Origin of the sequence: Mycobacterium sp. KBS0706 (assembly GCF_005938675.2) — a bacterium.
Taxonomy (GTDB): domain Bacteria; phylum Pseudomonadota; class Alphaproteobacteria; order DSM-16000; family Inquilinaceae; genus Inquilinus.
In genome coordinates this window covers 1-55,671 of sequence record NZ_VCCH02000057.1, presented here as the reverse complement: position 1 = coordinate 55,671, position 55,671 = coordinate 1, and the positions used below count along the sequence as shown (strand labels likewise).

Below are 55,671 nucleotides of genomic sequence, written 5' to 3'. Positions count from 1 at the left end.
CGCCACTCGTAGAGCGTGCGCCGCGCCACCCAGTTGGCGGCGCGGAACGGCTCCAGCACCGCCGACAGGGCCATCATCGAGAAATTCGGCACCAGGAGGAACCCCACCCGCTGCGGCGGCTCGGTCATCGGATCGTCGGCCATGCCCTGGTTCTGCTGCGCTTCCCGCGGTTTCCGGCATCCGGCCACAGCCCGGCGGCCGACGCAACCCCCGTGCCTGCCGGGTCAGCGGCGCTTCCGGTCGCGGGACCGTCCCCGCAGGATCAGGACCACGAAGCCGCCGATCAGCAGCACGGCCGCCACCGCCGCGGCGGCGGCGATGCGGACGGCCCGGCCGCCGTCGATCCCGGCCAGGTCGCCGGTGATGGCGAAGCTCCAGGCTCCGATTCCGGCGAGGAAGGCGGCGATGGCCGCGATCAGCAGGGCGATGCGCATGATGCCGAAGACTGGTTGGGCTCGCAGGGCGAAAGGGCGCGGCTGGCGACCACGAACAGCAAGGCGGCCAGCACCGGCGGCCCGAGCGGGACCTCGAGCTGGAGGGACACGGTGCGGATGACGAGCGGCGCGACGAAGACCGCGAACAGCACCGTCTTCTCCCACGGCCGGAAGCCGGTTCGCTGCGCCGAGGCCATCAGCCAAGCCATTGGCAGCGCCAGCAGCACCAGATCGTAGTCGAGCAGGAAGGGAGAGGCCAGCGCCGCCATCGCCGCCATCAGCGCGCCGAGATCGAGTCCGCACGGACGGGCGCGGCGGATGCCCCACAGCAGCCCGCACAGCGCCAGCCCGACGGCAATCTGCGCGGCATAGGCGGTGCCGACGCCGCCGCCCAGCAGCCGGACCGCGGCGAAGGGGCTGACCATCTTCGCCGGGCCGACCAGATCCTGCTCCAGCACCGCGCGGGCCAGCGCGGTCTGCGCCAGGAAGCCCCGCCAGACGGCGGTGCCGAAGACCAGCCAGGACAGCAGGCACAACGCGGAGGCCGACAGCGCGGCGGCGATCAGTGTCCGCCACCGTCCGGCCGCCGCCAGGGCGACGGGGACCACGACGGCCAGGTGCGGCTTGAACACCAGCCCGCCGAAGGCCATTCCGGCCAGCACCGGCCGGCGGTCCAGCGCCAGCATCACCGCGCCGAAGCAGGCGGTGGAGAGAAAGCCGTTCTGGCCGTGCCCGGCATTCATCAGCACCGCCGGATAGGCCAGGATCGGCAGCGCCGCCCAGCGTTGCGGCAGCAGCGCGCGCAGGCAGCGCCAATAGGCCAGGCCGGTGATGCCCAGCCACAGGGTCAGCGACCAGAGATAGGGCAGCGCCGCCAGCGGCAGGCAGGCCAGCAGGAAGACCGGCGGGTAGAGGAAGGCGTAGTAGCTCTCGTCGGTCGCCGGCACCGCGATCCGCTGCACGGCGTAATGCGCCGCCGGGTCGTAGGCGGCTGCCGGCCGCCCGTCCAGCGCGAGCCCGGAGGCCGCCCAGAAGCTGACGAAATCGGACCCGAGCGGAAAGCCGGCGACGGTGACCCCGTCCCGCGACAGGGCGACCCAACCGACGGCGACGATGGCCAGCATGACGGCGAGGACCCGGACATAGGCCTGCGCGCGCTCGGCCGACAGCCAGGCGGCATCCCGGAGAAAGACGACGAGCCGGCCCGCCCGGCGCCTGCCCTGCCCTGCCCCCTGCCCGCTCATCCGTCGCCTTCCGCCGCCGCCGGAGCCCATCCTGCCCGGGCGGTCCTATGACTGTCGAGAAATGTGACCTGCAACCCGAGTGCGGAGTTGGTCACGGCGATTAGCAGGGATCTCCACCTCGCTCCCACCCACGTCTCTGTGCGCCGCCCGTCTTAGCCAGCAAAGCCAAAGGCAGCCGGCGCCAATAGCAGAGGCGCCCAAATGGCCAACCTGGTACGCCGCAAATTCACCCCGCTGCGCCGCAGAAGATGCAACTGAATCTGAACCGCGAGCAGGAGGGTCGCGGCGAAAACGGAACTCGCGCTGATCAGGCTCAAAAGTCCGACAGCATCCAGGATCGCGAGGGAAGCGACCATGAGTGCAACGCAGCCCCCCAGCCACACCGTTGCTGTCCGAGTGATCAACGCACGATCCAGCCGCAGGGCAATCTGCGACATGGACACCCACCAGATCGCCTGAATGCAGGTGATCGGAAGAATCACCGACAGGTGCGGTATCTGCTCGCGCCAAGACGAAACCAACCTGCCAGCGAACAGATCGAACGCCAATACCAGCACAACGGCAACGGTCAGCATCGCCGCCAAGCACCTTGTATAAAACCAGTCAAACCACTCAGGATCGCCTTCATACATCTTCTTAAAATATGCAGTGACGACAATCGAGTGAACAAGAATTATAGAAGCCGACAAACGAAAACAAATAGAATACAGCGAAACATCTTCCAAAGACATGAACGTACCGATCAAAATCCTGGAACTATTCGCCAAGCCAACATAGATAATCGAATTTACCATCATAAAGAAGCCAATTGAGATCGCCTCCCCATAGGCCGCGAAGAAGCTTGGCCGGACCGCCACCATCAAGCCGCCCGCCGCAGCCACCAGTACAGCTGTGAATACCGCACCATATCCAATAGAAACGGAACGTGTATCGGGCGTACCAATACCAATTAAAATAACAAAACCGACTAATATAAACACATACAGAGAAAGATTGTCGGCTAGCATAATCACGTATGGCCAGCCTTTAGCCCGAAAGTACACGCTGCTGGTGATTTGAGCACCAGCTCCCGCCACGGCGATACAGGCGAATGTCCCGGGCCAGCCGAAGCCAGAAGCCTGGACGACGGCTGCAGCCAAAAATGATAAGATTCCGGTCACGAAGGTCTGGAAGAACAAAATATCTAAGACCTTCCGGTCTTTTCTAACAAGTACCATTTGAGGAATAGCCCCGGTTACCCCAAGGCTCATTATCTGCGAAACTACCACGCCGACACTCAACCCAAACTCAATCGCGCCATAATCCTCGATAGCCATTAACTGCGACAATAGCAGAGGCCCAGCAAACGCTATGCCTTTGCTAAATCCAAACGCAAAGAGGAAGGAAGAAACTTTCAACCCTACTCTGCGCAACTCCGCAATGGTCATTTTATCTCGTCAGATCCATAGCATGGAATTGCTGTATACCTGACACTCAGCGACCCGGCGCGCTCGCCATTCTGGATCTCGTTGACCCTCAGGCTCAGCGAGGGCCTCCTCAAGCCGCTCGAGGAAGGGGCGCCTGTCGGTCAGACTCATCCGAGGTACGGCGCCTGCGTCATCCTCTCTGCGATGATCGTCCATTTGCTGTGCACCCAGCCGTTGAGGGGGGCTATATAGTGGAGTCGGCCATGCGAGACTGGAACAAACGACGGAAGGAAACCAGTCGCCCGCAGATAGTAGTTGTACTGCTCCTTGAAGTATGCATTCTCAGTCACTCCATCTCGTACCTGTCGTGATCTAAGAATGCGGCGCAGAATCGGTCCATAAGTGAGCCGACCAAGGTACTGCTCTCTTTGTGCGATAAGCAATCCGCCATCAGCTAGAATACGATGACATTCACGCAGCGTCGTCCACATATTTCGCGAATGATGAAGCGCCGAATCAAAAAAAACTACCTCGAATGACTTATCCGCAAAACTCAACGGGTCGGTGAAGTCTGCTTCAGAGAACGTCATCCGCTCTGTCGTTCCGCCCACACGAGCAGCAATGCGGTCAGCCAGGGCGGACATCCGCGTTGCAGATATATCCGAGCAGTGCATCGACCGGACCCACGGCTCTCGCGACAGCATCAACGACATCGTGCACGTGCCGGCCCCAAGTTCGAGCGTTCGGATGCCTCCTCGCTTCGCGGCATAGTGGGCCAACTTTGGCTTAAATGACGCCTGATACTCTCGCATCATGGCTTCATGACGGTCTAAGAATCCGGGAACCTCGAAGTATTGCACTTCATTGTCATAGTGCTGCTTGTCGAGCGACTGCGCTTCTCCAGCGATGCCTTCATGACCATTGACCATATTCATCAGGGCAGCTCTTCGAAAAAACTTGTCGCGAATTTCCCCGCATCGAGCGCGTCAGTCTGCCAACGCGAGCGCAGCGGCGCAATGCCTTTATCCGACACAACGATCACTTCCACCCACAGATTTCCGCTCCCGTCTCATTCTGTGCCAGGATCTGCCGGGCCGTACCATCGGTCAGCTTGTCGGCCTGGCTGGTGTAGATCGGCCGAGCCCAGGCGCAATCAGTCGCGCGACCACCGCTTCCGCAGCTCGTCAGCAGCGGTGCCGTCACCAGCGCGGCGAATGCGATCCTCGATCCGGTTCCGCGTGTCGACCGCGTCGCGATAGGCTTCATGATCTTCCGCCTCCTGTTCCCGTTCCTGCGCCTGGCGACCCTGTCGCCGGCCGAGCAGCAGGGCGCCTCCGATCGCCAGCACCACAGCGCCGGCAGCGATGATCCACCGGCCCAGCTTCGAGCCGGCGAACCAGGCCCACGCCGCGGCGATCATTTCCGTCTCAGCGCCAGCCAGACGATGATGGCGATCGTGGCCGCCGCGCCGCCGGCCAGCAGCAGCCACCAGGGCAACGCGGCGATGTCGCGGATAATCGGGATCGCCGGCGCCGCCGTCTGCAGCCCGTCGGTGACGGCACCGACCAGCGCGATGCTGCCGCCGCCGGCGATAGCGGCTGTCTTGGCCACGTTTGCGGCACGGCTAGACACCACCTTGCCAGGCGGCTTCACCCCGGCGCGGAACAGCCCGTCGTCGAGGGTGGCTTGGCTGTAGACGCACCGGCCGTTCTCGTGGGTGACGATGGCGCGCACCAGCGGCGCGAGGTGGGCGTAGCCGTGCAGGTCCAGCACGGCGTCCGGCCCGAAGCCGGTCAGCCGGGCGACATGGTCGACATAGGCCGAGCTCATATTCTCGCCCGGCGGCGCCCAGCGATTGATGATGCTGCTGATCGTCCGCAGGCCGTGCCGGTCTTGATAGGCGATCAGCAGCACGGCCAGGGCTCGGATTCCCCATTCGACAGCCGAGAACACCTCGAACCGGGCGCCGTTCTGGCGGTACTCGGTGGTGTTGCGGTAGTCTGCGTCGGAGAGTCGGCCCTGCCACTTGTTGGCCGAGCTCCGCTCGATGTTCCCCGGGTTCAGATTCCGCTCGCCGCGGGTCTGTCCAGCCATGGCGGTCTCCTGGAATGGAAGAGCCCCGCGCGAGGCGGGGCTGGTTGACGGATTGTCTCTGCCGCTGGGTCGCGGCAGGCGCTAGCATCGGTGCGACTGTCAAGGGGGAGTGGACATGAACACGCTGCCGAAGATCGGGGCCGCGATGCTGTTGGCCGGGCTGTCAGCGTGCTCCGGCGAGTGGGGGCCGACTCCCCCGCCGAAGCCCAAGCAGCCCAGCGTGCTGGACCGGGCCGCCGAACCTCTGGTGAAGGACCTCGGCGGCACCGTGGGCCCACAGGGCGGCATCGTCTTCCAAGGCCAGCCGCCGAAATGAGGCGGACGTCGAGGCCGGCGAGCCGATTGCAGACCGAAGCCGAGCCGGTGCAGGACCTGCACCGCCCCGCCCCGCCCCGTCGCCGGTCGCGTTCCGCGGTCGCCGCCTCGGCCGCGGCCTGGGCTTCCTGCCGCGCCGCGATCTGCTCGGCCGCCGCGGTCCGTAGCCGGATCGCTCCCACTCCCCGCCGCATCGGATCGTGATGTCGTTCGGCGGCCGGGCCGGTCGACCGGCGCCATCACCGGGCGCTTGACAACCTCGGCCGGATACGCGCCCAGCGCCGGCAGCAGGATGATGGCCTCATTTCGCCGGCCGGGGGCGTTCGACCGGCGCCACGAGGCTGTTGAGCAGCGGCTCAATGGCGTCAACGCGGCCAGTCAGTTTGTCGACCCGCCCGGTCAGCCCCTGCAAATCGGCCGCGGCGGCGTAGCCGGCCCGGTCTCTCGCCAACTGGTCGACGATGACCTTCACCTCGGCTTGGTCCTTCGCCAGCTGGTCGACCTTGGCGACCACGCCGAACAGGCCGTCCAGCCGGCTCAGAATCGATTCCGAGATGCGGTAGCCGAGGCCGCCCATCACGGCCAGGCCGACGAACAAGCAGATCCGATAGACCCAGGCGGCCGGGCTGTCCTTGCGGATGACGATGTTCTCCGGCGGCAGCACCTCCTGCATCCGCTCCTCCTTTCCGGGCATGAAAAAGCCCGCCGGAGGCGGGCGAAAGGCGCTGGCGTTCAACGCCGGGAGCGGCCAAGATCGGCCAGATTCATCGTGGCGAATTGCATATGACCCGGCTTGCCGAATACAGCCTGATCAACCCTCGCGCATTGACACCCGTCAGCGTGCTGCTGTGGATGTGCGTGGCCTGGCTGACCATCTACTGGCTTGCACCGGTCGAGATGTACACGTCGCCCGCCACCTATCCCTACATCCTTCTTGGTGGATGCCTCGTTAGCCTGCTCTTGGGGCTCGTACTATTCGAGTCACGCACGCGTACGAGCCGGCCGGCGGATCCGGATGAGTGGACGCGCCTATACCGAGTCACCTTCGCGCTCGGATTGCTGGGCATCGGGCTAAGAATCTTCGACTGGGCGGTGTTGCGCGGCTTGTCGGTCGACGTCGGCTTTTTCGAGAATCGAGAAAAGATCGAAACAGCCGGCGCTAGTGCCTTCTCAATGGCCTCAACGCTGCTGATACCGTTCACGTTGGCACCTTACATGTTCCACGCGGTGGGACGCCGGAACGGCGCAAGAGTCGGTCGAGCATGGATGAGCATCGGATTGGCTCTGCTATGGCCTGTTCTTACCATCGTAATCGGCTCCCGATCCAGTATGTTTATGAGCATCGGGATGCTGCTGATTTCCCGCCTCATTATCTTCCCACACACATCAAAGAAGATCATCGCATTCTGCATCGCGTTTGTTTTGACTCTTCTTTACCTTGGTGGAATACTATTCATTGCCAGAATTAGTGAATTCGGATTGAATATAGAGAAATCTATTAAATTATCTGCCTTCACACACATGGTACCAGTAACATCAGATTATTTCAGGTTTGTAGCAAATCTCTCCGATTGGGGACGCGACACCGTTTTCATTGGAACTACCTTCGCTCAGTATGTTCTTCACGGCGTTCCCGAATTTGTTTATCTAACCGAGCACTATCATAATGGCGAGCAATGGGGTGGATATACGTTTTCTATTTTTGTCCGACTGGCCCACGCTCTTTGGGGGTTGGACTACGATGGTAACTTGGTAACGATGTCGACCCCGCGGGTCGGCATCTACACGACGATGTTCGGGCCGTTCTTTGTCGATTTTGGCGCCTTCGCTCCAGTCTTCTGTTTTCTGCTCGGGGCTCTCATCTCGTGGACTCGCAGCCGGGTGCTGGCCGGCGAGATAGCAGTACTCCCGCTTTATATTGCCTTCGTCATGCAGGTGGCATCGGCCATCGTCGTGAACACATTCATGTCAGCTTATGGGATCTTCTACAATCTGGCGTTCGGAGCTCTCTGGCTTGCCATCGTGGTGGCGCGAAGCAGGCCACGCGCAATGGGCCGCGAGGTGATGGCTTAAGGACACATCACCTCGGCCTCTGCCGCGTTGGCTGGCCGGTTACAATCGTGTCCGGCGGGACGTCTCTGCTGACGACTGCACCCGCACCGATCACCGCCCGATCACCAATCGTAACGCCACCGAGGACAATTGCGTCCGCACCGACCCAGACGCCTTCGCCGATCGCGATCGGCTTATGCACGTGCGGATAGGGCGCCGCAGCCGAGAAATCGAGACCAGCGGTCTCCACATAGACGCCCTTCGATAGGTGCACGTGATCGCCCAGATGTATCGCCGAGGCGGCACCAATCGTGCAGCGCGGACCGATGATTACACCCCGCCCAAGACTGATGTAGCTGGGGTTCTTTACCTCCGCAGACCAATGGCAGAAGCAATCCTCCGATCGCGGGAACAGCGTGGCCGTCTTGGCTGCGCTCGCCAGGCTTGAGGATGCGCGACCTACCACCATGAGGCAGCGTACCAGCAATCTCGCCGGCGCCGAGCGGAGCAGGGCCCGAATTGCGCGCTTCACTCCGCCCGACCCTCCTCCTGGCCGCCATTACGACGGGCGGATGGTGCCCGCACCACAGGGCGAACGCAACCGCCGATCAGGTCCCGTCGAAGGTGTTCGCCACCCAGGCTGCCACCACCTCGGCATACTGATGCATGCCAGCCTGCGACGGGTGCAACATGTCGCCGTTGTCCAGCGTTTGCATGCCCGTGTCGGCGTCGGTCGAGACCACCACCTCGCTGCTGGCGAAGGCCGTGACTTGGTTGATGTGGGCCCAGATCGGCAGCACCTTGACCTGCGGATTGGCCAGCGTCCGCTTGAACTTCAGGATCTTACGCACCGCTAGGCCATAGGCATCGTTCCAACGGGCGTCGCCAGCAGCCATCCGCGGCAGGGTCGGCAGCGCGAGCGCGATCTTGACCCCCGGCACTGCGGCCAGGATTGAGCCCACCATGATGATGATCCCCTTCTCGATCCACTCCGCTGCCTCGCTCGGCGCATATGAGCCGATGTCATTGGTGCCGAGGCAGATCCAGACGTGTGTCGGCGGCGTGATGCCGGTGCCGGTCAGATAGTAGGAAAAGTCGTAAATGCGGCCATTGTAGATCGAGCCGGCTGGGTCGCCGCCGACCGACGGGCGAGTCCATGGGTCCATCAATTGTTTCTCGGCCAGGGTCGCCGCGAGATAACCGGAGAAACTGGTGACCGGCGTCAGATAGCTGGTGCGGGCCCGGATATGGTCGGTGATGGTTGAGCCTGGGCGCCCCTCGTTCAGGCCGCATGTGCCGGACATCGTCACCGAATTGCCGCGGGCCGATAGGATCGACTGAACATAGAGGGAAAGCGTCTGCGACATGATGCTGTCGCCGATGCCCATCACGCGGACCGCGCCGGCCCCGGACACCGCGGCCTTGTGAACTGTGATGGCCGCCGATCGATAGGACCGGCCGAGCCCAGCCCCGCCGGCGGGATCGCTGTAGCGATGCGCCCACAGGTTTGCGCTGGCGCCGAGCTCGCCCGGATCGATGACGAAGGAGCCCGCCTCCTTCGTCTGTTCATAGGGCTTGGCGGCAAGATCGTTGATGTTCGGATTGGGGGCGGACAGGGTCGTCAGCACGCCCTTCCGCTCGGTCCGCTTCTCATAGAGGTTGTCGATGTGCAGCAACTGTTTCCGTCCCAGGATCAGCCACAGATCTTCACCATAGAGGATCGACGGCATCGGATCGGTCACCGTCGCCTGGGCCTCCAGGTTGGAGAGGCGGATGCCATTCGCCGGGGTCGTCGGAAAGTCGTTCCTCTCGACCCACTGCGCACCCTGGCCGAAGGCGTACTGCACGCCGGCAACGCGAACCTCCGGCGTGCCGCCGGACAGGCCGGTGCCGAGTAGCACATAGGTGTACTCACCGGCGCCCGGGTTGTTGACCTGCCAGTCCGGTACCGTCGAGGCGATGCTGTATATTGCCGCCCGATTCGAGATCGTCTTCTCCAGCACCAGCGGGATGCTCTGCGCCGTCGTTCCGTTGGACTTCAGGAACCGGATGGTCGGAGCGCCATAGGTGTTGTCGACGGTTGCCTCTAGCCAGACCCGGGCGAAGAATGGCTTGCCGGCTCGATTGTCCGGGATTTTGTCGCCGATGTAGGGCCACGCCAAGGCCGAATCGATCGAGCGGATGGCGCGGCCGAAGCCGGCGGCGATCAGCGCCGCGTCGGCCACGTCGACCATCTCCAGCCGCGATGGCTTGTTCTCCCATACGAAGGGAGACGACAGCAGACGGTCGCCCTTGCCCCAGGCAAAGTCGTTCTTGCCGAGCCCCTGCCCCATGCGGCCGATGTGTGGCCACGGCGAGAAGAACTCGCCGCCCCAGCTCCAGCCGATGAGGATGCCGATCGTCGGGTCGACCTGGAATGGCGTAGCGCCGCCGGCGGTAGCCTTGTACTGGTTCACGCCGGTCCGGAAGTCCCACCAATAGGTGATGATGGCGGTGTTCGACGCCGTCGTGTCGAAGGCCTCGTAGCGGTCGGTCGCCGCCACCGTGTGGCTGAAGATCGCCGCCTCGCTGCGGACCGTGGCGCTGGGGATCAGCACCTTGTTCTCGGCCCGGCTGTGGACCATCGGCGTCAACGGCGCGAAGCCCGAGATCTGACTGGCCGGGCTAAGGTCGCGGACCCGGTACGGCGACCAATAGCCGGCGCTCGTGGCCGGAAACGTGATGATCGGGACGATTTGATCCGCCCCCGTAGCCGGCAGAGTGAAGTCGCCGCCGGTCGCACCGATGACTTTGAAGGTGTTGTCGGCCCGGTCAAGGTAGACGAAGCTCCGCTGGATTGACGGGGTCGCCGGAATCGTCAACTTGCACCAGCCAGGCTTTTCTGTGCTGTCGGCATTGGCGGCAGTGATGTTGCTCGCCGTCGCGCCAGGGGTGTCGATGAAGATCGCGCGCGGGATGTAGACCTGCCAGGTGCCGCCGCCGAGCACGTTAAGGCGGTCGATGATGATCTCGTTCGACAGCACCACGACCCGACGCATGGTGGCGTGCATCAGGTCGACGAGGTCCTTCAGCGACTGAATGCGATCGGTGCCGGCGATCCAGGTGTCGGTGGCGTCGTTGTAGACCCAGACGGTCGGGAAGTTGTTGGCCGGGGTCGGATCGGACCACAGCAGCGCCGGCTGGCCATTAGCCTGCGTCAGGTCGGCATTCATCGCCGCCTTGTTGGGATAAGTCTCCATCCCGGCGGCCGTGGAGATGGCCTCGAGGAACCGGCCCCAGCGGCGGACATCCACCTTGTTCGGCTCATGAGCCGAGCCGTCGGGGTTGTAGTCCGCCCAGATCTCGTCGACGTTCGGGGTGGCCATAGCGGCATCGCTCCATCAGGTTGTCATGTAAGCCGCCAGGGCGGCGAAATGTCAGGCGGCGCCGACGGCGACCAGGTAGGCGTGCTTGGCATTGTAGAGGGCGGTTTCCTCCGCCGGCGTCAGCGCGCCGCCGATCGACGCCGCCGAGACCTGAGCGTCGCTGTAAGTTGTCGTGCCTCGGCGCAGCAGATAGAGGAGGTCGTTGAAGATGGATGTGCTGGCCTGCGACAGGTCGCCGAGCGACGTGGCGTTGTGGTAGCGCGAATAGGCGCCTGACCCGGCCCGCGACAGGCAGAAGAACTCGGTGGAGTTCGGCGTGCCGGCCGCGACGCCAGTTGAGACATTGTCGTTTAGTCGGGTGACGATCTGGCCGGCGGTGGCGTTCTTGCTGCTGATGAAGGCTTGGCCGTTGCCGATTTCCGACATGGCGCCGTTGGTGGTTGAGCTCGACGCGGTGCGGACCCAGACCGCGAGGTGAGCGTCGTTGAGCCCGTAGTGGCCGCCGGCGGTCAAAGGGTTGAATCCGGTTGAGAGATAGCCGCCCGGCGTGACCCCGGAGCCCGTCCCGGTGTAGCCGCGGTCCGTAGTGAACGTCGGCGACGACACGGCCGTCAGCGCAAAGGTCGCCGGTGCCTTCGCGTTCAACCGCGCGGCCTGCGCGTCATGCGCCGCCAGCAGATAGAGCGCGTCCAGCTTCGCCCACACCCCGGCCGATTTCAGGCTCTCGACCAGATCCTTGATCAGCGTCTGCCGGGCATAGGTCGGCCGCGCCGTCATCGCGGCGATATAGGCCCACGCATCAGCGTCGATCGCCACGATCGTGATCGTCACCGAGCCGGACGCCACGCTCTCGTTGCCGCCGACGGTCTGCGTCGCCGTCATGGCGTTGGCGCCGGTGCCGAGATCGGTCGAGGGCGTGGCCGTCCAGCTGCCGTCGCCGGCCGCCGTGGCGGTGCCGACCTGGACGGCGTTGGCGTAGAGCCTGATCGATGCTCCGGCCACAGCGCCGTTGCCGGCCACCACGGGCCGCTTGTCGTAGCTGCCGATCGGCCCGGCCGGGCTGGTGATCGCCGGCGCCGCGGGCGATACCTCCGCCAGCACGCCGCCCGCCGGGACGCTCTCGACGTTGCTCCAGTTGGCCGAGGTCGCGAAGTACCACCAGTCGCCTGGCGCGACCGTCTCGACATGGCTCTGTGTCGACAGCGGCGCGCAGTACAGCGGCCCATCGATCAGCGTCGCGCCGCTGTCCGGTCCGAACGCGTTGCTGCCGTTCCGGTAGAAGCGCAGCGAGAGGTGCTTCGGGTCGTTCGGCGCCTTGGCGGAGACCGTCACCTGCCCGACCGCCGGCGTATTCGCTTGAGCCGTCAGGTTGGTCGGCGACAGCGGCGCCACCGGATCGGCCACCGCCGTAAAGCTTGCCGGCGGCGACCAGTCGCTGCCCGATCCACGCGGCCCGATGAAGCGCACCTGCGCCTCATAGGCCGTGCCGTCCTCCAGCGGGAAGGTCTCGACCTGGTTGTCGTCCTGCGCCACCGGCAGCGGCTGCCACGGGGAGACGGGATCGGTCACCGGCCGATAGCGGGCCTTCGCCACATAAACCGACCGGGGCGGCGGATCCCAGGTGACGACCCCGACCGCGACAGGCATCTGCATGTTGTAGAGCCTGTGCGCGATCGTGACCGCGACGTGCTCCGGCACCGGCATCTCGCCATCATCGTCGCCGTCCGACGGCGGCACGGCCGGGTCCTGCTCGTCGGTCTCCGCGGTCCACTCCCACCAGCCGTCGTAGCTGGTCACCTCCAGGCTCACCGTCATGTCGGCCTGGTTCAGGCTCATGCCGGTGATCTCGAACAGCGCGTCGATGTCGAGCTCGGCGATCTGCAGCCGGATCCACCGCTCGCCCCAGGCATCGAGCCCGGCGAGCGTCGTCCGGATGCGGCCCGTATGCGAGGGGTTGCCGCGCCTCAGAACCTCTCTGGCGACGCGCTGCGCCTGGCTCTCGGACGGAACGAAGCGCAGCTTGATCTGGCTGCTCTCGACGCCGTTGCGGTCGATCGCCGCCTGGTCCAGCTGGATGCCGGCTTCGGTCTCCGCCCATTCCCAGGCCTGGCTGACATAGGTCGCCCGCACCTCGTTGATCCGCTCGATCGCCGGCTTGCCCTGGTTCAGGTCCCATTCGAGGATGTGCTCCTCGGTCAGCGTCACCGCCGCGGTGGAACCCGGCGCTCCGACCGTCAGGCCGAGCTTGCCGTCGGGTCCCTGGATGATCCGGCCGCCGCACGCGTCGAGCAGGTCCTGCAGCACCGCCTTGCGGTCCTCGGTCAGCTCGTAGGCGCCCCAGGCCCGCCAGCGCGGCTCGACGCCGCCGGCCTTCAGCGGAATTTCCTGGTCGCAGATGTCGGCGGCGGCCGCGAAGCTGTCCAGGTCGATCCGGTCGAGCGCGACGCCGAAGCCCACCGGAACGCCCCGCTCCAGGCGCGTCATGTAGTCCAGGACCACCAGCGCCGCGTTGTCCGACCAGCTCCAGGTCGTCTCGTCATCTATCTCCTGGTCGCCGGGCCCCGTCCCCTCCTCGCGCGGGTCGAAGACCTTGGCGCCCCGCAGCACCGTCCGATAGGGAGGCGGTCCCGACGGGAAGACCTTGATCTGATCCTCGTCCTTGAGGTCGGCATACTTCACATAGGTGCAGCACAGGCCACGGCCACGGTGATCCGTCGTCCAGAAATCGTCGTCGATGTCGGTGATGCTCTGGTCCGGCGCGCCCGACCAATGCACGATCGTGACAACCTCGAACTTGCCCCATGGGTCATCGGTGACCACACCGTCGTCGACCTGCACCCGCTCGTCGTTCAGCCAATGCTCTTCCAGCGCGTCGCACTCATGCGCGGCATGGCAGATCAACGTCTTCAGATCGCCGTCCGGCGTGCTGTCGTAATAAAGGAATACGCCGCCCAGGCGCTGGCGGCCGTACAGACGCGTCCGCGGCGGGATCGCCTGCTTGATGCTGACGTCGCCGTCCTGCATCTTCGGCTTGTCCGGCGTCTGGGCTAGCAGCGTCTGCGCCAGCGTCCCGGCGATCGACAGGCCGACGCCGATAGCCGTCCACCCGGTCACGGTCAGGCCGAGGAAGCCGGCCGCACCGGCCGCGCCGGCCGCCGCACCGGCGGCCCCGACGAAGGCGCTGCCCGCACCGATCGCGAGAGGAAGTGCAGCCGGCATCAGAACCTCCAGGCGAACGAAGCGTGCGGCGTGGTCGACAACTGGTCGCCGGTCTTGGCCATCCAGGCGAGCTGCCCGCGGATCGCCAGCGCCGGGCCCCTCCCGGTGACGATGATGCCGATGTCGCCGGCCCAGGCGTCCGGCGGCGCAACCAGCCTTGCACCGATGCGCCTCATGGCGTTCGCGGCGACACGGACCAGGCCGCCTTCGGCCAGCAGCAGCCGCGCGTATTCGCGCTCGGTGCGATAGGCGCCACGCCAGCTGGCCGCCGGATCGATTCCGGTCTGCTGCAGCACCCAGTCCGCCGCCCAGAGGCTGCAATCCATCCTGCCGAGCACGAACGGCATCGTGTTGCCCACACGCTGGTGGGCGGCGAGGTCGGCGAGAAGCGAGGCCATCAGGAGAGCCGGTTGCGATCCGCCACGCTGATCGGCCTGCTGCCGCCCGGGCTGCGCGGGTTGCCGGACAGGCCGCCATTGATCGCGACCGACTTCGCCTCGCGCTCGGCCCGCGCTTCCTCCTTGGCCTCCAATTCGGCAACACGGTCCCGCAGCGCGCCGACGAGGGCGCACAGTTCATCGAACTGCATGGATGCCTCCTGGGTCAGTGACGCGGCCACGCCACGTCGCGGTCGACGAGCTTCGGCGGGAACTGGCAGCCGAGGTCGCCCGGGAATCGGCGCTGCTGGTCCCGGTCGGTCAGCAGCCCGAACGGCGCCCGGCTTCGCTGCGCGAACAGCGTCTCGCAGGGCAGCGTGATGGTGCGCAGCGTCGGGCCGGTCGCGGTGAAGCTGGGCTTCTGCATGGTCCAGATGCCGAGCGTGAGAAGATCGCCGAGCGGCACCAGGCCCCCCGGGATGGTCGCGTCGTAGAACCCGATCTGCACCGTCAGGTCGCGTCCTTCGATCTTGTCCGGGTCCGTGCTCTTGGCCGCCGCCACGACGGTGGAGTCGACGCCGTTCAGCGTCAGGCTCAGCTGCGGCGCGGTGCCGTTGGCCGCCTGCTCCAGCCCGTCGATCGACTGCAGCGGGTTGCCGCTGCCGTCGACCCGTTGCCCCATGCCGATCCAGTCGACACCGCCGCGGCTGATCGGCCCGTCGCCCTCCCACACCTGCAGGGCGCAGCCATTGAAGGCGAAGGTCACGAACAGGGCGCAGACCACATGCTGGCCCCGCGCCTGGGCGCGGATCGGATCCTCGTGGGTCGGCGGCGGTGGTGGGAAGAAGGCCATGTCACCACACCTCCACGAGATCGAGCGTCGCTGTCCCCGTGCGGGCCAGCTGCAGCTCGAAGGCGCCGCTGTCGTCGGCCGACAGGCGCATCGGCACACGGCCATGGCACCAGTCCACGACCGCTCCCTCTGCCAGCGCGGTCCGCAGCTTCGGCCGGATGTCGAGCAGGGTCTTTTCATCGGGCAGCGCCGTGGCGCCGACCGTGACGTAGAGGCAGCCGCCGGCGCCGAGGAACGACCCCTCCAGCACCGGCATCCGCGTCGAGCCGTTCTCGATCGTGATCTGAATGTCCCCAGCCGCCGCCGCCTTGTCTTTCGCGATCACCGGCAGCGCGCCGCCTTGCATGAAGCCGGCGCCGTCGGAATGCAGGCTGTCGTCATCGTAGGGGATCCCGCCGACGGTCGGGATCAGCCGGTTGCCGTTGCGGCAGTCGCAGGGCCCGACGCGGACCGCGTTGGTCCGGCCGTCGAGCCGGGCAGCAGCGACCGCATCGCCCGGATCTTGGCCGGCGTGTGCAGCGGCACGGTCAGCGTCGCCACCCACCGGCCCAGTTTGGACGTCACGACCTGCTCGCGGCCGGCGATGGTCTCGCCGCCGGAGCGGCTGCGCGCGTCGATCCGGAAGGTCTCGGCATTGGCGACCAGGACCGCCGGCCAGTCATAGATGATCATGAGAAGCGAATCCGGTGCTGGCGGTTGATCTCGGGCACGGTGGCCAGGCCCCTCTTCACCGCCCCGGCGGCGATCTCGGCGATGGTGCGATCGCCATTGGCGCCGGCCATGGAGATGTTGAAGGTGATCGGCTGGCTCGATCCGCCGCCGCCCCCGGCCGCCGCCTTGATGACGTGGTTCGGGATCACCTGGCCGGGCACCGATGGCGCGAACCATTCCCGGCCGGTCTCGCCGACCTCGTACAGCCGGCCCGGCAGGGCCTGGCCGCCCATGGCGGCGTGGCCGGCGATGCCGCCCGGGCCGATCGGGCCCAGGCCGGTCCCGCCGTCATAGCCGACGGGGCCGCTGCCGCCGAAAGCGAGGCCGAGCAGGCCGCCGCTGAGGCCGGTGAGGCTCCCGAACGCCTTGCCCAGCGGCCCCTGCCCGAACAGCGCCGCCTGCAGCAGCATCTGCGCCAATGCCATCCCGACCTTGGTCAGGGCGTCGGAGAAGCTGGTCGCTCCCTGGATGCCGCTCTGGATCGCCTGGCCGATGGCCTGGATGCCTTCGACATAGCCCTGGTTCTCCAGGTTCAGCTTCTCCAGCACCCGCGAGTATTCGGCGTCGGTGAGTGCCCCCTCCCTGTGCCAGCGCTCGTATTTGGCTTTCTCGGCCTCGTACTTCTCCTGGCTGGTCATTGCGGCCTCGACCGCCTTGTTCGCCGTTCGCCTCCGCATAGTCGGCGAGGAGCTGATCGCTCCGCTGCTTGCGCGCCGCCTCGTCCTCGTAGCGCCGGACATACTGGGCATGTTCGGCCGTGCCGAGCTCGAGGCCACGCTGCCGGGCGGTGTTCAGGGCTTCCATATGCGCCCTCATCGCCGCCTGCGCGCCGGTGCCCCGCTTGTAGACCAGGAGGAGCCGCTCGTTGAGATCGGCCTGCTGCTGGAGACTGGCCACCGGGTCGTTCCCGGATGCTTCGCCCTTCGCGCCGGCGTTGGGCTTGGCCGCGGTCACCGCTCTGGGCCGGGCCGCGATCGCCGCTTCTCCTTCGATCTGCTTCTGCGTCGCGATCCGGGCCCTTTCACTGAGTGCCAGCGCTTTCAACACGTTTCCGGTCTTCTCCACCTCGTCGTTGAAGGCAGATTGCTGGGCCGTCGTGATGCGCTGCTGATTGTCATAGGCCTTCTTGGCGTCGGCGCCCTTGAGCGTGGCGGCGGCTTCCGCCTCCATCTGCGCCACACGGCGTTCAACATCCCCTTTGGCGAGCTCGCTGGCGCGAGCAGATCGAAGGCTCTCGCCGATGAACGCATGGATCGCGCCGGTAAGGCTCTCGATCCCGCCCGCCGCCTCGGACGCGCTGAAGCCAAGCGAGCGCAACAGCTGGGCACCGGTCGTGTTCAGCTCGTTGATGCGGTCGAGGGTAAGGACGAGAGCCTTGTTGTTCGTTTCCAGCTTCGCTGCGGCATCGCCGGCGTCGCTGGCGGCCGTCACGGCCTTCTCGGTGCTGATTCCCGTCTGCTCGGCTGCCGGTCCCAGCTCGCGGAGTGCTGTGACGATCGCATCATATTGCCGGGAGCTCAGCTTCGGGTTCTGCAGTTCGGTGGCGAGATCGAGGACTTTCTGCCTGGTCTCGTCGGTGGCGACGCCCAGCTCCTGCTGCTGTGCCCGGATGGTGTTTGCGATGTCCCGACCGGCCTCGCTCGCACTGGCCTGCACGTCCTTGAACGTCGCCGCCTGCGCCTTGACGGCCTCCTCGACCTTCGTCCTGGCAATGCCGAGCAGACCGCGCTCGACGAGGCTGAGAGCCTGGGAGGCGTCGAGGGCGTCCTGTTCCTGCTCGCTGAAGCTCCCTCTCGTGGCCTCCATTGCCGCATTGAACGTGTCCTGGGCCGCTTTGGCTCGATCGGCCGCGGTCTCGAATGCTCCCATGCTGGCCGCGATCGCGTCGATTGCCCCGACGGCGCCGCCCAGCACCACGCCCCAGGGTCCGAAGATCGGCAGGATTTGCGCCCCCTCCTGCAGGAAGAGGTGCAGCGCGTTCTGGCCCTCGGCCAGGTTCCTGATCAGATCGGGCACCCGCCCCGAAATCGACTCCAAAGCCTTGCCGATCGTCCCCGAGCCCTTCTCCGCGGCGTCCTCGGCCTTCTTCATGTTGTTGATGGTGACGTTGGCGACCTGGACCATCGCCTGGTTGTATTGGCCAACGACGGCTGTAACCTCGACGACGATCTGATCGGCGGTCTGGGGCATGGCGGCTTCTCCGCAAGAACCGGGCTCGACACAGGAAAGGATTCGTGAGAGGCTGTATTTCTATTTTAGGGGGAGAAAATAATTGATCGGCAACTTTCTCGGAAAACTTGGTGCCATCCGGGTGGCCATTCTGTCGGCCGCAATCGCCCTCCCGGCATCCGCTTCCGCCGCCACGCCGCAGCAATGCGCCACCCTCAAGGCACTGCTCAACAGCACCGGTGCGCTCGAGCGGACGTTGCTGGAGCAGCGCGAAGTGCTCCTGGCGCAACCGCCGAGTCTTGCCGGCGCGCTTCTTGCCCTCCAGGCCAAGTACAAGGGGTTCGACGAGGCCGATTTCCGGGGCATTCGGGACGTGACCACCCGGCTGGAAGGCGTCTCCACCGCGCTGACCGGCGATTTCGATGCCAGGCTGAAGGTGCTCAACGACAGCATCACCGTGATCGGCGAACTCTGTCGCTGAGGAGCCGCTCAGCCGCTCCTACCCGGCAAGAAAGCCCGTCTCCCGCGCCCTGACCAGCATCTCATCGAAGGCGTCGTCGGTCGGCGGGGCCGCAGCCGGGACCCCGGCGGGGTCCGTCAGCCTGGCATAGGCCCGGCCGGCCAGCAGGAACTCGGCCAGGCTCATGCGGCCGATGTCGAGCGGCGAGATGCCGAGCGCGAGGGCCTGTCCGGTGAAGGCCGCGACGTCGATCCATCCGTCCCGTCGCCCGCCGCGGCCTCGGCTTTTCCCTCCGGCTCCTCCGCCGCGTCGGCGACGCCGAAATAGGCGGCCATCATGACGGCCTGCGCCGTTGCCAGCGGATTGGCCGGATCGCGCGGGTCGGCCAGCGGATGGCCGTCGACATAGATGTCGACCAGCTCTCGCGCCCGCACCGCCGGCAGGCCACCGCCGATCAGGCCCAGCCGGATCGTCTCGACGACATCGCCGGCATACCAGCGCCGCTGGACCAGCAGGCGCTGGGCGATCTCGCCCAGCCCCGCATTGCACAGCCGCTGCAGTTCCTCGATCTGCTTCAGCTTGAGGGCGAACAGATAAGTCCCGTCCGCCCATGCCAGCTCGATCTCGGCGGCGATATTCGGCTGCCCGGCCATCAGGCGGCCGCCGTCCAGGCCGGCTTGCCGTTCAGGGTGATCGCGATCTGCACCGTCGCCCGCTGCCCGCGCTGGGCGGTGACCTGGTAGCTGGTCAGGATCGCCGGCGCCTGGTAGTAGCCGCCGAAATCCGCCGCGGTGACGTCGTAGACCCAGCGGACAGTCTTCTCGGTGCCGCCGAACGCCCAGTCTTCCCAGGTCTTGCGGGCGGCGCGGTCGAGCACGCCCTGCCCGCTCAGCGTCATCTGCAGGGCGGTGATGTCGGTGATCTTCCATGCCGGATCGTCCGGGTTGTCGCAGTCCGGGATGATGCTCTCATTGGTGTCGCTGGCGATGGTCATGCCCAGCTCGGTCAGGCCGCAGGGCGCGGCGAAGACCTCGGCCGGGGTCGCCCCGTTGCCGAGCAGGATCATGACGTCGGAAAAGCGGAAGGTCTTGGCCTGGGCCATCGGGATCTCCTCGAACGCGAAGGCCCCGCACTGTGGCGGGGCCGGGCATGCCGGCGGGCGGCATGGGATGAAGCGACGGCGCTATGCCGCCGCGATGGTCTCGAACTCGATCACGCCATGGACGACGCCCTGCTCCGCCGGGTCGTCGAGCATGCGGGTCTGCCGCCATTGCAGCGACACCAGGAAGCCCTCGGGAAGCGCGAGATCGGCCTCGTCCAGCGCCGCGACGACGGCAGCCGCCAGCGGCTCGGCCGACGCCCGGCCGTAGCCCTTGGTGAAGGCATCGACCTGCAGCCGGACCAGGCTGCCGCGAACGCCGCCCGTCGCCTCCCAGGGCGAAGCGATCACCGTGGTGCAGCGCAGGAACGGATAGGCCGGCGCCGTCGAGACATAGTCGTAGACCCGGGTGCCGACCTGCGCGGCCACGCCGGGATCGGCCTGCAGCGTCGCGATCATCGCGCGGCGCAGCGGGCCGGACAGGTCACGGCCGCTCATGGTCGTCCCCAGCCCGCGGGCCCGGCTTGGGCACTCGCCGGCCGGCGCCGGCGGCCTCCGCCGCTTCCGCCGCGGCGGTCGGGACCAGCAGCGTCGCTCCCGCCCTGTAGGCCAGGGTCAGGCGCCGCGACGGCCGGAAGTCGAAATCGGCGGTGAAACGGAACCAGGGCATGGCTCAACCTCCCTGCGAAGCAGACCCCGCGGCATGACGGGCTTCACTCGACCGCCCGACCTCGACGGACGGCCTGGACGATCAACGCGACCGCGTCCCGCCGCTTTTTCGCAGTGGCCGGTCGCAGATAGGGGCGGGCGGCCGCGCGGGCGGTGCCGAATTCGAGATCGGCATAGGGCGCGGCCGAGACCACGTCGGCCGACAGCTCTGCCCGGCGCACGACGGCAATCGCACCGTGCAGCCGGCCGGTATCGGCATTCGGCGGCTCGCCCGGATCGGACGGGACATGGTCCGGCCCGCTGATCCAGTCGGCGGTGATGCTGGCCACCGCCTCCGCCGCGACAAGCTCCGCCGCGATCACCACGGCTTTGCCGACCTCCTGGCGGACGGCCTTGGCCCTCTGCGCCAATCGCCGGAGATGTTGGTCGACGCCGGTGACGCGGGTCATCGGGCGGGCATCCCGGTCAGGATCCAGGCGGCGCCGGCCGGGTCGCGCTCGACCGCGCCAATCCGCCACCGGCCGCCGGCCAGTGTGATCTCGTCATCGAGAGTTGGAGCCGCGGTAGCGCCAGCCTGCAGCACGATCAGCCGAACCGCCCGGTCCGGGATGTTCCAGTCGGCCCGCTGCCGGTCGCCGACCTCGTCGCGGTGGCCCTTGACCGGGATATCGGCAAAGACCGGCGGCAGGATCACCTGGCCGTCCGCGTCCTTGGCCGCCACATGCAGCGTGCCGTCGAGCAGCAGCGGCGCAAAGGCGGCGCCGAACACCGCCCGAATGGCGCCATCGAGCACGGGCATTGGGACCTCCCTGAAAGAGAAGGGCCGCCCCGGAGGCGGCCCTGCTGCACACGCTAGGATGACGAATACGACTACGGAGGATCGACGATGCAGCCTCTGATCGCCTGTTCGAGCTGACCGAGATCGGTACGATGCTCGATCACCGCCAGCACCAGTTCACCGAGCCAGGTCGTGTCCCGCCCGAAATCGAGGCTGTATCCGTTCTGGTCGATAAAAACGAGCGCCGCGGTCAGCGCCGTCCGCTTGTTTCCCTGCTCGAAGGGGTGATTTTGAGCAACGCCCATCAACAACTCGATGGCGAGACGGACGACATCTTCCTCGCCGCCGTACCAACGGACGTTTTGAGGCCGGTAGGCCGCCATTTCGACAAGCCCCGGATCGCGCACCAGATGCGGCTCTCCGGTCTTTTCGACTTCCAGCTGGTTGATGCGGACGAGGTGCTCTGCCGTCAGCCAGAACGGCTCATTTGGCGAGGACGGCACGAGCGTCCTTCGTCATTTCCATGACCTTCCTGCACAGAGCATCGAAATCCTGCACCTTACCCGGCTTGGCCGGATAGACGATCTTGGTCCCGTCGCTCTTGCGCTTCTCGATCTTGGTCGCAGGGGCGCTCATGATCTGCTCCTGACGTCACTCGGTCGTTTGAATATGTAGCATAGATGGAACATGGTGTCCGAGAATCTGGGAAGCCAGACGCGGCGTTTCCAGGGCTGCCGCTGCCCGTCCACGGCTACACCACCGTGACAGCCGGAACGTTGCGCCGCATCAGCTCGAGAAAGCGGCGGCCGTAGCCGGTCGAGCCCAGCGCGCCGGGGCCGGCATCGGCCGTGTCGGCGCGCTCCAGCTCCAGCGCGCCGCTGCGCATCCGGAGGAACCCGCCGGCGGCCGCCGCTGCGGCCTCGGCGCCGCTGCCCTGCCCGTCCAGGGTCAGGATATGGGCGGCAAGGAGCAGCCGGCCGAGCCGGATATCGGCCTCGCTGGCCCAGTCGGCGCCGGCCTGCAGCGCCGCCTCGGCCAGCGCCGACTGCACCACCGCGTCGGCGACGGCGGCGAAGCCCGGGAAGCGGGCCTTGAGATCGGCCGGGGTCGGTTCGTCCATCGTCAGCCTCCCTGCCCCAGAAGCCGGGCCAGCTCTGCCGCGGCGTCCTCCTTGCGCAGCGGGCCGGCCAGGACCTCGCCGCCGGCACCGATGATGTAGTGCCTGCCGAACCCTCGGTGCGCCGCCTTCGGCCCGGCTGCCGCCGGCGGCTTGGCCGCCGGCGGCTCGGCCCAGGCCAGCACCCCGGCCTCGACCTGCCGCCGCACGCCGGCCGTCTCCGCCGCGCTCAGCTCGAGCTCGGCGGTCTCGCCCGGCTCCAGCAGCCGCGCCTCGCCCTGCGCATGGAGGAAGCGCGGCCCGGGCGAGATGTTGGTAATGCGCATGGCCGTTCTCCGAAGAATAAGGAAGAGATCGAAGCCTGTCCGAGCATGCGTTCGGGGTGAGTCGGCTGGCAGTGGTATCGAGAACCGGCGCGCAGCGGACGTTAAAGTCCGTGAGCACCGGAAGCGCGGAAACCGCCGTCAGACGGCCGCCCCGGCGCATGATCGGACAGGCGGCTCAGATGCCGTCGGCGTAGCGGAAAGCCTTCGGCCGCCGGATCTCGACCCCGCCGGTGCGGAAGATGCCTGGAACGTCGAATGTCAGCGGCCCGGACGGCGACGGCGCCAGGAACTGGTGCGGCATCGGCAGGTGCAGCCGCACCACCTGCGGGTCGCGACGATAGGCCACCATCCGCGCGGCGTTGCCGGCCCCGGCATTCTCCAGTCCGCGCACGGCCCGGATCGTCAGCGGCGCGCCGGTGATCGCGGTGTAGGTGTTGTTGCGGCGCAGATACTCGAGGATGGTCGTGTCGGAGAAGCCGCTGCGCGCCGTGTCGGCCAGGGCGGTGAACCGCGCCACCGGCAGCAGCAGCGTGTCCGCCATCTCCACCGTGAGCGAGCCCTGATAGACGCCGGTCAGCAGGGCGTTGATGTCGCGCAGGATCTGGTCGGGGGTCTTGTCGGCCCACAGGGTCGACGTCCCGCTGCCGTCATTGACGACGGGGCCTGCGGTGACGTTCGGGTCGTTGATCAAGCCGGTCCAGCCCTTGGCGACGCCGCTCGGCGGCACGCCGCGCAGGGCGAGGCCGTCCATGAACTCCTCATAGGCACGGACGGCGGCCGCGGCCCGATCCGCCGAAAGATTGGTGCCCGGCACCATCATCGCCTGGCCCAGTTCCTGCAGCGTGTAGCGGTAGCCGATCGCCGCCATCTCGATCGGACGATCGTGCTGCGCGCGCTCCACATCGGCGAGCGGGATGTCCTTGGCCTGGTGGTTGAACCAGTCGGCCTGGCCGACCTTGTCGGTGGAGAAGAAGGTGACGCTCCTGGCCCAGGGATTGGCCGAGGTGTCGACCGGCAGCAGCGCCGGATACTGGATGTCGGGATACTGGATCTCGTAGACCTGCGCCTCGATGCTGGCGGTCTGGGAGACGAGGAAGCCCAGCGCCTGCTGGGCGTCGAATGCGAACATGGAAGGCTCCTTCGAAGGGCTGGGCGATCGGAAGGTCCGGATCAAGCCGAGGGCAGCGCGCCGCCCAGGCGCACCACGGCCAGGCCGCCATTGGCGGCGCCGGTCATCCAGCGGGCGCCGGCGATGGCGAAATGGGTGGCGTCGGCCGGCAGGCTGGACAGGATGCCGGTCGCGGCCTCGAACACGACATTGTCGCCGGCCGCGACGGCGCCGCCGGTCGCCACCCAGATGTCGCCCTCGGTCAGCACGGCGCTGCTGGCGCCCTGCCGGTAGGTGTCGCCGTCGCGCGGGTCGAGCACGACGTCGCGGATCGAGATGCCGACGAAGCCGGCGGCCGCAGCGGCGCCGAGCACGGCCCCGCGGGCTCCGGCGCCCTGGCCGACGGCGAGGCCGAAGCCGATGCCGGCGGCGGTCTCGACGATGCGGGTGTCGGCATCGGCATTGGTCAGGTTGGCGACCATGCCGGCCACGGCCGGGCGCATGGTCTCGCTGTAGCTGTTCTGCACGACGGCCATGTCCGTCTCTCCTTTCGCTGAAGCAAGGCTCCTCACACCCTCCACGCTCGTCATCCCCGCGAAAGCGGGGATCTCGCAACGTATTGGCCCAAAAAGAGATTCCCGCTTTCGCGGGAATGACGATGAGGGAAAGTGGAGTGTTGTGAAGACGTCTCTGAAGCGGGCGGCTCAGGCCGCGGGGGAAGCTCTCCAGGCACCGATCAGGCGGGCGTCGCGCCGGCGCAGCGCCTCGGTCCGGGCATCGCCCGGGACCGGCCGCTCGGCCAGGACCTGCCGCAGCGGATCGGGCCGGGCGGGGCCCGTCGGGCCCGCAGGACCGGGCGGGGCGGCCAGCACCCGGAAGGCGCCCTCGATCGCGGCGTCGCTCATGTCGCGGACGGTGGCGTCGCCGATCCGGGCGGCCACGGCGGCGCGGCGGATCTCGGCCTCGCCGCGGCCCTCGACCGCCAGCGTCTCGCCGCCGATCCGCCGGGCCTCGGCCAGCAGGAGGGCGCGGGCGGCCACCGCCTCGTCCAGCCGGGCCGGGCTCGGCTCGGCGTCGCGCAACCGGGCGGTCAGCGCCGCGATCTCGCCGTCCTTGGCCTCCAGTGCGGCCCGCAACGCCGCGACCTCGTCCACGGGCGCCGCCGGCGGGATCGGCGCCGCAACATTCCAGGCATCGCCGATCCGGCAGGCCGGGCCGGCGCGGGCGGCGTCGACCACCGCCAGGTGGTTGGCGCGGATCCGGCGCTGCACGGCGTCATAGGCCTCGCCCGCCGGCGTGGTGCCGGGGGTCCAGTCGATCTCGGCGGCGTAGCCGACGCTGAGCTGCCGCTTACCGGCGACGACGGCGTCGACGGCCGCGTGGTCCATCAGCACCAGCGGCACGCGGATATAGTCGCCGTCCCGCGCCACCTCGCCGCCGACCTGGCCGACGCCGTGCGCCTTCCAGTTGGCGGCGGTGACCGGCTCGGCCGGATGGTCGAGCGTGACCGGGCGGTGCGCCATCGACGCCAGGGCGTCGGCGGCGAACACCTCCTCCTCCGGCCGCCAGACCCGCACGGCGGCGAGGTCGGTGCGGCCCATCTCGGCGCCGCTGTAGGTCTGGACGCCGGTGCGGGCGACGCGGACGGCCGCGACCAGATAGCCGTCCTGCGTGGTGCGCCGGTCGCCGACCAGCGTCACCGTATCGGTGATGAGCATGGGATCTCCCTGGGATATGGGCGGCGCCGTCGCAAGTCGACCGCCAATAACAACCGTCATCGCCGCGAAAGCGGGGATCTCGTCACGATCAATCTGAAGGAGATTCCCGCTTTCGCGGGAATGACGGCAAAAGGGGGCAAAGATGTAGATTGGACTCGCTTTCCGCGAGCCCGACCTACTCACTTGGAAGACAGCCTTCAAAGGCGGATCAGATGACCCGGATGTCGGTGATCATCAGGTCGGCGCCGGCGCCGAGATAGAAGGACAGCTTCGCTGCCACGGCCCCGTTCGGCGCCTTGCCGACGGCACGGAACCGAAGCCAGTTCGAGAAGCCATTGTCGGCAAGCCGCGCCTGATCCTGCGACAGCAGCACGAACTGACTGATGAGACCGGGAGTGGGATTGGCGTCGAACCAGCGCAGATCAGCGCGCAGTGACCCGGTGGCCCCGGTGTATTTCAGCCAGAAATCGACGATCCGGCTCTGCCCGCTCTCGACCGGAAAGGCTTTATCGGTCACGATCTCTACACCCGCTCCCGTCGCACGGAGCCGGATCGCTTCGGTCGCGTCCGGCGGCAAGTCAGAGGTGATCCGGTGGAATCCGCCGCTGCTGGCACCGATGCTGACCCAGCCGCCCTTCGGGGAGAGATCATCATTGACGGTCGACATTGCGCGACCGGTCGGATCGGCAGTGGTAAGGCGGTTCGCCCCCTCGCGAAGCCGATACGAAGCGGCGGTCGAGCCACTGTTGTCGACCGTCAGGTCGCCGAACAGCACCCGGCCGCCATGGACCAGATAGCTTGACGCGGTGTTCGCCCCGATGCGCCACTGCTTGACCACAGTGTCTCGGAACACGATCTCATAGTTCGGCGCCTCGCTGGCATCGACCAGATTGTGCGAGCTTCCGTTGGCAATCCCCTCGTCACGACGGATCACCATATCTTCCAGCAGTAGCCGGCCGGTCGCACCCGCTGCGACCTTGAAGGGGACGGGCGGTGGGGAAGGGACCGTGTTGGGCCAGCCATAATGGCCGTTGCGGCACGACCGATAGGTCACGTCGCCGGTCAGTTTGTCGCTACAGGCACGCTCGATGTCGCAGTTCTCGACGACGATGTCTCCACCCTCGAGGTTGTAGCCGGCCGTGATCGCCCGCTGGATGCTGCCGCCGGTCAGCCGGAGCGACCCGACCAGATTGACCACCGTCCGGCCGTCCTCATCTCTCCACCATCCGGTGCCGCTGCCCTTCGTCGAGGCCTCGTTCTGCTCCGCTCCAAGGATCGAATTGTGGATTTGCAGAAACGCGTTCGAGGCGTTTCCGACGAAAGGTGCCAGAACGCCGCGCGGAGAATAGTCGTAAATGTGGAATTCGCTCTGATTCCGGCGTTCCTGAGCATCACCCGGCGCGGTTGGATCACCTGAATACCGGCCCCAGGCGATGCCGGTCATCATATTCTGGATCCGCAGGCCATAGATGTAGCTGTACTGCGTTCTGTTTTCGTGCGTCGCCGCCTCGCTGTCGCAGAGCAGACCACATTTGTAGTTCAAAGCATGCTTCGGCACCTTCTGGTCGCCGTCGGAGGTGATGCCTGCGTTGAACATCCTGCCGTCGCGCCAATTGCGAAGAATCAGCACCGCCTCGACACTGGGTTTGATGGGCGCATTGGGGTTATTCGGATCGGGCTTCGGCGTCGGTGCAATCCCGTGCAGGAAGAAGCCGGCCATGTCGATCATCTGATAGATCGCCTCGGATTTCACCGAGGTCACCCGGTAGCGTCTGGTGAACCGGACCCGGTTGTAGCCCAGCGCAATGTTCACCGCATCGGTGTCGTTGTAGGTGTCGTCCTCCCACCAGGAAGGGGTGACCCACACCGCTTCGCGGATCTCCGGCGCCATCATTATATTCGGATCGTATTCGGGAGTGGCTGGGTTGTCGCCGTAGATCGTGGTTGGAATCTCAACGTTTCCGTTGCCGAACAACACGGCGCCGCCCCAGCCGGGGTCCCGGATGAAGATCCGGATGGGCGGAGCCGTGAAGGGCTCGGTGAAGGTCAGCGTCATTCCGTCCGCGACCTTGATCGCACCGCCGGGCTCCACCTCCACAGGGACCTCGATGGACAGGCTGGAGCTGAGGGTCACGGGGCTGTCGATCACGAGGCCCGTGCTCGCGGCGGCCGCAGCGGCCGTCACCAGATTGGAATAGAGCGGATTGGACGATGTCCTCACGGTCATGAATCATCTCCATCGAAGTTGAATTAATGTTCGCCGAAAGCCGGGCGATGCCGGCCGCGGGGCGCGACCTAATCGGCCTCCGGCAACCCCGGATACACCCGGTCCTCGACCAGTTGCCCCCTCACCGCGGCCGCCAGCTGGTCGGGCGGCACCAGGGCCGTCCGGGCGTAGATCTCGCTCGCCTGCGCCTTCTTCAGGCCGATCTCGGCCCGCTCCCCCGCCCCGAGCTGCCACAGCGGCGCCCATTCGGACCGGATCTCCGCCGGCCGGCTGCCCAGCGCGCTCAGGATCAGCGCCTCGTCCAGCCGGCGCAGGGCCGGGCCCAGGGTCACTCGCTGCTCCGCCGCGATCCGGTCGTAGTAGTTGCGGATGTCGCCCTCTCCGGTGGCGTTCAGCCCGGCCGGGGCCTGGCCGAGCAGCCGGGTGGCCGGGATGTCGGCAGCGCCGGCGGCGATCTGCAGGTATTGCTGCATGATCTCGGGCAGCTGGGCGAAGCTCAGCTGCTTGCGGTCCCACTCCTCCTCCTTGTCGATCACCAGGGCGTTGACCAGCCCCTTCATCGTGTTCGCCAGGGTGAAGCGCTCGACCAGCCGCTCGGCATAATCGGCCTGCGCCAGGTTCTGGGTCAGCTGCGGGATGCGGATGACGTCGAGCTTGGCCTCATGGATCAGCGTCGCCACGCCCTGGGCGGCCAGCCCAGCCTGGCGGATCGCGTCCATCACCGCCTGCAGCACGCTGTCGCCCCAGCCGTCGGTGCCCGCCCCGTCCGGCAGCTCGGCGCCGGCCAGGCGCACCACCCGGCTCGGATGCAGCCGCACGCCGCCTCGCCCTGCGGAGGCGACCTGGTACCAGCCGGGCTCGCCGAAGCCGGGCGACAGCACGTCGCGATCGATCTCGCCGGGCATGATCTCCCAGCGATGCGTGACGTGCAGGTAGCGCAAGGCGCCGCGGCCGAGCGGCGGCAGCGGCTGCGCCGGGTCGCCGTCGCCGGCTCCCAGCACCAGGGCGGCGCCGCCATACAGCCGGGCCAGGCGCAGCGCCCGTGCCACCTTGCGCTGGACGTCGAGCCGCGCCTCCTCCGCCTCGATCGCCGCGATCTGCTCCGGCGCGGCGTGCCAGCGCCGCCATTCCCGGGTCATGTCGAAGGGCGGCACGTCGATCACCTTGCGGGCGATCCAGTCGCCGCGATAGGCGGCGTCGAGCTGGCCGCGATCCTGCGGCACCAGGCCGAAGCGGTCATGCGCCAGCTTGTCCTTGCCGGTGAACAGCCCGGCGACGAGGTTGGTCAGCGTGTCCAGGAACAAGGCCGGCCTCCGAAAGTCGAACGGCGGTCGCCGAATGGGCCTCGCTCCGGAGACCGTTCGAGACCGCGCCTTGGGTGAGTCGAATGGCGGTGGTTTCGAGAACCGGAGCGCAGCGGACATTGGTCCGTGAGCACCGGAAGCTTCGAGGCCGCCGTCAGGCGGCCGCCCCGGGCGCGGTATCGAGCGGTCTCAGACCCAGCGCATCGAGGCGTCGTAGGTGCTGTGCCTCCGGCTCTCGACGGCATAGCGCAGAGCGTCGATGACGTGGTTCTCGCGGTCCTCGAGCTGTCGCCGCAGCTCGCCGGTGTGCCGGTCGGTGCGATAGCTGTAGAGGCTCAGCTCATCGATCAGGTGCCGGCAGCGCGGATGCACCAGGATGTCGTGGTTCTGCAGGAAGGCGACGCCCTCCTCCACCGACCCCGCCCCCTTCACCGCCGGCCGCAGGTTGCCGAAGCCATGACGCTGCAGGTAGTTGATCGTCTCGGGCCGGGCGCTGTCGGCGACGATCGGCCATGTCCGCGCCCCCGGGATGGTGTCGAACAGATCGGCCGTGCGGTCGATCTCGCAGCCGACGCGATAGGCCTCGTGGTCGACGAACAGGGTCCGCCCCACGACGAAGCAGCGCACCAGCACGGTCGGGTCGGTGCTGAACCCCCAATCGGCGCCGAGCAGGAACCGGACGTCGGCTGGCGTCTCGAACGCCTCGACCCGCCAGTTCTTGAACACCTGGGCCTCGCTGACCCGGCGATAGCCGCCCAGCCAGACATGCTGGTGCTTGTCCGGGTCGCGTGCGCGGTCCCACTCCATCTCCGCCTGCAGCACCGCCGGGAAATGCGGGTTCTCCGAATAATTGGCTTTGACCAGCAGGGAGTCCGGCGGCAGCACGGGGCCGCGGAACAGCGCGTCGACCGGATCTTTCGGCTGGGTCGGGTTCCAGGAGAACCACAGCTCCGACCCCGGCTTGCGGATGGTCGGCCGCAGCAGCTCCAGGCTGCGGGCCGACAGCGACTGCGCCTCCTCGACCCAGGCGATGTCGTAGCCCTCCAGCGACTTGATCGATTCCGCCGTGTGGTTCTGCATGCCCTGGAAGATGATCCGGCCGCCGCCGGGCCCGAGGATGCTGTAGGGGGGTGATCGCTTTGGCACAGTTCCGAGTTCGTAAAAATCGTCCCTAAGCGCTTGAAAAATCGTCCCTTCTCGGGGCGCTGAAGGGGATTTCTGCCAAAGCGCGATTTTAGACGAAATGAGCAAAAGTGCGAATCTTGGGCGGTCGCTTTTGCACGGGAATGAGCGCCGACGAACCACGTTTGAAAGTAAACGGTCGGGCTCTGATCAGGGGTGAGATCGGCCTGGCGCCTGCGGTTGAGCGACGGGGAGCCAATGTCGAGGCCTTCCGCCGTCGGATTCCCACTTCGGCCAACCTTTCCGGAAACGAAGGTTGGCAACGCCCGGAACTCTTGCCAGTTGCGCCAACCTTGCCGAATTCCAATGACTTAGATGCCGCACTTCGTGTCGCCATATGGGGTCAAGTTTGGCGGAAGTGGGAACTCGCCCGGACGGATTGATTTCCACCGGATCCGCCTCGCGGATGGGGAATACTCAACGTTACTAACGCGGCACAGTACTACTGGCTCCGCTGATGCGGGTCGGACACAGTCTGCCGCAATAGAAAGGGGGGCGGTGAGTCGCTCACCGCCCCCGGTTGAAGCCGCTAACGCGGGCTGTCAGGCGCTTAAGCCAAGTCGGCGTAGTGTAATCCTCACCTCGTCCCGAGTGGGGCAACTGACCCCGGAAGGGAGGCGCTTGGGAAGCTCCCGCATCACCTGTTCCAACGTCATCTTGCGCCCGCCCCGCAGCACTCTCATCAGAGGCAGCATCCACACCGGCTCCGCATTCGCGACAACCGGCGGGAGCGGCGCTGATGGTGCCGGTTGAATGGCGGGTGCGTCCGGCTCGTCATCCGACCGAAGCGGCGCTGCCACGATGCCATCAATCAGCCCCTCGAACGCCCGCTTGGGCAGGCCGGAGAAATGGAACTCGTATCGCTCGCCGCCCCTGCCGGCGCCAATCCGGCGTGGCCAGTCCTCTTGGGCCGCCCGGCGACTGAGGCCCTGGCGCGTCGTCGGAAGGCCGGGAAGGTTGAGCGCCAGCAGGTCGGCAAGCGTGAACCACTCTTTCAGGCGGCGACCGCCGCGCAGCATCTGTATCAGGGCCGCTTCGATGTAACGCAGACGGTGGTTGATGCGCGTCCACTCTGCGACGGGGATCGAGACGGTCAGGGAAAAGCCACCGTCGTGCATGACGTGCTCCCTTCGTGGTCAGGCATGAGAAAAGGGGCGAAGCGTCCGCCTCGCCCCTCGATGGAGCAGGATCAGCCGGCGCGGACGATGCGTCTGCGTCCACCCATTTCCGCGTCGTGGGCCTGCCCAGCTCTGCGCGCCTCGGCAAGCAATTCCTCGGGGCTCGGAGCGTCATCGCCGACCGGCTCCGTCAGGTCAGGAGCGCCCATCCGTCGCGGCTGCTCCGTCGATCCATACCGCTGGGCCATCTCAGCAACGCGATCCCGACGAAAGCCTTCGGTCTGTCCCTTGACCACGGTTCCAACATCGAGAAGTGCCGCGCTCAACGCCGACGCGATCAGGCCGTAGCCGCGCCGGGCGTCGGTGGCTTCGGCAGCCTCATTGTCCCGGAAGCCATAGGCGAGCGCCTCGGCGACGGCGGAGAGATCGTCGAGGATAGACAGGGGATCGTCGTGATACGTCGGCGAGAGAAGGTGAAACATGGTCCGGTTCCCTTGCGTGCGCTTTCGAAGGCGCATGGGACCCGCTCCGGACGGAGCGAGCCGGGAGTTCGAAACCGCCACAAGGAACGGCGCGACAGCTTTTAGGGTTGCCCCCTGGACATGTGCCGCCGCCTCCCGGCCCAAATCCGGCCGCGCCCGGAATCCGGGCATAAAAAAAGCACCTTCGACGACCATAGCCGTCCGGCGGTGCTCTACCGCCTTGTGTAATGGGTTTCGACGCCCACCAGAACGTTAGCGCAGTCGATTCGACGGCGCAAGACGGTGAATATCCACGCTACGGCGAACGCTGCGCCCTGCTCCACTGCGGCTCAGTCGGCACCGCGGCGTGGTTCGTTGTGCGGCCGCCTCGCGCCGAGCCGGGTCGACAGGTTCTAGTTCTTTGCGATCTTGTCATCGAGCCAGCTCTGGACGGCCTTGCGAAAGCGGATATGGCCAAGATCGTCGAGCACTGTTTTCGGCAGGCATTCGCCATCGGCGAGATCGAGCAGCCGCCGCCCGGGATGATTTGGTCCGAGTAACGTCAGGAGCCCGAGCGCAGCAGGGCGGTCGCGGTCGGCAAGGCCATGGACGCCTAGCAGCAACAGCGCGCGCCGCTTGGCCGAACATGCAATCCGCTCCATCGCCTCAACCACGGCCTCGACCCGACCATGAGTCGCGAGAAGTACGCAGGCGGAGGCCGCCAAGGGCGGCGGTAATCGGTGGAGGAGCTTGGGGGTGATCGCTTCGACAATCTCGCTCTCGACCACATCGGATCGACTTAAGGCGTCGATTGCGTCGACGCGGACCCAGCGGGGCTGGTCGATGAAGGATAGGTCCCAAACCTTTTTGCGGATTGCAGGGCTACAGCATTGGGCAGCGGTGTTTAACGCCACTATCCCAAGCGACCGGTCGTCTGTGCGTTCGGCCCGAACCAACAGGGCTTCCCCAATTTCATCCGAAAGGCCCCCGTAGGTCGCGAGCGCGACAACCGCTTCACGTGCGATGGGGTACGACGGCGGCTCGTTGTGAAAGGCTTCGGCGTCCGACCAAACGTCGTCAATCAGTTTGAGGAGAACGCTCTGATGCTCAACGCGCGGCCGGCGAGCAACAATGCGAACTAGGGTACGTCGGACCCTGCAACCCGGATCGGACGAGAGGTTCAGTAGGCGCGGCGGCAGCGGATCTGGAAGCCGGGCTGCAAGATAGGTGATGGCTGCCTCACGGGCGTCAGCTCGCGCGTGCCCAAGCGCGAGCCACACGAGCGCGTCATCCTGGATGCGGATTGCGGCGTCTGCCGCGGCCTTAGCCAGTCGATTGTCCGTGGTCTCGACAAGCCAGCGACGGATGGCGGCTGACGGGGCGGCACCACTGGCGATCATAATCGGCACGATTACGTCGAGTACGAAGGGCGCCGCTGTTTCCGCCGCTCGCTCCAGCAGGACTAGCGTCTCTTGGTCGACCGCCGATAGGGGCTTACCCTCGACCGATAGGGCCGCAAATATCTCAAGCGCCACACTTGGAAGCAGCTTTAAGAGCGGCCGGACTCGCCGCGCGCGCGTTTTGCTCGAAATGCGGCGCTGCGCTGCGTGCACGTCCACCAGCAGATGCACGAAAAGTGCAGGTGTGGCAGCCAATCGCTCAAAGCACAGCGGAAGCGCAGCTGGCGCTTTCATCAAAGCGCAAAAGGCGAGCGCGCCGCGCAAGTCCTTGTCGCCGGGATTCGAAAGGATCCGCTGTACAAGGTCAGAGAAGAGCGAGGCTTTCCAATGCTCTCGCGCCGCGTCCCAGGCCCCGTCTTCGTCGCTGCTGGACCCCGTGATAGCGATGAGGGTCCGAAGTTCCTCCAGCGAGACCGATCCGTTGGCTCGCATGACGTCGTCGGCCCACACGCGGCCGAATTCGACGATTCGGCGATGCTCTGCTAAGGTCTCCCAGCGGCCCAGTGATCTAACTCGTTTTACATAGGCAGCCACAAGAACGCGGGCGGCGTAGTCATCGCCCTCGTGCTGGAACTGGTAGCCTTCCTCATCCGCTGCGTCGCATTCCCCGTCCTGAATCGCGCGCCATTGTTCCCTGCCTTCCCGCTCATAGGATCGGCGAAGGTCCGCAAGTTCATCGAGCGCTGCCTCAAGCACCTCTTCGTAACGGTCGAGGTCTCGCACTGCGCCAGTCGCCACCGCGCCGACATTTCTGTCGAAGCCGGAGGTAACCACCTTACGCGCCGCCGCGAGAAAGGCCGGCGTGAGGCCGGTCGCGATACGATCGAGTTCGGTTGAAAAGTTGTCGCCGTAGCCGTCCCGGTCCTCCGGCAACTGCTCACGAACAAAACGATCCGCGATAACGAGCGACCGTGGATCGGCCGAGATCCGCCTATACCAAGCGTCGTCAAAGCTCGGCGGCTGCCAATCGTCGAGGAAAAACTGGCCGCCACGCCGTATACCCTGGATGAACCATCGCGCAAGTTCTGACGGGGTCGATGTTCGCGTGCCGACGTCGGACGCCAGTTGCAGTAAGGATCGGAAATCGGCTTTCGAATCGATCAAGCCCTCTTCCAGCCAGGCGTCGATCGTAGCGCGACTGGCGCTTTCGGCCTCAAATTCCGAATCGAGATTTTCAGCGCCGGCAACGAGATCGGCAATCGCTTGGAACGAACGGGCCGCGGTCTCGAGCGCCCAGTCCCGTTGCGAACCGCCGAGTTGAGTTAAGGCGGAGATCAGGGACGCTAAGGTCGCTTCGCTGCGCGCCCAATTCTCCTTGATAAAGATCTCGAAACCGGCGCGGACGCTAGGATGCGAGAAGCTAACGGTTTGGCCCGGCTGGCGCAGATGGCGCGTGGCAACGAGCCGGTTCACCAGCTTCTCCAGCCCATCAAAAGACGCCGGGCCAGTGACTCGCAATTGGCGGCTAAGGCTGATCAACTGACTGCGGTCAAACTGCGATCTAGCCGCAAGCAATGCCCATATGATCGCCGACCAGCCGGTCTGATCGCTGGCATTTAGATAGGAAACAACGACGTCTTCTACAGCTTCTCGATGGGCTAGCGCGAGTATTCGCTGATAGAAAGCAGGGTCAACTTCATCCGGCTCCGGACCATCGGCCATGTAAGTAAAAAACAAATTAATTTCGAATGGCGTTTCGAGCGCTTCCAATGCGTCCGTGCGGAAATCCAGCGCCTTAGCTTGCAGGTCCGTCGCCAACAGCTCCAGGCGTTTGTCGTAGATGTCCGCGAGCTGGCCATCCCGATATTGGTCCGCGTCAACCACGACGGTCCAGCGGGCGAGACGCTCGTCAGCCTTAGCCAGACCGAGCATGTCGTTACGCGAGGTAATGACATACTGATGCCCAGCATGCGCCTCACGCAACAGTCTCGGCAGTTGCTCAGTCCAAGCGTCGGCGCCGCCCCGCAAGCTATACTGCCCCCACGGATCCTCGACGTAGAAGAGCTTCGGGCCGGTGTCGGTCAGCGTCCGCGTGCTCGATGGACCGTTGTTGACTTTGACCTGGATGATTTCAGGGGCGGAAGGTCGCTGCCGCGCCTGATCAACCAACGCCAGCGCGGTCCAGGTCTTGCCCGTTCCCGAAGGTCCGGTGATGACGAGGGCATTCCGCCGTTCGAGCAGATCGCTTAGGGCTTGGTAGTTTGCCGGTGGCACGAACGCCTCGAGTTGGGGAGCGCTCGCCAAATAACCGCCGCAGCCGCGGATGACGCTCAGCAATTCCTCGCGCGTCCAAACGCCCCGGCTCGTGCCGCCCATTCGCCGCCGAGCCTCGTCCCGCAGCCGCGCGCGACACTCGGCCTGCCTGCTATGTGGCACCCGCATAAGAGAACCGAGGATGTCGTTGATCTCCAAGTCCAAGAGACGCTCGGTGAGAACGCCCCAAATGGCGACCCGACCTTCAGGTTTATGGGCCAATGTCCCCGAGAGGCTCGCCGGGAAAGGTCGGTCTTCCGGCCATTCCTCCAAGCCATGTACCAGCAGGTCGCGGGCCTTACCGGTGGCATCGGCGTTGGTGATCAGCAGATAGCGCGTGCCTGGGTCGTCGAGGTGGTGCTTGGCCGGTCGACGAGTCGTGCCGCACCTGAGCAACGCGTCGAAGTCGGTGATTGTCCAGGGACCGCTGTTGCGGAGCTTCACCTGCACGACGAGCTTATAGCCGTCTGCTATATTCGCGCTAGGTTGGATACGGCCAGGCGTCGCAGGTTCGAGATCCGACTCCAGATCTTCTTCATTGGCGGGTTCGAGCGTGATCCGGGTCGCCGACTTGGTGATTAGCATCAACCGCAGAGCGGCGAATACCGAGACGCCGAGCTGGTACTCGTACCCATCGAGCGCAGCCTTGGCTCCGGCTGTTGCAGATCGTAGAGCGGGCGCGGTCAATCTTCGGCACTCATCGACGGTGATCGTCTGAGAGGATATCGTGTAGCGGCCGCGCAATGTCGTCGAGTCGCGACATCCCCTACGAGCTTGCCCCAACTACTTCGCATTTGTCCAACTTGTATCATCAGGGCTTGGCTGGCTGTTCTGGATTGGTCTACGGCTTCGCCGATGCGGCGGACTTTCGGACAGACTCGTCTGTTGGCAAAGGCCCGATTTGGGCCGCCACAGGGACAATCCGGCCTCCCGGCCCAAGGGGTCGCTGTCGGGCTCGAATTCGTCGCCGGGGATGTCCGCTCCGGAGGAGTTCGGAACGGCTTCGAACATCAGCAATGGGAGGCGGAGCAAACGGCCGACGGCTCTGCTGGAGGTGTCCGCAAAAGAACCTGCCAGAGTGCCAATGACGAAGGCGGTAGGCGACTTAACCGCGCTGGGATCAAGCGTCTAAGCCAGAGCTTGTTGAGCCGCCGAGAACTCCGCGCAACGCTCCCAGCTGAAGTCTGCGCGGAGATCTTGGTTCAGTCTTTTCAGCTCGCAGGCGACGAAGCTCGTAAATCCGCGACAATAGATCGGGCACCCGGACCCTGGCCCGCCTCGCGACCCTCTGGTGCACGGACGAGCGGCCCGTCGTGACTTCAAATCAGGTACCCGCCCCCTGATAGGCCCCACGCCTTAACGATGCCGGGCGGTGCGGCTCAGTCGTGGCAGCTCTCAGCGGTATAGTGCCAGACCGGCTCAATGAGAAGAGCGCCCGATCCGGAGGACAGATCGAGCGCTCAAGGGGCGTCGAGTCCCTAAGTGCGTCGGCTGGCGCGGGTGACGCAAGTCACATTAAATATAGAAGCAGCTCGGGCAGCAACCCCGAAACGCTTTCGGCATCTAACCCAACCCGTTGGGTCAATACATATACCCCGCTTTCCCCCAAACCATTGGGGCAGATGTTGAGCGAGGGCGCAACGCTTCATGAATCGATACGGCGACACGGGTTTCCGGGGATACCTAGGCGCAGTTTACACGTCATTGGTCGACGCAGGTTTTGCGACCGAGGCGGAGCGGCTGTCGCGGGAGTGGGGTGGCCTGAAACGGTACGTGCCGGGCATCGACAATCTACGCCCGACATCGCCGCTGGTCAGGCTTGTCGGAATGGATGCCGCGCGCGTCCTCGCTGAGGCATTCGGACCGAGCCACGTCTACTTCGCGCGTTGCGCCGAGCGACCCGGCCTAAAAGCTACCATCGTTCAGCACCTGGACAATGGCCTGCGCCCGCGCGAGATAGCTCGGCAAACGGGCGTGACTGAAGAATGGGTCCGGCGCGTCCGCTCGACGATTGGGATGCAGCCGTTCACCCGCTGGGGCTCGACCGCCAATGGGTGAGCGCTCGATCACACCCGAATGGTTTCCCGGCATCCTGTACGAGCTTGCGCGCGCCGGTCACGTCGAGCAGGCAGTGTCATTGTCGGATGCTAGGGGCGGCTGCACGGTCGACATCCCCTCGCTTGACCGCCTGTCAAAGTCGAGCGTGCTTGTGCGCCTGGTCGGGCTAGCGGCCGCGCGCGTCATCTGTGAGCGCTGGGGCGGTACTCGCCAGTATGTGCCGCTTCGCGGTGGGATCGGCTCGAAGATGCGGAGCATTTTAGCACACCCCGGCGGAACCGCCGAATGCGCCAGGGATCTACAGACATCGGAGCAATGGGTCCGTCGTGTCCGCAATCAGGGCGGGTCGAGGCGGCGGCGGCCCGGTGATGGCGAGGCTTCCGGTCCGGCGTTGTCGCTAACGGGGGGCTAACGGGGACAGGACGGCTGAACACCGGCCGGGCGCGGGAATGAGTGCCGTAGCCATGCCGAGGCCGCTCCGTGGCCCTCCCACGAAATCACACTCGCCGGCCATGACCCGGCTTACATGGAGAGAAGATATGGTCGAGCATGTCCGCCCGAGCGGCGATCTGATTACAGATTCCAGCGCGCGAGACGATATTCGCGCCATCCTGGAACGGCGGCGCGCCATCGAGGCACAGCGTGCCGAGGCGACGGACCATATAGGCCTGGTCAACCGGCGCCTGGAGGAACTTGCGGCGACGGTTGCGGCGGCGGAAGTCGATAAGCTTCCGCTGCACGATCCACGGCCCGCCGGCCGGCTGGCATCGCTGCTCAGCGGCACGGCTGCCGGCCCCGACCCTGCTGAGGTTCAGCGCCGCCGCGATCATAACGCGGTCCAGCAGGCGCTGATTGACGACGCGCGGCAGGATATCGCCCTGCTGGAGGAAGAACGCCGGCGCGCGCAGGTCGAGCACGACGCCGCGGAACGCCGCATCGAAGCCGTCAACGGCGAGTTGCACGCCGTGGTCGCGGATGCGCTCTTCGTCGCGTTCCAACAGGAGGCCTTGGCTCTGGTCGAGCGGCGCCTTCGCCCGCTGCGTTTGTTGAAGCGTCGATTCCCGGGGCGATCGTTGCTGATGGAGCGGCTGTCTCATGTGGAGATCAGCTGGCGCGAGACACGGCCGAGCCCGGTCGAGGGCGCACCCGATCGTTCCCTCACTCGCACAATCTGGCCGGCCAATGGAACCGACGACAGCGAAACCGCAGAGGCATTACTGTCCCGGGTCGCGGCGGAGATCGACGCGAAGGGCAGCGCGAAGCGGACAAAATCCGTCGAAGACGGACAGGGACAATAGGGAAGAGCTCGGTCCTGGCGCAAGGTCTCCCAGTTCTTCGGCTAGACCGACAGCAAGGAAGAGAAGAGGTTGTTCAAAGCCACGTCATCGAACTTGTCGGAATCGCGCCGTTGTGAGACGGCGACCGGTGGAGTCGCCTCCTCCGTTTCGGCCTCTAGCTGGGCGATGCGCGATTTGACCTGTTCGAGGGCACGCTCGACCACAGGGATCGGCAACCCGGCAATGGGACCAAGTCGGCCAAGTGCGTCCATATGCTCCTCCAGAGTTGACTCGGAGTCCATATCGGCCACGATGGTTTCGACTTCCTCGATTTCGTGACGGATCGCTGCGTCCAAGGCGGTCAGTACAGCCGCACTCGCTCGACTGCGATTCACGGCCTCCGCGATCCGGGTCAAGTCATCGCTGGCCATACCGTTCTCTAGCAAGGCGACGACGCGGTCATCGGCCAAATTTGCCAAGATCTCTCGGTGCGGCAGACCTTCAAAGTAATCGTCGTCTGGGATTTCCGCGAGCAACTTGACTAAGGCGGCTCCGTCCAACCATGGGCTGAACCGGTCCGGCGGCGCCTGCAAAGTCGTCACTGCAGCCTCGACAAACCGATGATCATCGCTCGCCCGCCACCACTCCAAAAGCAACTCGACTCGTCTTGCCAAGCTCATATCCGCAATCTTAAGGGTTAGGGGTTGGTTACTGATGCGCCGGTACACCGGAAGTACAGTAAAACGCTGAGCAACGGAGAGGAAAGAGAGCGCCAGCTCCTGCCGAGATTGGACACTAGGGCACTTCCATGCGTGCTTCCAGACAGAATCCGCCCACGAGGCCGTCTGAGCGGCTGCGGCGCATTTGAGCAAGAGGGCCTCGTCATCTAAGTACTGCGCTAGATAGTCACGCAGAGAAGGGTTCACGAAGCTCGCCTGCGCGCCAGTGATCGTGACAAAGCCGCCTTCAAGAATCTTGAGTGCGTCTTCGAAGTCCTTTGGATCGGAAGCGACGCCGTGCGCTTGGCAGAGTGCCCGATGCAGCGGGACGAATGCGCGACGGAGATCCTCGATCTCGACCCCGTACTGCGAGCTGAAGAACAAGGCAATGAGCAGATGCCTACTGCGGGGGGCGATGTGCGCCTTGAACGCAGCATCCCAAAGACGGTGGGGTTTGGCTAGGGTCGCTACAAACTCCTCGACGTATCTCTCCGGCGCAATGCCCTGCATGGTGAGTTGGTCGGTCATCCACTCCACAACGCGCGGATTGTAATTGTTGTGGTCAACGATCTCTTTCGCCCGGCCGCTCTCGACAAGAGCAGCGATGTGAGCCGCCGACGTGCCACCGACGGCGAGATGGTTGTACAGAATTCGGGCTCGGACCCGGCGAGTGTAGGCCCCGACGTCCAATACGTGGGTACTGATCCGAATGTGTGGGTCAGCCAAATGTTCTGAGAGCCGCCGCGCGTCTTCCAGCAAGTAGGCCCGTGTTGTGAGAATGAAGCGGGCATTCTTGCTTCCACGAATTCGGCGAATAAAGCGAGCAAGCTCAGAATCTGTCGCCGCAAGGGCGCGCTCATCCAATGCGATGCGGCCCAGAAAATCGTCAAAGAAGAAAATCTGTTTTCGCCGGTCCGAGATAACGGCGAATCCGTCCTCAAGGCTGCGAATGGCAACAAAGTCCCAGTCTTCACTGATGTAGGTATTAATCAACATTTCACCCAAGGTCGACTTGCCGACGCCCGGAGGGCCAGATATGATTAACACGTGCTGCCGCTCAAGCTTGGCGCGCGCAGCATTGAAGCTAGGATTGGGAGCATATACACGGACCTTGGCCGCAATCTCGTCTCGGGTTGCCGCAGTCTTGGCGTACAATGGCGAGCGAAGGAGTGTGTCGAGCACGGTTGTGCTGGCCAACCAAAGTTTGATGTGGGCCCGTTCGACCGTAGGATGGCGTCGGAGCAAACCGTTGAGGTCCCGTCGACCGAAGATGTCACCGGGCTCCTTCAGGCACGGGCCGATAAGGGAAGCCAGGTCCGCCTTCCGGTTCGGTGTCAGCGGCTGCGAGGTCGCTAGAAGATAGCGCACTGGTTGAAGACGGTCGATCGAACCTCGTTCCTTGCGCATGATGGCTTTTAACTGGGCGAAGGACGACCGGGCGTAGTGTTTCGCCTGCAGGACGGACGACTGGCCTCCCACACTATGTCGGCCGTCCATGCCGCCGTCCGGTCCGGACGCAAATGCCTCAAATCGAATGCCAAGCTCCGCGCCTAACAGATCGCGAGCCAGATCCTCGAAGTCGGCCGGAAGCAAAATTTCGAAGTTGTAATTCACAGCCATCAACCTACACGGAGTTTTTCATAGAGCCCATGGTCGTCCGACACAGTTTGCCCGGTTTGTGTCATAAGCAGGGAGGTTCAATCTCCAGCGCTGCGGGAGCCACTAAGGCTGCGAAGCAAAGGCGACGATGGCTTCACAGAGCCGGTCAAGCGTCGCGGTATTGGCTCCGAGCTTCTGAAGCTCTTTCAGGCGTCCGCCGATGTGCAGCGTATTCTTCTGCAGACCGCCGATCCCGCCGAAAGTGGCTGAGGCGGAGGAGCCAGCGGCGTCCCAGTGATCCATTGCATCGGCTTTCACCGTGTGAGCGAGGTCGAAAGGCCAAGCCGCAAAACTGTTGCCCCATACCGGATCTTCGGGAAATGGCTCCTGGTCATGCTTGCCCGCCAAACGGAAAAGTGCCCTATTATCACGCTCATGGGCACCGCGAATGGACTTCTCGGTATCCGGGTTCTTGTGCGTGAGCTTGTCTGCATCGCAATCGAAGATCAGGAAGGCGGGTATTTCCATCTTGGCCGCGATAATCGCGGGGCGGATTAATTCGCTCTTTCCATTCACTGCCACAATGTGGGCGCTCCGCGCCCGAAAGGCTTCCCACCGGCCGGAGAGGACCAACCAGGCATTGAGATAGGCGGCGTCCTCCAGACCCTCGACCAAGATCAACTTCGGCGCGAAGAACATTTCACTAAGGTGAGGCTGCATAACCTGATGCAGCTTGACGAGCACAGCATCATGCGCCACCGGTGAGTCGCCCGTCACCTCAGCATATACTGCGCCCAATTCGGCGATCGAGCAGGATCGTACCGTCGCTCTGCCGTCGTTACGAAGCTTTCTTACCACGCGGACCCGAGCAAAGCTGCTGCCGTCGATCAAGTATGGGCTATGGGTGCAGACGATTACCTGCGAGTTCTTCTCGCTAAGCGTTTGGAGGACGTTTGCGAGATGCCGCGCCTGTGGTGGATGCTGGTAGAGTTCCGGCTCCTCACAGCCCAGGATAAGGCGAGGGCTTTCTTCGTCATCCGTCGCTGCGAGTCCCTGTAGCAGCGCGATGATGTATGACCGCTGCAAGCCGTGGCCGAACCGGGCGATCGATCCTTCGAATTCGCCATCGCCAGCGAGCAGTCGGGCCAAGGGTTCCTCGATCCTCACCGATGTCCTTGGGTCCTGGTGCCACACGAGCTTGGCCGTAGCCTCTGGGTGCGACCACTCTGCGAGGCGTCCCTGCAGCGCCTGGGAAATCGCGTCCAAGGCACCCTGTTCGGCGACCAACATTTCCTTGTATTTATCTTCGGCCTCGATCCGGAGTCTGCCCAGCTTCTCGCTGAAATTGACCTGTGCACGCACGGTGCGAGCGAGGAGACGGCCAAGTGCGGAATTTCTGCTCTCGGATTGTTCACCCGCGGCATCCTTTACAGCCGGCACATAAACCCATTGCAGGTATTTTCTGAGGAGCCCCTGACCGTGGCTGACGCCATAGAACTGGTCTTCACTTGGGATCAGGATGCAATCTCCCGGGCGCGTTGCCTCGTACTCCCGCAAGGCGGTCGTCATGGCGTCTTTTACCTTGACGGCCGGCAATGCGGGATAGACTTCGCGGAGCTTGCCGTACTCCGTTTGCAACTCGACCACCCTCGCGCCATCGCCGAGAAGGCGAAAGTAGGGGGCAAAGTCGGCCATGGCGAGACGGTTTCCATACTGCTTCACGGTGGCCGAGCCGATCCCGGTGTCAAACTCCGCCCGCGCGGTGACAATAAGAACGTCCTGCCGGCAGTATTCGGCGAAGTCCAGTTTGGCTGCCTTTGACAAGTCGGAAAACGTAATTGTGATCTCAATCGGCGTGTCGGTATCACCTCTGTGGAAATCCTCCTTTTCAAGGCTGCTTAGGTTTGTGTTCGCGCTCTCGGTCTCACGGAAAAAAATATTGAGCGCGCAAAGAACGGTTGACTTTCCTGCGCCATTCGCGCCGACAAGACATGTATATGTTTCTAAATTGATCGTCTCGTCCAGGTACGCGCGCAGATTCTTAATCCGAACGGATTGCATGAACATATTGGCTCCTCCTGGGCCGCACCGAATCACAGCATTATAATTATTTTCGAAGAGCATCGATATTTGCTGGTCTAAACAGAGAGGGCATTCGAGCCTGAATCCCTAGCGCATGTCTATACTCCGGATCTGCATAAAAAACCTCGGATGGCGCAAAGGCGAACTGCCACGCGGATCGCCGGCTGCCTTATGCCGAACAAGGCCGCTCCGAACCCCACTGAACCAACTTGCACGGTAGTGTCAATGATCGGCACTTACCAATATGCACTTGGAAAACGCATCATGATCTCCGCCATACTGATCCGGCTGGACAAACTGAATCGATATCAACTTCACAAGGTCTTGGCGCATCTTCATGCTTTGTCATGGAAATTCCTTAACGATGTCGGGCACATATCGGGCAATGGAATATTACAGATCATACGCCAGTCCTGGGAAACCGCTAGCTACAATTCGGAGTTGTGGAAGTTCAGATGATTGCGACGTCGAGAAGGTCAGCGAGACATTCGCGGTCGGGCGGCCAGCTCCCACCGCTGTGGGGCCTAGGCCTGGACGCCCGGACGGCCGAGCCATCCTGAGTTGCCGCCCCTTGCAGACGAGCCGCACCTAAAAGTGCACCCACTGAATGGGTGACCATCCCGTGATGAGGGCGCAGAGATCCCCGCGTCGATACGGCCAGGCGGCCGTCGATCGTCGCCAACGAGCCGCCCGAAGTCATGTCCCCTCCCGGCGGGCTTGTTCAATGTCCGCTTGCCGGCACTCAGCGCAGCCACCGCGGGCTGCCAATTGGTCGAGAGGAAGGGTTTAGGCGACGACCGGTTCCTAGACGGGGAGCAGTTGCCGCTTATGGCGAACTTGGGTCGACCGAGCTGGCACTCGATCGGCGTGAGTTCAGCTCCTCACGAGGATGATATGATCAAGGGGACTCCACACCGACTGTACGAAAATGAGCCCTGATCAACTCGCCCGGATTGTTCAAATGTTGAACGCTCCACTGCCAATAAGCTCGGCCCTTGAGGAGGAGCTCTCCACCGGTCGACCGGGAAGAGTGACTTGGTACTCCACCCAGCAAGAGCATTGGTTGGGGTGGTTACGCGAATATGACGGGCCAGGAGCTTACAATCGGAGCACACTGCGGGGTCGCTCTGCCGAGTACGCATATAACCACATTCAATGTGCGCCGATGTTGCTGTGGCTGGCAGAGGCGGTAGAGGTGCCTGAGAAGACACTCCGCACCGCCTCCTCGGCGGCGGCTGCCGCAGGGAGTAGATCTGCTGCGCAGTGCGCTGCGCTTCGCAGAGAAATCCCGTGGAGGGTCATTGCTCAACGAATCCTTGTATAATCGTTTTCGGAGATCTCCGCTCTTGAGAAGCCAGCGTGGTGGCAGGATATGGCGCACCCAAGCCGGGCGCGATACGAACCGCCAAGAGCGATACCGGTGGGGGTGAGTCTGCGGCCAGCGATCTGACCGCTTCGGCGAACGTCAGCAGGCGCCCCAGATGGTATGCTGCCGCTTTCATTAACCAGCAAGGGCCTTAAAGGCAATTCTAGGCGATGGCGAGCGAAGAGGAGTGGACGGACGAGGAACTTGCAGCAGCGGTCACTGCCTACCTCGCCATGCTGCGCCTTGAGCTATCACATACGCCCTACGTAAAAGCGAAGTTCCGCGAGAAGCTCCTTGCCAGTTCGCTTTCTCGTCGGACGAAAAGCTCTATCGAATTTCGGATGCGAAATATCTCATCCGTGATGCAGACGATGAAGCTGCCCCACATCGAAGGGTACTGGCCCGCGGACAATATAGGCTCGACGAACGAAGCCAGATTGCGGCGAATCATAGTCGACGCAGGGGGCCTTGACCGACCCGAGAAGAGAACGTCCACCTTACACGATCTGGTCGCTATCCCTGAACTACTCATGGGGGTTAAGGCCGTCTATGGAGTACTCGGTTCGCATGTGATTTGCTTCGGACGCCGTGGGGAGATCGGAAGTAAAAGTTATTTCTCGGTGGCTGCTGGTGCCGCCCGCCGGGCTGTGACGCGGCCCTTTATCGTTGCGATCGGCGGAGGTGCGAACGTGCGCGAGGGGCTGGAAGGCCGGGTGCTGAACCTCGCCCGTGCAGCACTCGTCTATGGTCCTACCGAAAAGCTCGTGACCGATCCGGCTGAGGTTGAGAAGCTGGCGCAGTGGCCTGTAGCTCTGGCCCTGCACGACGTGTGGCGCTTTGTCGACCCACCGCACCTGATCGAGGATTTAGGATTCCCAGATCGTACTATTCTAGTGGGAGCGCAGGATGGGATCGTCCATCCCGATGGCGCAATGGGGCGCCTCTGGGCAGCGCTGCGCGATTGGCCAGTCGAACTGGCGGCGCTTCCCTCTCCCAGCAACTTTTATGATGCCGGCACGCCGAGGCTGGTTGGGGAGAGACTACCCACGATTCCGGCGTCGACCGGTGTTGAAGAGGGCGAGCGGATCTGGAACCTCCAATTGAGAATCGAGCGCGATCCTCTGGTCGCCACGGCTGCGAAGCATCTGAACCTAGCGAAGTATGGTCGGTCGACTTGCGAGGCGTGTTCGTTCACTCACGATGATCATGCGATGTTCGATGCGCACCATCCAACACCGCTGTCCATGGGCAGGCGCACCACGCTACCCGAGCACCTCCAAATCCTTTGTCCGACCTGTCATCGAAGGGCGCATCGAAAGGGGACTCTCGAGCCTTATACGCTTGAGGAGCTTCGCGGCTGGGTGGCTTCGGGTCGCCCCTGAGACGCCGACGCCATTCTTGAATCTCAGGCGCATCTGCTTCCCGATGCTGAGTTTGATGGCTAGTTTGGGCCGCCTCTGATGGCCCTAGCCCGCGCAAACAGGGCCGATCTCGGCCAGCCTGGCCCGCGTCCGGCTTAAGGACACCTGAGCAGTGGCCGGCATTGGCGCGGACCAAATGCGTCTGGAGCAATGCCCTGAGTTGCGCTGCTCATCCATTGCGGACCATCGCCAGCGGCTAACGCATCGTTCAGATCCAGCCGCCCGATCATTCCCTCCACCCAAAGCGCGCGCGTCGCTATGGGGAGGCAAGTAAACGAAGTAAAGGCTCGATCTGCCAAAACCGGTGCCCCGTCATCCAAAAGCGCGCGCCCAGCTATAGATGCGGTCAGCCTGCACCCGGAAATGGCCACCCAGGCCGAGCGTCTGGATCTTGTCCTCGATCAGCCGCTTGACCGACTGGTCTAACGAGCGCTGCACCTCGCGGATGCACACCGCCCGGACGGGACCTTTGAGGCAGCGCCGCACCAGCAGTTCGGCGAAGAAATGCGACTTGCCCGAGCCGCGCCCGCCATAGGCGCCCTTGTACCGGGCCGGCGGCAGCAGTTCGGCGAAGACGCCGAAATGCTCGGGCGGCGGATCGTCCGGCAGGCGGGGCGCCATCGGCACCTTGGCCCGGCCGGTCCTGCCCCCGGCGGCCGGCACGCAGAGGCGGCCGAGGCTGCGGCGCGCCTCCTTCACGGGCCGACGGAATGCCTTGTCCATGCCGGGCACGTCGACACGGCCGGCTAGCTTTAGCAGCAGACCCTGCACGCGCTTCTTGAGCCGCCCGCCCTTCTGCCGCCGAGCCACCGCCGTCTTGAGGACCGCGATGGCCATCTCCGGATCTCTGAGCATGCGGGACGCAGAAGACCTGGGGCTCTTGGGGCTGTATCCCGCCCGGATCGCCGCCCGGTCGCCGTAGCCGTCGACGAGAATCTCCTCGACGAACTTCATCTGCTTGGCCGTGCGCTTCATTGCAATCGCCCAGCCCCCTTCCGGAACGAAAGCGCCCGCCGCGGCGGTGCCGGGCGGGCGCAACTCTCTGACTGTGCCTGAACTATGCCACGTGATGCGGCATCGCGTCAAGAACAAAAAGCGAACATGAGAGGAGATCGTTGGATGCCGGCCCGTCCGCGCCGGGTTTCGCCCGCAGGCGCCCCTCAAATCGGGACCGCGGATCCCCATATGCGACAGGCACCGAGAACAGCATGGATCCCGGACCAGAGATGAGCCCTTTCCGCAGCCGCTTCGGTAGAATCGTCGCCAGCCTCGTGCTCGGGCTGGGAGTGCTCCTGGCCGCCGTCGACCAGGCCGACGCCCGGCGCGTGAATTCGGGCGGCTTCGGCAGCCGCGGCGTGCGGACCTATCAGGCGCCGCCCACCGCGCCCGGCACCGCGGCGCCGATCGACCGGACCATGACGCCGCGCACCCAGGCCGCCCAGCCGGGCCAGGCCCAGCCGATGGCCGGCGTCCAGAGCCCGGCGGCGGGCCGGTTCGGCGGCTTCGGCGGCATCCTCGGCGGGTTGGCGCTCGGCGGCCTCGTCGGCATGCTGCTCGGCCACGGCTTCGGCGGCGTCGCCGGGCTGATGGGGCTGGTGCTGCAGATCGGCCTGATCCTCCTGGCCGTCATGGCGTTCCGGCGTATCTTCGGCCGCGCCGGCCGTCCCGCCTTCGCCGGCCCGGCGATGTCCGGCATGCACCGTGAGGCTGGCGGCGATCTCGCGCCGGGGCTCGCGGGTTCGGGCGGTTCCCGGCGCCCCGACAGCGCCGCGCGCCAGGCACCGCGCGACGAGGTCGGCCTCGACCGTTCCGACTTCGACGCTTTCGAGCGGCTGCTCGGCGAGATCCAGGCCGCCCACGGCGCCGAGGATTTCGCCGGCCTTCGCGCCCGCACGACCCCGGAGGTGATGTCGTATTTCGCCGAGGAGCTCGGCGAGAACGCCACCCGCGGCGTCAGGAACGAGGTGTCGGATGTCCGCCTGCTGCAGGGCGACCTGGCCGAATCCTGGCGCGAGGCCGACACGGATTACGCGACCGTCGCGCTGCGGTATTCGAGCATCGATGCCACGCGCGACCGTGCGACCGGGCGGGTCATCGAGGGCGATGCCGAAAAGCCGACCGAGACGGTCGAGATCTGGACCTTCGCCCGGAAAAACCGCGCCGATTGGAAGCTGTCCGCGGTCCAGGCAGCCGCCTGATCCGCGGCTGAGCGGGTCGAGCGCCGGCGCCGCCGGCCTCGCCCCGCCAGGCGCGGAAAGTCGCTCAGAGCGCATTGTCGCCGCATTCCTCGATGCCCCGCCCTCCTTTTCCGGAACGAAAGCGCCCGCCGCGGCGATGCCGGGCGGGCGCAACTCTCTGACTGTGCCTGAACTATGCCACGTGACGGCACGTCGCGTCAAGAACAAAAAGCGAACACGAAACGCGGTGGATCGATGGAGGCACACGTCTGGGCAACGCGCTCTTCGTGCCCCCGTCGCCAAACCGGACAGATGCCTCGATTCGCTTGAACGTTTCATGCATGAGGAGTGGTCGCGACTGACCGCCCTCGTCGAAGCTGTCATCAGGCCCGGATGCCGCTGTTTCGGCCCCGAACTGATCACTGTGCCCATCTCAGCGGTCCCGTCTCGCCTCATCCCGGCGCCGGATCGTCGCGGCCGGTCAGCCGGTAATGGTCGGCCAGGGTTTTCAGCCCGTCCTCCAGCACGCCCATCACCCGGTGGCGATGGCGCCCCTGCCGGTCGGCCACGACCGTGATGTCCTCCTCGTGGCAGCACACCGCCTCCACCACCGCGCCGACATGGGCGCCGAGGCAGCGCAGCGCCGCCTTGTAGGCGCGGATGGCCCCGAGCTGCACCTCGCTCGGGGCCAGCGCGGTGCCGGTGCCCCGGATTCCGGACAGCAGCTCGCTGTTGCAGTTCCGCGCCCCCACCACGCCGATCTCGAAGTGATCGCGCAGCCGCTGCCCGGCCGAATGCATGCGCGGGCTGATCGTTCCCCGCGCCGCCAGCCGGTCCAGCGGCGCCTGCACCAGGCGGCCGACCGGGGCGCCGATCGCGGTCCCGGTTGGCCGGTCGACGATCCCGGCCGCATGCCGGGCCCGCTCCGGCGTCTCTCGTGCCGCATCCTGCGGGCCGGCCGCAGCCGTCCTGCCACGGCCGGTTCTGTGTCGCGCCATCATGTCCCCCTGCTGATTTCGGAAATTCGGCAGTGTCGGCGGCCGGCACGCCGCCTCATCCCTTTGATCGGGAACAATGTCCGGACTCGCCCCCTTGCTCTAGGGAGAGCACGGAGGTCGCATGTCGGAGACCCCACGACAGGCCGAGGCGATCCATGCCTGGCTGCGCATCTACCTCCTCAACTGGCAGGAGGGCCATCGGCCCTCGGCGCTGGAGGTGGGATGGATCGCCCTGGCTATGAGCATCGCGCGTGACGGCGGCAGCCTGGACCGGGTCCAGGACTGCGTGCTGGCCGCGATCACCCGCCGGACGCCGCCGGACCCGCCCGAGCCCTATGGGCTGGAACAGTTCCGCCGCGATTTCGCGGCGTTCCGCGACGCCCATTTCAGCGGCCCCGCCGCCGCCCGGATCTGACCGCCGTTCACCACAGCGCCATCAGCGCGGTGGCACATCCGGTGGGCGACCGCCGGACCGGCGGGCGGATCCGGACCAGCGGGCCCGGAGGCTCGGGATGCTCGTGGCGGGCGAATTCGCGGCGCCGCACCGCCGCGTCGTAGGCGGCGGCACTCTCGCTGGTCGGCCGCGGCCACCCCGCCTGCGCGGCCTGGCGCCGGAGCGTCGTCCGGGCCAGGGCGGCGGCCAGCGCCGGGCTGGTCCCGGCGGCAGGCCGCCTCACCGTGCGCTGGCCGGTGCCGGCGATCTCGAAGACGCGCCGTCTCTGCCGACCGATGACGGTGATCCGGCCGGCCCGCTGCAGCCGCCGCAGCTCGCTGCCGATCAGGCCCGGATTGCCGGTGATCCGATGCCCGGCCGCCTCCAGCGCCGCCTCGAGCTCCGGGGTCGAGGGTGTCGGCGCCGCGGCCGCGGCCGCGGCGGCGATGACGGCAAACAGCGTCCGGGTCCGGTCGCTGAGCCGGATCGCGTCGCCCATCAGGCGTCCGTCCCCGGCGCCGGCGCCGCCGCCGGGTCGACCAGGGCGAAGCCCGATCCGGTCGCCAGCACGCAGGCGGTGCCGTTGGCCTGGATGCCGAGCACGGTGACGCTGGCGCCGTCGGCCGAGGCCAGGATCTCGATGAGGAAGCCGCGGTCGGACAGCATCCGCGCCACCGGGGCCTCGTGAAAGCGCTCGTTCAGCGCCGCGGCGACGATATCATAGGGGGCGCAGGGGTTTTCCGCCTGGGCGGCCGCCGGGTCCGGCTGGACCGGAGTCAAGGCGAGGGCGAGGCCGGCCGTCGGGCCGGCGAGAGTGGATGCGAAGGACATGATGCAGCTCCGAATGGAATTCAGCCGCGGGATGATCCGGTTCGGCTTCTGAACGGCATGAAAAGACCAATGCCTTAAGATGATTGTTCCCCAATATGGGGAATTTTGTCAAGCGGATATTTCCCATATTGGGGAATGACAAATCGAATCCGATCACGCAAGATGCCCAGAATGGGGAATGGACTGAAACGGCTGCGCCAAGCCCGGGGCTGGACGCATGAGCAGGCGGCGGAGGCCATGGGCGTCTCGCGCGGCCAGTTGATCAAGCTCGAGCGCGGCGAGCGGCGGCTGACCGCCGATTACATTCGGCTGGCGGCCGAGGCCTTCGGCACCAGCGAGCTGGAGGTGCTGGGCACGCCCCGCGCCGTGCGCCTGGTCGGCAAGGTCGGCGCCGGCGCCGAGGTGCATCTGTTCGACGGCGACGCGTCGTCGGAGCGGATCGACGAGGTCGAGGCCCCGCCCGGCGCCGACGACATGACGGTGGCGGTGATCGTCGAGGGCGATTCCATGTTCCCGCGCTATCTCGAGCGCGAGACGATCTACTACCGCCGCGCCGACGCCACCGGCGACCCCGCCGGGCTGATCGGCCGCGAGGTGGTGGTCCGCCTCGCCGACGGCCGCACCTTCGTCAAGGTGCTGCGCCGCGGCTCCAGCCCGGGCTATTTCACCCTCGACAGTTACAACGCCCCGCCGATGGAGGATGTGGTGGTGGAATGGGTGGTGCCGGTGAAATGGGTCAGGCGGGACTGAATGCCGGGACCGGCGGCCATGGCCGGATGACTTCGAAACTTCTGTGATCGAAAACCCATCATCATAGATCAGATAGGACCAGCGCGCATCTCCTGTCCGGGCGATGTCGCCTGCCCCGTTCCGCGGCAGGTTAGCCCGCTATGCCCGGCCGATCGCCGGGCTCGACACCATCGAAGGGGAAGATCGTCATGCCGGTACGGAAATGGGGCAGTGAGAAGGTCGTCGGGACGGGCAGTTCCACAATCCGCGGGTCGGATGTCGTTGGCCTCGCGGATGGCGGCTACGTCGTGGTATGGGCGGATGACGGCGCGCCTCAGCAGGTCCAGGCTCAGCGCTTTGACGCTCTCGGCAGCGCGGTCGGCGACCAGATCGCGGTTGTCGGCGCGGATCCGGATGGGTTCTACTCCGAGCCGCAGGTCACCGCGCTGGCGGATGGCGGCTTCGCCGTCAGCTTCACCGAATCCATCCTTGGCGACAAGAACGCGTGGGTGAACACCTATGGGGCCGACGGCACGTTCGAGTCCGGGCAAAGCGTCGCCGCCCCTGCCGTTTTCGAAAGCCAGAGTGCGATCACTGCGCTCGGCGCCGGCTTTCGCTTCGCCTACAAGTCGGGCGACGACATCAGGCTCGGCGCCGCGCTCGTCAACAGCGATGCGGCGGCCGGAATCCAGGACGCGCCCTCGATTGCCGCGATCGCCGACGGCGCCCGCTACGTCGTCACCTGGCTCGACCACAATGGCGGCGACAACCACCGCTATCGCGTCTTCGCGGCGGACGGCACCGCCATCACCGCCTCGACCCAGGTCAACAACACCTCGAACGCCCCCCTCGCAGGCGACAACCCGGCGCCTGTGATCGCGCTGGCCAATGGCGGTTTCGTCATCGCCTGGAACGAATTCTCGACCACCCTGCAGGACCGGAGCGGCGCCAGCGTGCATGCCCAGATCTACGATGCCAACGGCGCGGAGGTCGGCGCCGAGTTCCTGGTCAACTCGATCTTCGCGTCCCATCAGGCCTTTCCCGATCTGACCGCCCTGCCGGATGGCGGCTTCGTCGCCGTCTGGTCCGACGCATCCTCGGGCGCCAGCGCCGCCGATTACAATATCGTCGGCCAGCGCTTCGACGCCTTCGGCGCCCGGGTCGGCGGCCAGTTCACGGTCAACACCGGCACCGACGGACCCGGGGGCCAGTTCTACCCCCATGTCGCGGCGCTGGCCGACGGCCGGCTGGTGGTGGAATGGCACAGCACCGCAACCGATGAGGTACGGACCCAGATCATCGATCCGCGCGACGGGATCGTCACCGGCACCGAAGAGGCCAATGCCCTTTACGGCCACACGCTGGTCAATGACGAGATCAACGGCCTCGGCGGCGCTGACGCCCTGAACGGGCTCGGCGGCGACGATGCGCTCTATGGCGGCGACGGCGGCGACGTGCTGCGCGGCGGCGCCGGGGCGGATGAGCTCGACGGGGGCAGCGGCAGCGATACCGCCAGTTACTACACCGGCGCGGCCGGGGTCGTGGTCAGCCTCGTCACCGGCCTCGGCAGCGGCGGCGAGGCCGAGGGCGACACGCTGCTCGGCGTCGAGAATCTCTCCGGCAGCCAGGGCAATGACAGCTTGGTCGGAAACACCAACGCAAACACGTTGCAAGGCTGGAATGGCGACGACGTGCTCACTGGGGCCGGCGGCAAGGACACGCTCACCGGCGGCGCAGGGGCGGATCGCTTCGTCTACGCCAGCACGGCGCAGAGCGCGGTCGGCGCCAATGCCGATGTGATCACCGATTTCAGCCACGCCCAGGCGGACAGGATCGACCTGGCGGCGATCGACGCCAACACCATCGCCGGCGGCAACCAGGCCTTCAGCTTCATCGGCACCGCCCTGTTCACAGGCGTCGCCGGCCAGCTGCGATTCGCCGTCACCGCCCCCAACGTCACCACCGTCGCCGGCGACGTCGATGGCGACGGCGTCTCGGACTTCCACATCCAGCTCACCGGCGCCATTGCCCTGGTCGCCGCCGATTTCGCGCTCTGACCGCGGCACGGCGGCCGATCGCACGCCGGCGGCAACGGGATGGGACGAAGACGCTGGCGACCGGCTTGCGAGTCCATGGCCTCTCCCGCTTGCGAGACGGCAGGGGGTGGGAGAGCGGCGCGACGACCCGAGTGGCAAGCTGGGTTCGGGACTACGGCGCTCCGCCTTGAGTCATGGCCGCCAGGCGGCCGACGCCGGCCTTTGCCGCCGGCGGCGGATGAAGGCCGGGGTCAGGCGACGCGGGCGGCGGGCGGCTCGGCCAGGCTGTGGACCACCTCCGTGGCGGCGGCGGCGATTTCGGAGCGCGTCCAGCCGTGCTCGGCGTCGCGATGATGGCGCTCGTGCCAGATCAGCGAGACCTCGTAGGAGGGCAGCTCGACCGGCGGCTCGACCACCGTCAGGGGCAGCATCGCCGCCGCCCGCATCGCCACCCGGCGCGGTACGGTGAGCACGAGATCGCTCTCCGCCACCATCATCGGCGCCGCCATCACATTGGGCACGATCAGCGGGTCCCGGTCCGGCAGATTGAGGTTCGCGATCGCGTCGTAGATCTGGCCGAAACCGCCTTCGGCCCCTGGCGAGATCACGGCATGGCGCAGCGCCAGGAACCGATCTGCCGTCCACTCGTGCTGCAGCGACGGATGATCCCGGCGCAGCAGACAGACGAACCGATCGGTGTAGAGAGTGCGCCGGAAGAAGCCCGACGGCGTGCCGTCGACCTGGCCGATGGCGAGATCGATCTCGCCGCTTTCGAGACGCTTGAGCGAACCGGCCAGGAGGGGGCTGACGACGAGGTCTAGGTTCGGCGCCCGCAACCGCAGGCGCGGCAGCAGCCGGGGCAGCAGGACCAGCGCCTGGTGCTCGGGCATCGCCACGGTGACCTTCGACTTCGCCTCCTCGGGCCTGAAGCTGCGGCTCACCAGGATCTCGCGGATCACCCCCAGGGCGGATGGCAGCCTGGCCCGCAGCTGCTCGCCGCGCGCCGTCAGCGTCGGACCGGCGGAGGTGCGCACCAGCAGGTCGTCGTTGAACATGCCCCGCAGCCGCGCCAGCGCACGGCTCATCGCCGGCTGGCTCAGGCCCACGCGCTGTCCGGCGTGGGTCACGTTGCGCTGCTCCAGCAGCGCCTCCAGCGCCACCAGCAGGTTGAGGTCGACCGAGGCGAGATTCGTCCGGCGGGCACCGGATGCCTCCATGCCTGCGTCCAGAGCGGCCGTCACGACCCCGCCTCCCCTGCGGCAGGCTGCGACAGGCCGGCACGGCCCTGCCGGTCCGGGCTCATCCCCATGTCAGCGCACATGCACTTCCTCCATGGCTTCATGTTGCGGGTGGATGTGGCGCGGCCATCCGGCACGCGACCGGCATCGGTGCCGAGTGGACCGTCGGGAGAGGAGCGCGAAGCTGGTCGGCGGGCGCCAGTGATCAGGCTGCCGTCATTCGGCGCAACCGGTGGTCAGTGGAAAACCGGGTGGTTCCGAAAGGGCCATCGACAGCCCGCGCGAGCCTTGCTGACCGGCCGTCGTTTCACCGATTGCAGCTTAGGCGTTTCTTCACATTCATTGTAGATTGCGCCCTGACGCCCGAAGGCATCGAGATTGCGAGAGACCCCGGATAGAGAAATCTGAGTATGGGCATTGCACACCCAAATATCAGCGTCTCCCCATCTGTGGTGAGCGACATGGCTCTCCTCCCTCGGGTCAGCGCCTTCGCGCTGTCGCGTCGTCCAGGTCTGCACCGCCGGAGGTCGGCGAATTGCAAACCCGTGTCGATGGTTTTTCCGTCCGTTGCGAATACTATTGCAATCGATTCGGCGAGCGGTCAAACAATTCCGACGCATAAAGAGACGGACTTTTGTCGGAAAATTCGAAACCCATATTGTATCAACGACATTTCCGGTTCATTGATGGCTGGTTCGGATCCCGAGAGGGAAGGAGCCGCATCGATGACAAGGGGTCGTCCCCCCGGCAGCCAGGCCGCCCCGGAGCAGGAAAAGCCGGCCCGATCGGTCGGGCGGCCGCGCACGATCGAGGCGGCCCATGCCAGCCTGGCGCAGCTGCTGACCCTGATCCGCAGCGGGCGCGCAACCACACGGCTGGAGCTCGAGCACGAGGCCGAGCTGGGCCGCGCCGTGGTCGCCGACCGGCTCGCCATCCTGGAGTCGCTCGGACTTGTCGAGGAGGGCGACCTCGGCCAGCCCGGCCGCGGCCGGGCGCCGCGCCATCTGCAGTTCCGCAGCAATGCCGGCGCGCTGCTGGTGGCCGCGCTCGACCGCTCCTCGATCGCCGTCGGCGTCGCCGACCTGACCGGCCGGCTGCTGGTCGAACATCATGAGGCGGCGGATCTGGGTGTCGGCCCGGCCGCCATCCTCGACCGCCTGACCACCCTGCTGCTGTGGCTGATGGAGG

General features: G+C 65.7%; 53 protein-coding genes and 1 pseudogene. 11 read left to right on the top strand and 43 right to left on the bottom strand.

All coding sequences use genetic code 11. From position 1 onward, the window contains the following. Positions 1 to 224: 224 nt before the first annotated feature. The 6 genes from FFK22_RS26725 to FFK22_RS26700 form a co-directional block, all read right to left on the bottom strand. A complete protein-coding gene (locus FFK22_RS26725; protein ID WP_138887799.1) occupies positions 225 to 434 on the bottom strand; it encodes a hypothetical protein in 210 nt (69 codons plus the stop codon). Further along, positions 416 to 1,678, bottom strand: a complete 1,263-nt coding sequence (locus FFK22_RS26720; protein ID WP_186002667.1) for a glycosyltransferase family 87 protein — start codon at positions 1,676 to 1,678, stop codon at positions 416 to 418. Before FFK22_RS26720 ends, FFK22_RS26725 begins: the two co-directional genes overlap by 19 nt. 152 nt (positions 1,679 to 1,830) lie before the next feature. Next, on the bottom strand, positions 1,831 to 3,105 hold the full coding sequence (locus tag FFK22_RS26715) for a lipopolysaccharide biosynthesis protein (protein ID WP_138887801.1): 1,275 nt from the start codon (positions 3,103 to 3,105) through the stop codon (positions 1,831 to 1,833). 146 nt (positions 3,106 to 3,251) lie between these two features. After that, positions 3,252 to 4,019 carry a class I SAM-dependent methyltransferase gene (locus tag FFK22_RS26710; RefSeq protein ID WP_138887802.1) on the bottom strand — a complete coding sequence of 256 codons (768 nt, stop codon included), beginning with the start codon at positions 4,017 to 4,019 and terminating at the stop codon, positions 3,252 to 3,254. A gap of 218 nt (positions 4,020 to 4,237) precedes the next feature. Continuing rightward, the gene (locus tag FFK22_RS26705; RefSeq protein ID WP_138887803.1) at positions 4,238 to 4,504 is read right to left on the bottom strand and encodes a DUF2905 domain-containing protein; all 267 of its coding nucleotides are present in this window, start codon (positions 4,502 to 4,504) and stop codon (positions 4,238 to 4,240) included. Beyond that, the gene (locus FFK22_RS26700; RefSeq protein ID WP_138887804.1) at positions 4,501 to 5,178 is read right to left on the bottom strand and encodes a structural protein P5; all 678 of its coding nucleotides are present in this window, start codon (positions 5,176 to 5,178) and stop codon (positions 4,501 to 4,503) included. Before FFK22_RS26700 ends, FFK22_RS26705 begins: the two co-directional genes overlap by 4 nt. A 115-nt stretch (positions 5,179 to 5,293) precedes the next feature. Between FFK22_RS26700 and FFK22_RS26695 the strand changes: the two genes are divergently transcribed. Further along, positions 5,294 to 5,494, top strand: a complete 201-nt coding sequence (locus FFK22_RS26695) for a hypothetical protein (RefSeq protein WP_138887805.1) — start codon at positions 5,294 to 5,296, stop codon at positions 5,492 to 5,494. Between the two features lie 300 nt (positions 5,495 to 5,794). Here the strand turns inward: FFK22_RS26695 and FFK22_RS26690 are convergent, their stop codons facing one another. Next, on the bottom strand, positions 5,795 to 6,166 hold the full coding sequence (locus FFK22_RS26690; RefSeq protein WP_138887806.1) for a hypothetical protein: 372 nt from the start codon (positions 6,164 to 6,166) through the stop codon (positions 5,795 to 5,797). Between the two features lie 110 nt (positions 6,167 to 6,276). On the opposite strand from FFK22_RS26690, the gene FFK22_RS26685 reads away from it, so the two are divergent. After that, on the top strand, positions 6,277 to 7,566 hold the full coding sequence (locus FFK22_RS26685; RefSeq protein WP_138887807.1) for an O-antigen polymerase: 1,290 nt from the start codon (positions 6,277 to 6,279) through the stop codon (positions 7,564 to 7,566). 7 nt (positions 7,567 to 7,573) lie between these two features. Here the strand turns inward: FFK22_RS26685 and FFK22_RS44540 are convergent, their stop codons facing one another. The 9 genes from FFK22_RS44540 to FFK22_RS26640 all read right to left on the bottom strand — a co-directional run bounded on the left by FFK22_RS44540 (position 7,574) and on the right by FFK22_RS26640 (position 18,260). Continuing rightward, positions 7,574 to 8,077, bottom strand: a complete 504-nt coding sequence (locus FFK22_RS44540; protein WP_143956875.1) for a DapH/DapD/GlmU-related protein — start codon at positions 8,075 to 8,077, stop codon at positions 7,574 to 7,576. Between the two features lie 76 nt (positions 8,078 to 8,153). Continuing rightward, complete coding sequence (locus tag FFK22_RS26675; protein WP_138887808.1) at positions 8,154 to 10,757, bottom strand: SGNH/GDSL hydrolase family protein; 2,604 nt, start codon at positions 10,755 to 10,757, stop codon at positions 8,154 to 8,156. 204 nt (positions 10,758 to 10,961) lie between these two features. Beyond that, complete coding sequence (locus tag FFK22_RS26670) at positions 10,962 to 14,129, bottom strand: phage tail protein (RefSeq protein ID WP_138887809.1); 3,168 nt, start codon at positions 14,127 to 14,129, stop codon at positions 10,962 to 10,964. Beyond that, positions 14,129 to 14,527, bottom strand: a complete 399-nt coding sequence (locus FFK22_RS26665; protein WP_138887810.1) for a hypothetical protein — start codon at positions 14,525 to 14,527, stop codon at positions 14,129 to 14,131. Before FFK22_RS26665 ends, FFK22_RS26670 begins: the two co-directional genes overlap by 1 nt. Continuing rightward, on the bottom strand, positions 14,527 to 14,718 hold the full coding sequence (locus tag FFK22_RS26660; protein ID WP_138887811.1) for a hypothetical protein: 192 nt from the start codon (positions 14,716 to 14,718) through the stop codon (positions 14,527 to 14,529). Before FFK22_RS26660 ends, FFK22_RS26665 begins: the two co-directional genes overlap by 1 nt. 14 nt (positions 14,719 to 14,732) lie before the next feature. Next, positions 14,733 to 15,359, bottom strand: a complete 627-nt coding sequence (locus tag FFK22_RS26655; RefSeq protein WP_138887812.1) for a hypothetical protein — start codon at positions 15,357 to 15,359, stop codon at positions 14,733 to 14,735. A gap of 1 nt (position 15,360) precedes the next feature. Beyond that, positions 15,361 to 15,705 (bottom strand): hypothetical protein, encoded by a 345-nt coding sequence (locus tag FFK22_RS26650; protein ID WP_138887813.1) that lies wholly within the window; start codon positions 15,703 to 15,705, stop codon positions 15,361 to 15,363. A gap of 62 nt (positions 15,706 to 15,767) precedes the next feature. Continuing rightward, positions 15,768 to 16,031: a hypothetical protein gene (locus FFK22_RS26645; RefSeq protein WP_138887814.1), complete on the bottom strand. Its 264-nt coding sequence runs from the start codon at positions 16,029 to 16,031 to the stop codon at positions 15,768 to 15,770. A gap of 327 nt (positions 16,032 to 16,358) precedes the next feature. Continuing rightward, on the bottom strand, positions 16,359 to 18,260 hold the full coding sequence (locus FFK22_RS26640) for a hypothetical protein (protein ID WP_138887815.1): 1,902 nt from the start codon (positions 18,258 to 18,260) through the stop codon (positions 16,359 to 16,361). An 82-nt stretch (positions 18,261 to 18,342) separates the two neighbouring features. Between FFK22_RS26640 and FFK22_RS26635 the strand changes: the two genes are divergently transcribed. Beyond that, positions 18,343 to 18,720, top strand: a complete 378-nt coding sequence (locus FFK22_RS26635) for a hypothetical protein (protein WP_138887816.1) — start codon at positions 18,343 to 18,345, stop codon at positions 18,718 to 18,720. Positions 18,721 to 18,738: 18 nt separating this feature from the next. Here the strand turns inward: FFK22_RS26635 and FFK22_RS43215 are convergent, their stop codons facing one another. The 20 genes from FFK22_RS43215 to FFK22_RS26550 form a co-directional block, all read right to left on the bottom strand. Beyond that, a complete protein-coding gene (locus FFK22_RS43215; protein ID WP_186002665.1) occupies positions 18,739 to 18,885 on the bottom strand; it encodes a hypothetical protein in 147 nt (48 codons plus the stop codon). Continuing rightward, on the bottom strand, positions 18,882 to 19,352 hold the full coding sequence (locus FFK22_RS26630) for a gene transfer agent family protein (protein WP_138887817.1): 471 nt from the start codon (positions 19,350 to 19,352) through the stop codon (positions 18,882 to 18,884). The genes FFK22_RS43215 and FFK22_RS26630 overlap by 4 nt, the downstream gene beginning before the upstream one ends. Further along, a complete protein-coding gene (locus tag FFK22_RS26625; protein WP_138887818.1) occupies positions 19,352 to 19,801 on the bottom strand; it encodes a phage tail tube protein in 450 nt (149 codons plus the stop codon). Before FFK22_RS26625 ends, FFK22_RS26630 begins: the two co-directional genes overlap by 1 nt. Before the next feature lie 81 nt (positions 19,802 to 19,882). Further along, positions 19,883 to 20,296: a DUF3168 domain-containing protein gene (locus FFK22_RS26620; RefSeq protein WP_138887819.1), complete on the bottom strand. Its 414-nt coding sequence runs from the start codon at positions 20,294 to 20,296 to the stop codon at positions 19,883 to 19,885. Continuing rightward, positions 20,283 to 20,468 (bottom strand): hypothetical protein, encoded by a 186-nt coding sequence (locus tag FFK22_RS26615; protein WP_138887820.1) that lies wholly within the window; start codon positions 20,466 to 20,468, stop codon positions 20,283 to 20,285. The genes FFK22_RS26620 and FFK22_RS26615 overlap by 14 nt, the downstream gene beginning before the upstream one ends. 43 nt (positions 20,469 to 20,511) lie before the next feature. Beyond that, entirely contained in the window at positions 20,512 to 20,916 is a 405-nt protein-coding gene (locus tag FFK22_RS26610; protein WP_138887821.1) for an HK97 gp10 family phage protein, read from the bottom strand. After that, positions 20,913 to 21,266, bottom strand: a complete 354-nt coding sequence (locus FFK22_RS26605) for a hypothetical protein (protein WP_138887822.1) — start codon at positions 21,264 to 21,266, stop codon at positions 20,913 to 20,915. The genes FFK22_RS26610 and FFK22_RS26605 overlap by 4 nt, the downstream gene beginning before the upstream one ends. A gap of 71 nt (positions 21,267 to 21,337) precedes the next feature. After that, positions 21,338 to 21,748: a type II toxin-antitoxin system death-on-curing family toxin gene (locus tag FFK22_RS26600; RefSeq protein ID WP_138887823.1), complete on the bottom strand. Its 411-nt coding sequence runs from the start codon at positions 21,746 to 21,748 to the stop codon at positions 21,338 to 21,340. Beyond that, entirely contained in the window at positions 21,729 to 21,881 is a 153-nt protein-coding gene (locus tag FFK22_RS43210; protein WP_186002664.1) for a hypothetical protein, read from the bottom strand. Before FFK22_RS43210 ends, FFK22_RS26600 begins: the two co-directional genes overlap by 20 nt. Before the next feature lie 115 nt (positions 21,882 to 21,996). After that, positions 21,997 to 22,365 carry a DUF4054 domain-containing protein gene (locus FFK22_RS26595; protein WP_138887862.1) on the bottom strand — a complete coding sequence of 123 codons (369 nt, stop codon included), beginning with the start codon at positions 22,363 to 22,365 and terminating at the stop codon, positions 21,997 to 21,999. 2 nt (positions 22,366 to 22,367) lie between these two features. Next, the gene (locus FFK22_RS43205; protein WP_186002663.1) at positions 22,368 to 22,688 is read right to left on the bottom strand and encodes a hypothetical protein; all 321 of its coding nucleotides are present in this window, start codon (positions 22,686 to 22,688) and stop codon (positions 22,368 to 22,370) included. Between the two features lie 175 nt (positions 22,689 to 22,863). Beyond that, positions 22,864 to 23,817 (bottom strand): DUF2184 domain-containing protein, encoded by a 954-nt coding sequence (locus FFK22_RS26590; RefSeq protein WP_138887824.1) that lies wholly within the window; start codon positions 23,815 to 23,817, stop codon positions 22,864 to 22,866. 41 nt (positions 23,818 to 23,858) lie between these two features. After that, positions 23,859 to 24,332, bottom strand: coding sequence for a hypothetical protein (locus FFK22_RS26585; protein WP_138887825.1), 474 nt, complete (start codon positions 24,330 to 24,332; stop codon positions 23,859 to 23,861). A gap of 168 nt (positions 24,333 to 24,500) precedes the next feature. Further along, the gene (locus FFK22_RS26580) at positions 24,501 to 25,514 is read right to left on the bottom strand and encodes a DUF2213 domain-containing protein (protein WP_186002662.1); all 1,014 of its coding nucleotides are present in this window, start codon (positions 25,512 to 25,514) and stop codon (positions 24,501 to 24,503) included. 208 nt (positions 25,515 to 25,722) lie between these two features. Further along, a complete protein-coding gene (locus FFK22_RS26575) occupies positions 25,723 to 27,741 on the bottom strand; it encodes a hypothetical protein (protein WP_138887827.1) in 2,019 nt (672 codons plus the stop codon). Between the two features lie 68 nt (positions 27,742 to 27,809). Beyond that, positions 27,810 to 29,045 (bottom strand): DUF1073 domain-containing protein, encoded by a 1,236-nt coding sequence (locus tag FFK22_RS26570; protein ID WP_221938873.1) that lies wholly within the window; start codon positions 29,043 to 29,045, stop codon positions 27,810 to 27,812. A gap of 189 nt (positions 29,046 to 29,234) precedes the next feature. Beyond that, positions 29,235 to 30,191, bottom strand: coding sequence for a PBSX family phage terminase large subunit (locus FFK22_RS26565; protein ID WP_138887829.1), 957 nt, complete (start codon positions 30,189 to 30,191; stop codon positions 29,235 to 29,237). A 578-nt stretch (positions 30,192 to 30,769) separates the two neighbouring features. Further along, positions 30,770 to 31,345 carry a DNA-binding protein gene (locus tag FFK22_RS26560; RefSeq protein WP_138887830.1) on the bottom strand — a complete coding sequence of 192 codons (576 nt, stop codon included), beginning with the start codon at positions 31,343 to 31,345 and terminating at the stop codon, positions 30,770 to 30,772. 71 nt (positions 31,346 to 31,416) lie between these two features. Then, positions 31,417 to 31,827 (bottom strand): hypothetical protein, encoded by a 411-nt coding sequence (locus FFK22_RS26555; RefSeq protein WP_138887831.1) that lies wholly within the window; start codon positions 31,825 to 31,827, stop codon positions 31,417 to 31,419. Positions 31,828 to 32,219: 392 nt separating this feature from the next. Further along, a complete protein-coding gene (locus tag FFK22_RS26550) occupies positions 32,220 to 36,206 on the bottom strand; it encodes a hypothetical protein (RefSeq protein ID WP_138887832.1) in 3,987 nt (1,328 codons plus the stop codon). A 960-nt stretch (positions 36,207 to 37,166) separates the two neighbouring features. On the opposite strand from FFK22_RS26550, the gene FFK22_RS26545 reads away from it, so the two are divergent. Both FFK22_RS26545 and FFK22_RS26540 read left to right on the top strand, forming a co-directional pair. After that, positions 37,167 to 37,577: a helix-turn-helix domain-containing protein gene (locus FFK22_RS26545; protein ID WP_138887833.1), complete on the top strand. Its 411-nt coding sequence runs from the start codon at positions 37,167 to 37,169 to the stop codon at positions 37,575 to 37,577. 539 nt (positions 37,578 to 38,116) lie between these two features. Next, entirely contained in the window at positions 38,117 to 38,875 is a 759-nt protein-coding gene (locus tag FFK22_RS26540; RefSeq protein WP_138887834.1) for a hypothetical protein, read from the top strand. Between the two features lie 41 nt (positions 38,876 to 38,916). On the opposite strand, the gene FFK22_RS26535 is transcribed toward FFK22_RS26540, so the two are convergent. Further along, positions 38,917 to 41,187, bottom strand: coding sequence for a hypothetical protein (locus FFK22_RS26535; protein ID WP_221938872.1), 2,271 nt, complete (start codon positions 41,185 to 41,187; stop codon positions 38,917 to 38,919). Between the two features lie 108 nt (positions 41,188 to 41,295). Then, a complete protein-coding gene (locus FFK22_RS26530; RefSeq protein ID WP_186002661.1) occupies positions 41,296 to 43,239 on the bottom strand; it encodes an AAA family ATPase in 1,944 nt (647 codons plus the stop codon). 1,551 nt (positions 43,240 to 44,790) lie between these two features. Between FFK22_RS26530 and FFK22_RS26520 the strand changes: the two genes are divergently transcribed. Further along, positions 44,791 to 46,002 (top strand): HNH endonuclease, encoded by a 1,212-nt coding sequence (locus FFK22_RS26520; RefSeq protein ID WP_138887837.1) that lies wholly within the window; start codon positions 44,791 to 44,793, stop codon positions 46,000 to 46,002. 351 nt (positions 46,003 to 46,353) lie between these two features. Here the strand turns inward: FFK22_RS26520 and FFK22_RS26515 are convergent, their stop codons facing one another. Next, complete coding sequence (locus FFK22_RS26515) at positions 46,354 to 47,079, bottom strand: phage terminase large subunit (RefSeq protein ID WP_186002660.1); 726 nt, start codon at positions 47,077 to 47,079, stop codon at positions 46,354 to 46,356. Positions 47,080 to 47,249: 170 nt separating this feature from the next. Here FFK22_RS26515 and FFK22_RS26510 point away from each other — a divergent pair, with 170 nt between their 5' ends. Further along, complete coding sequence (locus tag FFK22_RS26510) at positions 47,250 to 48,239, top strand: Tim44 domain-containing protein (protein ID WP_221938871.1); 990 nt, start codon at positions 47,250 to 47,252, stop codon at positions 48,237 to 48,239. Positions 48,240 to 48,670: 431 nt separating this feature from the next. Here the strand turns inward: FFK22_RS26510 and FFK22_RS26500 are convergent, their stop codons facing one another. Then, positions 48,671 to 49,216: a DUF6456 domain-containing protein gene (locus FFK22_RS26500; RefSeq protein ID WP_138887839.1), complete on the bottom strand. Its 546-nt coding sequence runs from the start codon at positions 49,214 to 49,216 to the stop codon at positions 48,671 to 48,673. 121 nt (positions 49,217 to 49,337) lie between these two features. Between FFK22_RS26500 and FFK22_RS26495 the strand changes: the two genes are divergently transcribed. Then, positions 49,338 to 49,631, top strand: coding sequence for a hypothetical protein (locus FFK22_RS26495; protein ID WP_138887840.1), 294 nt, complete (start codon positions 49,338 to 49,340; stop codon positions 49,629 to 49,631). 7 nt (positions 49,632 to 49,638) lie between these two features. Here the strand turns inward: FFK22_RS26495 and FFK22_RS26490 are convergent, their stop codons facing one another. Continuing rightward, positions 49,639 to 50,148 carry a hypothetical protein gene (locus tag FFK22_RS26490; protein WP_138887841.1) on the bottom strand — a complete coding sequence of 170 codons (510 nt, stop codon included), beginning with the start codon at positions 50,146 to 50,148 and terminating at the stop codon, positions 49,639 to 49,641. Further along, positions 50,148 to 50,480, bottom strand: a complete 333-nt coding sequence (locus FFK22_RS26485) for a hypothetical protein (protein WP_138887842.1) — start codon at positions 50,478 to 50,480, stop codon at positions 50,148 to 50,150. The genes FFK22_RS26490 and FFK22_RS26485 overlap by 1 nt, the downstream gene beginning before the upstream one ends. A 171-nt stretch (positions 50,481 to 50,651) precedes the next feature. Between FFK22_RS26485 and FFK22_RS26480 the strand changes: the two genes are divergently transcribed. Both FFK22_RS26480 and FFK22_RS26475 read left to right on the top strand, forming a co-directional pair. Beyond that, positions 50,652 to 51,230 (top strand): LexA family transcriptional regulator, encoded by a 579-nt coding sequence (locus FFK22_RS26480; RefSeq protein WP_138887843.1) that lies wholly within the window; start codon positions 50,652 to 50,654, stop codon positions 51,228 to 51,230. A gap of 188 nt (positions 51,231 to 51,418) precedes the next feature. Then, on the top strand, positions 51,419 to 53,266 hold the full coding sequence (locus FFK22_RS26475; protein WP_186002659.1) for a calcium-binding protein: 1,848 nt from the start codon (positions 51,419 to 51,421) through the stop codon (positions 53,264 to 53,266). Positions 53,267 to 53,496: 230 nt separating this feature from the next. Here FFK22_RS26475 and FFK22_RS26470 read toward each other — a convergent pair whose 3' ends face one another. After that, positions 53,497 to 54,486 carry a LysR family transcriptional regulator gene (locus FFK22_RS26470; RefSeq protein WP_221938870.1) on the bottom strand — a complete coding sequence of 330 codons (990 nt, stop codon included), beginning with the start codon at positions 54,484 to 54,486 and terminating at the stop codon, positions 53,497 to 53,499. A gap of 722 nt (positions 54,487 to 55,208) precedes the next feature. Here FFK22_RS26470 and FFK22_RS26465 point away from each other — a divergent pair. Beyond that, positions 55,209 to 55,671 (top strand): annotated as a pseudogene (locus tag FFK22_RS26465) (hypothetical protein); the annotation flags it as partial.

Coding starts and splice junctions, on each gene's coding strand:
- FFK22_RS26725 (WP_138887799.1), bottom strand. CDS start 434: ATGCGCATCGCCCTGCTGATCGCGGCCATCGCCGCCTTCCTCGCCGGA.
- FFK22_RS26720 (WP_186002667.1), bottom strand. CDS start 1,678: ATGAGCGGGCAGGGGGCAGGGCAGGGCAGGCGCCGGGCGGGCCGGCTC.
- FFK22_RS26715 (WP_138887801.1), bottom strand. CDS start 3,105: ATGACCATTGCGGAGTTGCGCAGAGTAGGGTTGAAAGTTTCTTCCTTC.
- FFK22_RS26710 (WP_138887802.1), bottom strand. CDS start 4,019: ATGAATATGGTCAATGGTCATGAAGGCATCGCTGGAGAAGCGCAGTCG.
- FFK22_RS26705 (WP_138887803.1), bottom strand. CDS start 4,504: ATGATCGCCGCGGCGTGGGCCTGGTTCGCCGGCTCGAAGCTGGGCCGG.
- FFK22_RS26700 (WP_138887804.1), bottom strand. CDS start 5,178: ATGGCTGGACAGACCCGCGGCGAGCGGAATCTGAACCCGGGGAACATC.
- FFK22_RS26695 (WP_138887805.1), top strand. CDS start 5,294: ATGAACACGCTGCCGAAGATCGGGGCCGCGATGCTGTTGGCCGGGCTG.
- FFK22_RS26690 (WP_138887806.1), bottom strand. CDS start 6,166: ATGCAGGAGGTGCTGCCGCCGGAGAACATCGTCATCCGCAAGGACAGC.
- FFK22_RS26685 (WP_138887807.1), top strand. CDS start 6,277: ATGACCCGGCTTGCCGAATACAGCCTGATCAACCCTCGCGCATTGACA.
- FFK22_RS26675 (WP_138887808.1), bottom strand. CDS start 10,757: ATGAATGCCGACCTGACGCAGGCTAATGGCCAGCCGGCGCTGCTGTGG.
- FFK22_RS26670 (WP_138887809.1), bottom strand. CDS start 14,129: ATGCCGGCTGCACTTCCTCTCGCGATCGGTGCGGGCAGCGCCTTCGTC.
- FFK22_RS26665 (WP_138887810.1), bottom strand. CDS start 14,527: ATGGCCTCGCTTCTCGCCGACCTCGCCGCCCACCAGCGTGTGGGCAAC.
- FFK22_RS26660 (WP_138887811.1), bottom strand. CDS start 14,718: ATGCAGTTCGATGAACTGTGCGCCCTCGTCGGCGCGCTGCGGGACCGT.
- FFK22_RS26655 (WP_138887812.1), bottom strand. CDS start 15,359: ATGGCCTTCTTCCCACCACCGCCGCCGACCCACGAGGATCCGATCCGC.
- FFK22_RS26650 (WP_138887813.1), bottom strand. CDS start 15,705: ATGCAAGGCGGCGCGCTGCCGGTGATCGCGAAAGACAAGGCGGCGGCG.
- FFK22_RS26645 (WP_138887814.1), bottom strand. CDS start 16,031: ATGATCATCTATGACTGGCCGGCGGTCCTGGTCGCCAATGCCGAGACC.
- FFK22_RS26640 (WP_138887815.1), bottom strand. CDS start 18,260: ATGCCCCAGACCGCCGATCAGATCGTCGTCGAGGTTACAGCCGTCGTT.
- FFK22_RS43215 (WP_186002665.1), bottom strand. CDS start 18,885: ATGAGCCTGGCCGAGTTCCTGCTGGCCGGCCGGGCCTATGCCAGGCTG.
- FFK22_RS26630 (WP_138887817.1), bottom strand. CDS start 19,352: ATGGCCGGGCAGCCGAATATCGCCGCCGAGATCGAGCTGGCATGGGCG.
- FFK22_RS26625 (WP_138887818.1), bottom strand. CDS start 19,801: ATGGCCCAGGCCAAGACCTTCCGCTTTTCCGACGTCATGATCCTGCTC.
- FFK22_RS26620 (WP_138887819.1), bottom strand. CDS start 20,296: ATGAGCGGCCGTGACCTGTCCGGCCCGCTGCGCCGCGCGATGATCGCG.
- FFK22_RS26615 (WP_138887820.1), bottom strand. CDS start 20,468: ATGCCCTGGTTCCGTTTCACCGCCGATTTCGACTTCCGGCCGTCGCGG.
- FFK22_RS26610 (WP_138887821.1), bottom strand. CDS start 20,916: ATGACCCGCGTCACCGGCGTCGACCAACATCTCCGGCGATTGGCGCAG.
- FFK22_RS26605 (WP_138887822.1), bottom strand. CDS start 21,266: ATGCCCGTGCTCGATGGCGCCATTCGGGCGGTGTTCGGCGCCGCCTTT.
- FFK22_RS43210 (WP_186002664.1), bottom strand. CDS start 21,881: ATGAGCGCCCCTGCGACCAAGATCGAGAAGCGCAAGAGCGACGGGACC.
- FFK22_RS26595 (WP_138887862.1), bottom strand. CDS start 22,365: ATGGACGAACCGACCCCGGCCGATCTCAAGGCCCGCTTCCCGGGCTTC.
- FFK22_RS43205 (WP_186002663.1), bottom strand. CDS start 22,688: ATGCGCATTACCAACATCTCGCCCGGGCCGCGCTTCCTCCATGCGCAG.
- FFK22_RS26590 (WP_138887824.1), bottom strand. CDS start 23,817: ATGTTCGCATTCGACGCCCAGCAGGCGCTGGGCTTCCTCGTCTCCCAG.
- FFK22_RS26585 (WP_138887825.1), bottom strand. CDS start 24,332: ATGGCCGTCGTGCAGAACAGCTACAGCGAGACCATGCGCCCGGCCGTG.
- FFK22_RS26580 (WP_186002662.1), bottom strand. CDS start 25,514: ATGCTCATCACCGATACGGTGACGCTGGTCGGCGACCGGCGCACCACG.
- FFK22_RS26575 (WP_138887827.1), bottom strand. CDS start 27,741: ATGACCGTGAGGACATCGTCCAATCCGCTCTATTCCAATCTGGTGACG.
- FFK22_RS26560 (WP_138887830.1), bottom strand. CDS start 31,345: ATGCACGACGGTGGCTTTTCCCTGACCGTCTCGATCCCCGTCGCAGAG.
- FFK22_RS26555 (WP_138887831.1), bottom strand. CDS start 31,827: ATGTTTCACCTTCTCTCGCCGACGTATCACGACGATCCCCTGTCTATC.
- FFK22_RS26545 (WP_138887833.1), top strand. CDS start 37,167: ATGAATCGATACGGCGACACGGGTTTCCGGGGATACCTAGGCGCAGTT.
- FFK22_RS26540 (WP_138887834.1), top strand. CDS start 38,117: ATGGTCGAGCATGTCCGCCCGAGCGGCGATCTGATTACAGATTCCAGC.
- FFK22_RS26530 (WP_186002661.1), bottom strand. CDS start 43,239: ATGTTCATGCAATCCGTTCGGATTAAGAATCTGCGCGCGTACCTGGAC.
- FFK22_RS26520 (WP_138887837.1), top strand. CDS start 44,791: ATGGCGAGCGAAGAGGAGTGGACGGACGAGGAACTTGCAGCAGCGGTC.
- FFK22_RS26510 (WP_221938871.1), top strand. CDS start 47,250: ATGGATCCCGGACCAGAGATGAGCCCTTTCCGCAGCCGCTTCGGTAGA.
- FFK22_RS26500 (WP_138887839.1), bottom strand. CDS start 49,216: ATGGCGCGACACAGAACCGGCCGTGGCAGGACGGCTGCGGCCGGCCCG.
- FFK22_RS26495 (WP_138887840.1), top strand. CDS start 49,338: ATGTCGGAGACCCCACGACAGGCCGAGGCGATCCATGCCTGGCTGCGC.
- FFK22_RS26490 (WP_138887841.1), bottom strand. CDS start 50,148: ATGGGCGACGCGATCCGGCTCAGCGACCGGACCCGGACGCTGTTTGCC.
- FFK22_RS26485 (WP_138887842.1), bottom strand. CDS start 50,480: ATGTCCTTCGCATCCACTCTCGCCGGCCCGACGGCCGGCCTCGCCCTC.
- FFK22_RS26480 (WP_138887843.1), top strand. CDS start 50,652: ATGGGGAATGGACTGAAACGGCTGCGCCAAGCCCGGGGCTGGACGCAT.
- FFK22_RS26475 (WP_186002659.1), top strand. CDS start 51,419: ATGCCGGTACGGAAATGGGGCAGTGAGAAGGTCGTCGGGACGGGCAGT.